53 protein-coding genes and 1 tRNA gene (2 of these 54 only partly in view) are annotated in these 55,986 nt (G+C 66.2%); 19 read left to right on the top strand and 35 right to left on the bottom strand.

The features are described from left to right. Positions 1–340, top strand: partial view of an ABC transporter ATP-binding protein gene (locus tag NU688_RS13120; RefSeq protein WP_257861059.1) — the 3' portion only. Its footprint begins 314 nt before the window's first position; 340 of the gene's 654 nt are visible here — the last part of the coding sequence; its start codon lies beyond the left edge, outside the window; its stop codon occupies positions 338–340. A gap of 6 nt (positions 341–346) precedes the next feature. On the opposite strand, the gene NU688_RS13115 is transcribed toward NU688_RS13120, so the two are convergent. Beyond that, positions 347–1,303 carry a threo-3-hydroxy-L-aspartate ammonia-lyase gene (locus NU688_RS13115; RefSeq protein ID WP_257861058.1) on the bottom strand — a complete coding sequence of 319 codons (957 nt, stop codon included), beginning with the start codon at positions 1,301–1,303 and terminating at the stop codon, positions 347–349. A gap of 115 nt (positions 1,304–1,418) precedes the next feature. Between NU688_RS13115 and NU688_RS13110 the strand changes: the two genes are divergently transcribed. From NU688_RS13110 to NU688_RS13090, 5 genes are all read left to right on the top strand, one after another. Next, positions 1,419–2,126: a GntR family transcriptional regulator gene (locus NU688_RS13110; RefSeq protein ID WP_257861057.1), complete on the top strand. Its 708-nt coding sequence runs from the start codon at positions 1,419–1,421 to the stop codon at positions 2,124–2,126. Next, positions 2,123–2,998: a phytanoyl-CoA dioxygenase family protein gene (locus NU688_RS13105; protein ID WP_257861056.1), complete on the top strand. Its 876-nt coding sequence runs from the start codon at positions 2,123–2,125 to the stop codon at positions 2,996–2,998. Before NU688_RS13110 ends, NU688_RS13105 begins: the two co-directional genes overlap by 4 nt. Before the next feature lie 4 nt (positions 2,999–3,002). Continuing rightward, positions 3,003–4,364 (top strand): NAD(P)H-dependent oxidoreductase, encoded by a 1,362-nt coding sequence (locus NU688_RS13100; RefSeq protein ID WP_257861055.1) that lies wholly within the window; start codon positions 3,003–3,005, stop codon positions 4,362–4,364. A 167-nt stretch (positions 4,365–4,531) separates the two neighbouring features. Further along, on the top strand, positions 4,532–4,897 hold the full coding sequence (locus NU688_RS13095; RefSeq protein WP_257861054.1) for a YciI family protein: 366 nt from the start codon (positions 4,532–4,534) through the stop codon (positions 4,895–4,897). Further along, positions 4,894–6,126, top strand: coding sequence for an RNA polymerase sigma factor (locus NU688_RS13090; protein WP_257861206.1), 1,233 nt, complete (start codon positions 4,894–4,896; stop codon positions 6,124–6,126). The genes NU688_RS13095 and NU688_RS13090 overlap by 4 nt, the downstream gene beginning before the upstream one ends. A gap of 15 nt (positions 6,127–6,141) precedes the next feature. On the opposite strand, the gene NU688_RS13085 is transcribed toward NU688_RS13090, so the two are convergent. After that, on the bottom strand, positions 6,142–7,611 hold the full coding sequence (locus NU688_RS13085) for a serine hydrolase (RefSeq protein WP_257861053.1): 1,470 nt from the start codon (positions 7,609–7,611) through the stop codon (positions 6,142–6,144). An 85-nt stretch (positions 7,612–7,696) separates the two neighbouring features. Here NU688_RS13085 and NU688_RS13080 point away from each other — a divergent pair, with 85 nt between their 5' ends. Continuing rightward, positions 7,697–10,306 (top strand): FtsX-like permease family protein, encoded by a 2,610-nt coding sequence (locus tag NU688_RS13080; protein ID WP_257861052.1) that lies wholly within the window; start codon positions 7,697–7,699, stop codon positions 10,304–10,306. A gap of 18 nt (positions 10,307–10,324) precedes the next feature. Here NU688_RS13080 and NU688_RS13075 read toward each other — a convergent pair whose 3' ends face one another. Together NU688_RS13075 and NU688_RS13070 are read right to left on the bottom strand one after the other, a co-directional pair. Beyond that, positions 10,325–11,044, bottom strand: a complete 720-nt coding sequence (locus NU688_RS13075; protein ID WP_257861051.1) for an O-methyltransferase — start codon at positions 11,042–11,044, stop codon at positions 10,325–10,327. Positions 11,045–11,049: 5 nt separating this feature from the next. After that, entirely contained in the window at positions 11,050–13,560 is a 2,511-nt protein-coding gene (locus NU688_RS13070; RefSeq protein ID WP_374684649.1) for a penicillin acylase family protein, read from the bottom strand. Between the two features lie 130 nt (positions 13,561–13,690). Here NU688_RS13070 and NU688_RS13065 point away from each other — a divergent pair, with 130 nt between their 5' ends. The 4 genes from NU688_RS13065 to NU688_RS13050 all read left to right on the top strand — a co-directional run bounded on the left by NU688_RS13065 (position 13,691) and on the right by NU688_RS13050 (position 17,192). Beyond that, positions 13,691–14,767 (top strand): PLP-dependent cysteine synthase family protein, encoded by a 1,077-nt coding sequence (locus NU688_RS13065; RefSeq protein ID WP_257861048.1) that lies wholly within the window; start codon positions 13,691–13,693, stop codon positions 14,765–14,767. Continuing rightward, on the top strand, positions 14,767–15,843 hold the full coding sequence (locus NU688_RS13060; protein WP_257861047.1) for a carotenoid 1,2-hydratase: 1,077 nt from the start codon (positions 14,767–14,769) through the stop codon (positions 15,841–15,843). Before NU688_RS13065 ends, NU688_RS13060 begins: the two co-directional genes overlap by 1 nt. 96 nt (positions 15,844–15,939) lie before the next feature. Continuing rightward, a complete protein-coding gene (locus tag NU688_RS13055) occupies positions 15,940–16,485 on the top strand; it encodes a DUF4399 domain-containing protein (protein WP_257861046.1) in 546 nt (181 codons plus the stop codon). Between the two features lie 242 nt (positions 16,486–16,727). After that, a complete protein-coding gene (locus NU688_RS13050) occupies positions 16,728–17,192 on the top strand; it encodes a hypothetical protein (RefSeq protein ID WP_257861045.1) in 465 nt (154 codons plus the stop codon). 37 nt (positions 17,193–17,229) lie between these two features. Here NU688_RS13050 and NU688_RS13045 read toward each other — a convergent pair whose 3' ends face one another. The 6 genes from NU688_RS13045 to NU688_RS13020 are packed head-to-tail and all read right to left on the bottom strand — an operon-like array spanning position 17,230 to position 23,093. After that, positions 17,230–18,228: a branched-chain amino acid ABC transporter permease gene (locus NU688_RS13045; protein WP_257861044.1), complete on the bottom strand. Its 999-nt coding sequence runs from the start codon at positions 18,226–18,228 to the stop codon at positions 17,230–17,232. Between the two features lie 10 nt (positions 18,229–18,238). Further along, positions 18,239–19,114 (bottom strand): branched-chain amino acid ABC transporter permease, encoded by an 876-nt coding sequence (locus NU688_RS13040; RefSeq protein WP_257861043.1) that lies wholly within the window; start codon positions 19,112–19,114, stop codon positions 18,239–18,241. 45 nt (positions 19,115–19,159) lie between these two features. Then, positions 19,160–20,353, bottom strand: a complete 1,194-nt coding sequence (locus NU688_RS13035) for an ABC transporter substrate-binding protein (protein WP_257861042.1) — start codon at positions 20,351–20,353, stop codon at positions 19,160–19,162. 28 nt (positions 20,354–20,381) lie between these two features. Further along, on the bottom strand, positions 20,382–21,581 hold the full coding sequence (locus NU688_RS13030; RefSeq protein WP_257861041.1) for an ABC transporter substrate-binding protein: 1,200 nt from the start codon (positions 21,579–21,581) through the stop codon (positions 20,382–20,384). A 34-nt stretch (positions 21,582–21,615) separates the two neighbouring features. Beyond that, the gene (locus tag NU688_RS13025; RefSeq protein ID WP_257861040.1) at positions 21,616–22,323 is read right to left on the bottom strand and encodes an ABC transporter ATP-binding protein; all 708 of its coding nucleotides are present in this window, start codon (positions 22,321–22,323) and stop codon (positions 21,616–21,618) included. After that, complete coding sequence (locus tag NU688_RS13020) at positions 22,323–23,093, bottom strand: ABC transporter ATP-binding protein (protein ID WP_013542391.1); 771 nt, start codon at positions 23,091–23,093, stop codon at positions 22,323–22,325. The genes NU688_RS13025 and NU688_RS13020 overlap by 1 nt, the downstream gene beginning before the upstream one ends. A 228-nt stretch (positions 23,094–23,321) precedes the next feature. On the opposite strand from NU688_RS13020, the gene NU688_RS13015 reads away from it, so the two are divergent. From NU688_RS13015 to NU688_RS12985, 7 genes are all read left to right on the top strand, one after another. Beyond that, on the top strand, positions 23,322–24,299 hold the full coding sequence (locus NU688_RS13015) for a LacI family DNA-binding transcriptional regulator (RefSeq protein WP_257861038.1): 978 nt from the start codon (positions 23,322–23,324) through the stop codon (positions 24,297–24,299). A gap of 142 nt (positions 24,300–24,441) precedes the next feature. Next, positions 24,442–25,707: an ABC transporter substrate-binding protein gene (locus tag NU688_RS13010; protein WP_257861037.1), complete on the top strand. Its 1,266-nt coding sequence runs from the start codon at positions 24,442–24,444 to the stop codon at positions 25,705–25,707. 49 nt (positions 25,708–25,756) lie between these two features. After that, a complete protein-coding gene (locus tag NU688_RS13005; protein ID WP_257861035.1) occupies positions 25,757–26,623 on the top strand; it encodes a carbohydrate ABC transporter permease in 867 nt (288 codons plus the stop codon). Then, complete coding sequence (locus NU688_RS13000) at positions 26,616–27,467, top strand: carbohydrate ABC transporter permease (RefSeq protein ID WP_257861034.1); 852 nt, start codon at positions 26,616–26,618, stop codon at positions 27,465–27,467. Before NU688_RS13005 ends, NU688_RS13000 begins: the two co-directional genes overlap by 8 nt. A 3-nt stretch (positions 27,468–27,470) precedes the next feature. Further along, positions 27,471–28,592 carry an ABC transporter ATP-binding protein gene (locus NU688_RS12995; RefSeq protein WP_257861033.1) on the top strand — a complete coding sequence of 374 codons (1,122 nt, stop codon included), beginning with the start codon at positions 27,471–27,473 and terminating at the stop codon, positions 28,590–28,592. Between the two features lie 29 nt (positions 28,593–28,621). Next, positions 28,622–29,872, top strand: a complete 1,251-nt coding sequence (locus NU688_RS12990) for a DUF1479 domain-containing protein (RefSeq protein ID WP_257861032.1) — start codon at positions 28,622–28,624, stop codon at positions 29,870–29,872. A 24-nt stretch (positions 29,873–29,896) separates the two neighbouring features. Beyond that, positions 29,897–31,096, top strand: a complete 1,200-nt coding sequence (locus NU688_RS12985; protein ID WP_257861031.1) for an AGE family epimerase/isomerase — start codon at positions 29,897–29,899, stop codon at positions 31,094–31,096. A gap of 55 nt (positions 31,097–31,151) precedes the next feature. Here the strand turns inward: NU688_RS12985 and NU688_RS12980 are convergent, their stop codons facing one another. The 4 genes from NU688_RS12980 to NU688_RS12965 are packed head-to-tail and all read right to left on the bottom strand — an operon-like array spanning position 31,152 to position 36,157. After that, positions 31,152–32,714: a DHA2 family efflux MFS transporter permease subunit gene (locus NU688_RS12980; RefSeq protein ID WP_257861030.1), complete on the bottom strand. Its 1,563-nt coding sequence runs from the start codon at positions 32,712–32,714 to the stop codon at positions 31,152–31,154. Positions 32,715–32,752: 38 nt separating this feature from the next. Then, positions 32,753–34,087, bottom strand: a complete 1,335-nt coding sequence (locus NU688_RS12975; RefSeq protein WP_257861029.1) for an efflux RND transporter periplasmic adaptor subunit — start codon at positions 34,085–34,087, stop codon at positions 32,753–32,755. Between the two features lie 38 nt (positions 34,088–34,125). Further along, positions 34,126–35,628: an efflux transporter outer membrane subunit gene (locus NU688_RS12970; RefSeq protein ID WP_257861028.1), complete on the bottom strand. Its 1,503-nt coding sequence runs from the start codon at positions 35,626–35,628 to the stop codon at positions 34,126–34,128. Beyond that, positions 35,621–36,157, bottom strand: a complete 537-nt coding sequence (locus NU688_RS12965; protein WP_257861027.1) for a MarR family winged helix-turn-helix transcriptional regulator — start codon at positions 36,155–36,157, stop codon at positions 35,621–35,623. Before NU688_RS12965 ends, NU688_RS12970 begins: the two co-directional genes overlap by 8 nt. A gap of 79 nt (positions 36,158–36,236) precedes the next feature. Between NU688_RS12965 and NU688_RS12960 the strand changes: the two genes are divergently transcribed. After that, the gene (locus tag NU688_RS12960; RefSeq protein WP_257861026.1) at positions 36,237–38,021 is read left to right on the top strand and encodes an ABC transporter transmembrane domain-containing protein; all 1,785 of its coding nucleotides are present in this window, start codon (positions 36,237–36,239) and stop codon (positions 38,019–38,021) included. 12 nt (positions 38,022–38,033) lie between these two features. On the opposite strand, the gene NU688_RS12955 is transcribed toward NU688_RS12960, so the two are convergent. The 21 genes from NU688_RS12955 to NU688_RS12855 form a co-directional block, all read right to left on the bottom strand. Then, a complete protein-coding gene (locus NU688_RS12955) occupies positions 38,034–38,486 on the bottom strand; it encodes a DUF1178 family protein (protein WP_257861025.1) in 453 nt (150 codons plus the stop codon). A 7-nt stretch (positions 38,487–38,493) separates the two neighbouring features. After that, the gene (locus NU688_RS12950; protein WP_257861024.1) at positions 38,494–39,099 is read right to left on the bottom strand and encodes an NUDIX domain-containing protein; all 606 of its coding nucleotides are present in this window, start codon (positions 39,097–39,099) and stop codon (positions 38,494–38,496) included. Positions 39,100–39,103: 4 nt separating this feature from the next. Then, on the bottom strand, positions 39,104–39,409 hold the full coding sequence (locus tag NU688_RS12945; RefSeq protein ID WP_257861023.1) for a DUF2818 family protein: 306 nt from the start codon (positions 39,407–39,409) through the stop codon (positions 39,104–39,106). A gap of 15 nt (positions 39,410–39,424) precedes the next feature. Continuing rightward, the gene (nuoN, locus tag NU688_RS12940; protein ID WP_257861022.1) at positions 39,425–40,912 is read right to left on the bottom strand and encodes an NADH-quinone oxidoreductase subunit NuoN; all 1,488 of its coding nucleotides are present in this window, start codon (positions 40,910–40,912) and stop codon (positions 39,425–39,427) included. 26 nt (positions 40,913–40,938) lie between these two features. After that, a complete protein-coding gene (locus tag NU688_RS12935; RefSeq protein WP_257861021.1) occupies positions 40,939–42,417 on the bottom strand; it encodes an NADH-quinone oxidoreductase subunit M in 1,479 nt (492 codons plus the stop codon). 25 nt (positions 42,418–42,442) lie between these two features. Beyond that, entirely contained in the window at positions 42,443–44,488 is a 2,046-nt protein-coding gene (gene nuoL / locus NU688_RS12930; protein ID WP_257861020.1) for an NADH-quinone oxidoreductase subunit L, read from the bottom strand. Between the two features lie 7 nt (positions 44,489–44,495). Next, entirely contained in the window at positions 44,496–44,804 is a 309-nt protein-coding gene (gene nuoK / locus NU688_RS12925) for an NADH-quinone oxidoreductase subunit NuoK (protein ID WP_007837741.1), read from the bottom strand. Beyond that, positions 44,801–45,457, bottom strand: coding sequence for an NADH-quinone oxidoreductase subunit J (locus NU688_RS12920; protein ID WP_257861018.1), 657 nt, complete (start codon positions 45,455–45,457; stop codon positions 44,801–44,803). The genes nuoK and NU688_RS12920 overlap by 4 nt, the downstream gene beginning before the upstream one ends. Positions 45,458–45,494: 37 nt before the next feature. Then, positions 45,495–46,040, bottom strand: a complete 546-nt coding sequence (nuoI, locus tag NU688_RS12915) for an NADH-quinone oxidoreductase subunit NuoI (RefSeq protein ID WP_257861017.1) — start codon at positions 46,038–46,040, stop codon at positions 45,495–45,497. A gap of 17 nt (positions 46,041–46,057) precedes the next feature. Continuing rightward, positions 46,058–47,155: an NADH-quinone oxidoreductase subunit NuoH gene (nuoH, locus tag NU688_RS12910; protein ID WP_257861016.1), complete on the bottom strand. Its 1,098-nt coding sequence runs from the start codon at positions 47,153–47,155 to the stop codon at positions 46,058–46,060. Further along, the gene (gene nuoG / locus NU688_RS12905) at positions 47,152–49,323 is read right to left on the bottom strand and encodes an NADH-quinone oxidoreductase subunit NuoG (protein ID WP_257861015.1); all 2,172 of its coding nucleotides are present in this window, start codon (positions 49,321–49,323) and stop codon (positions 47,152–47,154) included. Before nuoG ends, nuoH begins: the two co-directional genes overlap by 4 nt. A gap of 18 nt (positions 49,324–49,341) precedes the next feature. Continuing rightward, positions 49,342–50,682, bottom strand: coding sequence for an NADH-quinone oxidoreductase subunit NuoF (nuoF, locus tag NU688_RS12900; RefSeq protein WP_013542408.1), 1,341 nt, complete (start codon positions 50,680–50,682; stop codon positions 49,342–49,344). Continuing rightward, a complete protein-coding gene (nuoE, locus tag NU688_RS12895) occupies positions 50,682–51,224 on the bottom strand; it encodes an NADH-quinone oxidoreductase subunit NuoE (RefSeq protein ID WP_257861014.1) in 543 nt (180 codons plus the stop codon). The genes nuoF and nuoE overlap by 1 nt, the downstream gene beginning before the upstream one ends. Positions 51,225–51,234: 10 nt before the next feature. Further along, the gene (locus NU688_RS12890; protein WP_257861013.1) at positions 51,235–52,488 is read right to left on the bottom strand and encodes an NADH-quinone oxidoreductase subunit D; all 1,254 of its coding nucleotides are present in this window, start codon (positions 52,486–52,488) and stop codon (positions 51,235–51,237) included. Position 52,489: 1 nt separating this feature from the next. Beyond that, entirely contained in the window at positions 52,490–53,101 is a 612-nt protein-coding gene (locus tag NU688_RS12885; protein ID WP_257861012.1) for an NADH-quinone oxidoreductase subunit C, read from the bottom strand. Between the two features lie 13 nt (positions 53,102–53,114). Continuing rightward, a complete protein-coding gene (locus NU688_RS12880; RefSeq protein ID WP_007837763.1) occupies positions 53,115–53,594 on the bottom strand; it encodes an NADH-quinone oxidoreductase subunit B family protein in 480 nt (159 codons plus the stop codon). A 12-nt stretch (positions 53,595–53,606) separates the two neighbouring features. Further along, the gene (locus NU688_RS12875; protein WP_041943881.1) at positions 53,607–53,966 is read right to left on the bottom strand and encodes an NADH-quinone oxidoreductase subunit A; all 360 of its coding nucleotides are present in this window, start codon (positions 53,964–53,966) and stop codon (positions 53,607–53,609) included. Between the two features lie 67 nt (positions 53,967–54,033). Beyond that, positions 54,034–54,118, bottom strand: a tRNA-Leu gene (locus tag NU688_RS12870). Positions 54,119–54,236: 118 nt separating this feature from the next. Next, complete coding sequence (gene secG, locus NU688_RS12865) at positions 54,237–54,638, bottom strand: preprotein translocase subunit SecG (protein WP_257861011.1); 402 nt, start codon at positions 54,636–54,638, stop codon at positions 54,237–54,239. Positions 54,639–54,675: 37 nt separating this feature from the next. Further along, positions 54,676–55,461 carry a triose-phosphate isomerase gene (tpiA, locus tag NU688_RS12860; RefSeq protein ID WP_257861010.1) on the bottom strand — a complete coding sequence of 262 codons (786 nt, stop codon included), beginning with the start codon at positions 55,459–55,461 and terminating at the stop codon, positions 54,676–54,678. Next, positions 55,455–55,986, bottom strand: partial view of an NAD(P)H-quinone oxidoreductase gene (locus NU688_RS12855; protein WP_257861009.1) — the 3' portion only. The gene runs 467 nt beyond the window's last position; only the last 532 of its 999 coding nucleotides appear in the window; its start codon lies beyond the right edge, outside the window; the stop codon is at positions 55,455–55,457. The genes tpiA and NU688_RS12855 overlap by 7 nt, the downstream gene beginning before the upstream one ends.

Genomic DNA, 55,986 nt, shown 5'->3' with positions numbered 1-55,986 from the left:
GATGCTGCTGGGCGAGAAGAAAAAAGACGATGGCCGCGTCGCGCACATGCTCGATGCGGTCGGCCTGCCCGGCATGGGCGCGCGGCTGCCGCAGACGCTCTCGGGTGGCCAGTTGCAGCGCGTGGCGATTGCGCGAGCCCTGGTGCATCGGCCCGCCCTGCTGCTCGCCGACGAACCCACGGGCAATCTCGATCCGACCACCGCGGCAAAAGTGATGGCGCTCCTGATTGGCCAGACGCGCGAGCACGGCGCGTCGCTGGTGCTGGTGACGCACTCCGAGAGCGCGGCCGCCCGTGCAGACCGCCTGCTGCACCTGACGGCAGCAGGCATCCGCGCCTGAAGCGATTTACGCGAGCAGCGCGGCGTAGCGCGACAGGTCAACGTTGCCGCCGCTGATCACGATGCCCACGCGCTGGCCCGCGATCGCCTTGCCTGCCGCAATGGCGCCCGCAAAGGCAAGGCAACCCGTCGGCTCCACCACCATCTTCATGCGCTCGGCAAAGAAGCGCATCGCATCGACGAGCTGGTCGTCGGTCACCGTGAAGATGTCGTTCACATCGCGCTGGATGATGCCGAAGGTGTACTGGCCCAGGTGCTGCGTCTGCGCCCCGTCGGCGATGGTCTTGGGCGTTTCGATGTGCACGATCTTCCCTGTGCGAAACGACTGCTGCCCGTCGTTGCCCGCCTCGGGCTCCACGCCATGGATCTTGCAATCGGGCGACAGCGCACGCGCTGACAGTGCCGAGCCCGACAGCAGCCCGCCGCCGCCAAGACACACGAACAGGTGATCGAGCGGCCCCGTCTCCTCGATCAGTTCCTTCACCGCCGTGCCCTGCCCCGACAGCACATCCGGGTGGTCGTAGGGAGGAATCATCGTCATGCCGCGTTCTTGCGCGAGCCGCTTCGTGAGTGCCTCGCGGTCTTCGGTGAAGCGGTCGTACAGCACCACTTCGGCGCCGTAGCCCCGCGTGGCCGCGACCTTGGCGGCCGGCGCGTCCTTCGGCATGACGATCACGGCGGGCATCGACAGGAGCCGCGCCGACAGCGCGATGGCCTGCGCGTGGTTGCCCGACGAGAAAGCGATCACACCGCCCTTGCGCTGCGCCGCATCGAACTTGGAGAGTGCGTTGAACGCACCGCGGAACTTGAACGCGCCCATCCGCTGGAAGTTCTCGCACTTGAAGAAGAACTGCGCGCCCCAGCGCGCGTTGGCGGTGGTCGATTGCAGCACCGGCGTGCGGTGGGCATGGCCTTCGAGCCGCGCGGCCGCGGCGGTGACGTCGTCGTAGGTAGGGAGTTGCATGGGTCGAGCTTAGCGAAGGCTTACGTTCTTTTGCAGTCCCCATGGGTAAAAACCCGGTTGATGCGACGGCGCCGAAGTTCGTACTCTGTATACAGAGTTCAAAAGAAAGCCGCCCATGCCCGCCCAGCTCGTCAGCATCGAAGTCGCCCCCGACCTCGTCGACCAGGTCTACCGCGCCCTGCTCGGCGCCATCAGCAGTGGCTCGCTGGCGCCGGGCGAGCGCATCACGCAGGAAGACATCGCGCAGCGCCTCTCGGTGTCGCGACAGCCGGTGCTGCAGGCGCTGCGCCTCCTGAAGAAAGACGGCTTCGTGCACGACGCGCCCGGCCGCGGCGTGCTGGTGGCACCGCTCGATGCCGAGGGCATGCGCCACATCTACCAGGTGCGCGGCGTGCTCGACGTGCTCGCTGCACGGCTCGCGGCGCAGCAACGTTTTCGCATCGATCGCAAGCTCATCGAACGCGGCCGGCGCGCGGCACGCGGGCGCAATGTCGAAGCCATGATCGATGCCGACGTGGCCTTTCACCGCGCGATCTACGACGCCTCGGGCAACCCGTTGATCGGCCAGAGCGCCGACCCGCACTGGCGCCACCTGCGCCGCGCGATGGGCGCGGTGCTGCAGGCCGAGCCGCAGCGCGAATCGCTCTGGGACGAACACGAGGCCATCGCCAACGCCATTGCCGCAGGCAACGCAGACCGCGCCGCGCGCCTGAGCGAAGAACACGTCGCACAGGCCAGCGAGGCACTGGCCCGGCGCCTGACCGAACAGCAGGCCCGCAACGCCCCCACCCACACCCCTACCCACAAAGGAGACAAGGCATGAAGCTGACCCCCGAGCAACGCGCGCAGTTCGAGCGCGACGGCTACCTGTTCTTCCCCAGTCATTTCTCGCCCGAAGAGACGAAGGCGCTGACCGATGCGGTGCCCGACCTGTACAGCAAGCGCGAGGCCTTCAACGTGCGCGAGAAAGGCTCCGACGCCGTGCGCACGAACTTCGCCGCGCACCTCATCAGCGAACCCTTCGCCAGGCTCGCGCGCCATCCGCGCATGGTCGGCCCGGTGATGGACCTCTTCGAGGAAGAGGTCTACATGCACCAGTTCAAGATCAACGGAAAGATGGCCTTCGAAGGCCAGGTGTGGCAGTGGCACCAGGACTACGGCACCTGGCTCAACGACGACCTGATGCCCACCGAGCGCGCGATGAACGTCGCGATTTTTCTGGACGACGTGAACGAGCACAACGGCCCGCTGATGTTCATTCCGGGCAGCCACCGCAAGGGCGTGGTCGATGCGAAGCATGACCTCACGACCACGAGCTACCCGCTGTGGACCGTCGACAACGACCTGATCGCGCAACTCGTGGATCGCGCCGGCGGCAAGGAGGGCGGCATCGCCTCGCCCAAGGGCCCGGCCGGTTCGATGATCCTCTTCCACAGCTGCCTCGTGCACGCCTCGGGCAGCAACCTCTCGCCCTTCAACCGCGTGGCGGTGTACCTGAGCCTGTGCGCCGTCAGCAACCACATCCGCCGCCACAAGCGGCCCGAGTACATCGCGCATCGCGACTTCACGCCCATCGAGATGCTGCCCGACGACTGCCTGCGGAAGCCCTACCCCGTCGATGTGCCGTGGAAGAACGGCCTGCCCGAAAGTGCGCTCAAGACCTCGCTCGAAGTGCTCGACACCGCGGAGGCCTGACCCCATGAGCCTTTACACCCGCCTGCAGCAGCGCGCCGCCGAAGGCCGCCCCATCCGCATCGGCCTGATCGGCGCCGGCAAGTTCGGCTCGATGTACCTCGCGCAGATTCCGCGCACGCCCGGCGTGCAGCTCGTCGCGATTGCCGACCTGTCGCCCGATGCGGCGCGCATCAACCTCGAACGCGTGGGCTGGGCGCCGGGCCGCGCCGCCGCAGGCTCGGTGCAGGAAGCGCTGAAAACCGGCACCACCTGGATCACCGACGACTGGCAGGCCGTGACGCGCGAGCCCTCCATCGACATCGTGGTCGAGTGCACCGGCAATCCGGTGGCGGCCGTCGACCACTGCCTCGACGCCTTCGCGCACGGCAAGCACGTGGTCAACGTGACGGTGGAAGCCGATGCGTTCTGCGGCCCGCTGCTCGCACACAAGGCGCAGCAGGCGGGCGTGATCTATTCGCTGGCCTTCGGCGACCAGCCGGCGCTCATCTGCGACCTGGTCGACTGGGCGCGCACCTGCGGCTTCCCGGTGGTGGCGGCCGGGCGCGGCCACAAGTGGCTGCCGCACTTCACCGAATCCACGCCCGAGACCGTGTGGGGCAACTATGGCCTCACGCCCGAGCAGGCGCTGCGCGGCGGGCTCAACCCGAAGATGTTCAACAGCTTTCTCGATGGCTCCAAGCCCTCCATAGAAAGCTCGGCAGTGGCCAACGCCACCGGCCTCACCGTGCCATCGGACGGTTTGCTCTACCCGCCCGCGAGCGTGGAAGACATTCCCTTCGTCACCCGCCCGAAGAGCGAAGGCGGCGTGCTGGAGCGCAAGGGCATGGTCGAGGTGATCTCCTCGCTCGAAGCCGATGGCAGAAAAATTCCCTACGACATCCGCATGGGCGTGTGGGTCACGGTCGAGGCCGAGACCGACTACATCAAGAACTGCTTCGAGGAATACAACGCCCACACCGACCCGAGCGGGCGCTACTTCACGCTCTACAAGCGCTGGCACCTGATCGGCCTGGAGGTCGGCATGTCGGTCGCGAGCGTGGCGCTGCGCGGCGAAGCGACCGGCGTGGCCACCTGCTGGAACGCCGACGTGGTCGCCACCGCCAAGCGCGACCTCGCGGCGGGCGAGATGCTCGACGGCGAAGGCGGCTACACCGTGTGGGGCAAGCTGCTGCCGGCCGAGCGCTCACTGCGATTGGGCGGCCTGCCGCTGGGTTTGGCGCACAACGTCAAGCTCGTGCGCCCCGTGAAGAAGGGCCAGAGCCTGAGCTGGGCCGACGTGGCGATCGACACCTCGACCGCTGCCTACAAGCTGCGCAGCGAGATGGAAAACATGTTCTCGGCCTCTGTTCAAACCAAGGCAGCCTAAAGCGGTACCAGCCGAAAGGAGTAGGTAGCGCAACCGTTGCGCCAAACGGCAATCGCGTAAAAAATAATCTGCGCGACACGGACCTCCCGTGTCGAAATGACCGGCTGCGGGCCGTCATTGTGGTGAGCGCTCTTGCTCAGCAAGCTTTTCCTTCACGGAGAGACACCATGCAGTACATGTTGATGTTCTATCAGCCCGCGGCCGAATTCGAACAGCGCGAAGACGCGTCCTCAGAGGCCTATCGGTCCAGCTGGGTCGCGTATGCCGATGCGGTGCGCCAGTCGGGCGTCGCGCTCGGCGGCCACGGCCTCTTTCCGCCCATGACCGGCACCACGCTGCGCGTGCGCGGCGACAAGCGCCAGGTGCAGGACGGCCCCTTCGCCGACACCAAGGAGCAGCTCGGCGGCTACTTCGTGGTCGACGTGCCCGACCTCGACGCTGCACTCGAATGGGCCGCGCGCGCGCCCTGCGCCACCAGCGGCGGCGTGGAGGTGCGGCCGGTCTTCACAGCCACAGCGGCAACATCGTCGTGAACGATCCGGCGGCTCATCAGGCCGCCGAAAAGGCGGCGCGCGAGTCGTACGGCCGGCTGCTGGCGATTTTGTCGGCGCGCACGCACGACATCGCCGCCTCCGAAGACGCGCTTGCCGACGCCTTCGCGCGCGCGCTCGAACGCTGGCCGGCCGATGGCATTCCGGCGCAGCCCGATGCGTGGCTCCTGAGCGTGGCGCGGCACCGCAAGCTCGACGCCTGGCGCCACACCCGCGTGCAGGACCAGGCCACCCAGACCCTGCTGCTGCTGGCCGGCGAGATGGACGAGGCCAGCGCCGAGGGCACCGCCGTCCCCGACGAGCGGCTGCGCCTGCTCTTCGTCTGCGCGCACCCGGCCATCGATGCGGCGGCCCGCGCACCGCTGATGCTGCAGACCGTGCTCGGCCTGGACGCAGTGCGCATGGCCAGCGCCTTTCTCACCGCGCCCTCCACGCTCGGTCAGCGGCTGGTGCGCGCCAAGGCGCGCATCCGTGCGGCGGGCATTCCCTTCGAATATCCGCAGGCGCGCGACCTGCCGCAGCGGCTGCAGGACGTGCTCGACGGCATCTACGCCGCCTACGGCACCGGCTGGGACGACGTCGACGGCGCCGATGCGCTGCCGCGCGGCCTCACGTCCGAAGCCATCGACCTCGGCCGCATCCTCTGCCACCTGATGCCGAACGAACCCGAGCCGCTGGGCCTGCTCGCGCTGATGCTCTTCTGCGAAAGCCGCGCCGCCGCCCGGCGCAGCGAGACCGGCGCGTATGTACCGCTCGACCAGCAGGACACCTTGCGCTGGGACCCCGACCTGCTCGCGGAGGCTGAGCGGTGCCTGCGGCTGGCATCGGAAATGAAATCCCTGGGTGCCTACCAGCTGGAAGCCGCCATCCAGTCGGCCCATTGCGAGCGCCGCGTGGGCGCACCGGTGGCGCCCGAGGTGTTGGTGTCGTTGTACGAAGGCCTGCTGGCCTTGCGCCCCAGCATCGGCGCGCAGGTCAGCCGCGCTTGTGCGCTTGCGAATGCGCGCGGGCCCGAAGTCGGACTGCGGGCGCTGGAGGCTATTCCTTCGGACGAAGTGGCGAGCTACCAGCCGTTCTGGGCGGCACGGGCACACCTGCTCGCGGCTGGCGGTGCGCGTGCCGCGGCGCGGCAGGCTTATGACCGCGCGATCGGGTTGAGTGCGAATGCGGCGGTGCGGGCGTATCTCAATGCGATGTCGCAGCGGCTCTGAGCGACGCGTCTCTTCTTATTCCTGTGGCACAGCGACCGCATCGCCCACCCGCCGCCCCTCAAGCTGACTACCCCCCTGCGCCAACGTCACCCCCACCACCGCATTGCCAGCGCCCCGCTGGAACACGATCTGCGCCCCGATGGTCGCCACCGCAAAGCGGTCGGTCCCCGTCGGCGTGAGCGCGTTGTAGCCGCGCCCCGTCTCCCGCACCAGCAGCCGCCCGTTGCGCACGGTGAAGCCCAGGGCCTTGGTCTTGCTGATGCGGTACTCGCCCTTGTAGTCCTCCAGCCGCTTCGGATCGACCGGCACTTCGGTCGTCGACACCGGATAGCGGTTCTTGCCGATGGCCAGCATCACCGGCTGCAACGGCGCGCGCGCGTTGCTGCTGAGCACGATCAGCGCCTCGCCGGTGTCCGGCGCGATCAGCCACAGCGTCCGGTAGCCCTCGGTGAGGCCCGCGTGCCAGTAGGTGCGGCGCCCGCCCTCGGGGCCGCGCACCATCACCGCATAGCCGATCTCGGCGCCGTCGTAGCGCGCCAGCGGCGTGAGCATGCGCGCGGCGGCCGGGCCCAGCGGGCCGCTGGCACCGGCGAGGACGGCGCGGCTGAAGGTCATCATGTCGGCGGCCGTCGAGCGCAGCGCGCTGGCCGGCGCGTAGGCGATCATGTCCAGCAGCGGCTGACGGCGGTCGCCAGCGAAGGCCGGGGCCATGCGCGAGGCCTTGTCGCCGAGCGGGATCACGGTGTCGTTCATGCCCAGCGGCTCAGTGATGCGCGCGCGCACCAGTTCGCCCCACGAGGTGTTGTAGCGCTCGGCCAGCAGCTGCCCGAGCAGCGCCATGCCGAAGTTGCTGTACGCGGCTTCGCATGGCGCCGCCAGCGCAGTGAGCTTGATGCGCGAGAGCGCGGCCCAGAACATCGGCTTGTCGAAGCTGCGCAGCTGCTCGGCCAGCGGCGCACCACCCGTCACGCCGTCGGCCATCACGGGCATGCAGCCCGTGTGGGTGACGAGTTGCTTGAGCGTGACCGCGGCCGCCGCAGACGGCACGCCCTGGACCTTGCCCGCGAGCACCTTGCCCACGGTGTCGTCGAGCTTGAGATCGCCGCGCTCCACCGCCTGCGCGAGCAGGAGGCCGGTGAAGACCTTGGTGACCGAGCCGATCTCGAACATCGGCTGCTCGGCGCTGTTGGGCTCGATGGGGCGCGGGGGCGAAAGCGGCTCGGGGTTGTAGGCGGCGCCGTACGAGGCCTTGCCGTTGCGCAAGAGGCCGATGACCAGCGTTCCGCGTTCTGCCCCGAGTGCCGCCTTGGCCAGCACAGCCGGGTCGCTCGCGAGGGAAAGGGGTTGTTGCTGTTGCTGCTGCGGCGGCTGGAGCTGGGCGGCGGCGCTGCCGGCCAGCAGCGGGGCAAGAAGCCAGGCCGCGAACCAGCGGCGGCGCATCACCGGGAACATGGGTGTGGACAAGGCTGGGGGCAGGAGCCGCATCGTCGAATTCCTCGGGGCGTCATCGAAAGAGGCGCCATCGTGCCACGCCGATGTAACAAAGGCGTCCCACGGCCACAATCGGCGCATGCGTGCATTGCTCACCACCTTCTCCTGGCAGGAACTGCGCCACCACCCCTGGCGCAACGCAGCGGCCGTGCTGGCCGTGATGCTGGGCGTGGCGCTCGCGTTCTCGGTGCAGCTCATCAACGCCTCGGCGCTCGACGAGTTCTCCAGCGCGGTGCGCTCGGTCAACGGCCAGCCGGATCTCGAAGTGCGCGCCGTGCAGGGCGGCTTCGACGAGGCCGTGTTCGCGCAACTGGCGCGGCATCCGCAGGTGACGCTCGCGAGCCCGGTGCTCGAGTTCCAGGGCCTTGCTTTGGCCGGCGGCGAACGGCAGGTGCCGATGCGCGTGATCGGCGTCGATGCACTGGTGCTGCCCACCATCGCACCCGCGCTGATGCCGCAACCCGAAGCGGGTGCTGACCGCTTCGCGCTCTTCGCGCCGGGCCATGTCTTCCTCAACGCCGCCGCGCGCACCGTGCTCGGCCTGCCTGCGCAAGCCAGCGGCGACACCACTGAGACTGTGCAACTGCGCAGCGGCGCCACGTGGCACCGGCTCGGCGTGGCAGGCCACGTCGCCGCCACTGGCACAGCGCTCGCAGTGATGGACATCGCGGCTGCGCAAGACCTGTTCGACCAGGTCGGCCGCCTCAGCCGCATCGACCTGCGGCTCGCGCCCGGCACCGACCGCGCGGCCTTCATCGATGCGCTTCAGAAATCCCCCGGCTGGCCCGCGGGCGTGCAATTCGCGGAGCCCGGCGATGCAGCCGAGCGCGTGAGCAACCTGTCGCGCGCCTACCGCGTCAACCTCACGGTGCTGGCGCTGGTGGCGCTGTTCACAGGGGCGTTCCTGGTGTTCTCAGTGCTCGCGCTCAGCGTCGCCAAGCGGGCGCAGCAGTTCGCGCTGCTCGGCGTGCTCGGCCTCACGCCGCGCGAACGGCTGCGGCTGGTGCTGGCCGAATCGCTGGTGCTGGGCGTGATCGGCAGCGCCGCCGGCCTTGCGCTCGGCACCGCGCTCGCGGCCTTCGCGCTGCGGGTGCTGGGCGGCGACCTCGGCGGTGGGTACTTTGAAGGCGTCGCGCCCAAGCTGCATTGGAGCGGCGGCGCGGCGTTGCTGTACGGCGGGCTCGGCGTGGTGGCCGCACTGGTGGGCGGCTGGTGGCCCGCACGCGCCGCGCAGGCGCTGCCCGAGGCGCAGACGCTCAAGGGCCTGGGCGCCGCGCCCACGCAGAGCCGCAGCCACTGGCTCGCGCTCGGGCTGATCGCACTCAGCGCGGCACTGGCGAACATTCCGGCCATCGGCGGCATTCCGGTGGCGGCGTACCTCTCGGTGGCGTGCCTGCTGGTGGGCGGCATCACCGCCCTGCCCTGGCTGATCGCACTGCTGTACGACCGCATCGCGCCCGCCTTCGCCGAGCGCGTGTTGCCGATGCTCGCCATCGAACGCGCGCGGCGCATGCGCGGCACCGCGGCCGTGGCAGTGAGCGGTGTGGTCGCGAGCCTGAGCCTTGCGGTGGCGCTCACGGTGATGGTCGCGAGCTTCCGCGATTCGGTGACGCACTGGCTCGACGTGGTGCTGCCGGCCGACCTGTATGTGCGCGCCACCTCGGGTGGCCGCGGCAGCAACAGCGGCGGCACGAGCAGTACCGACACCGCCACCTTTCCGCCCGCCTTCGTGCAGGTGCTGGCCCAACTGCCCGGCGTGGCGCGCACGGGCACGCTGCGCACGCAGTCGCTGCAGCTGGATGCCTCGCAGCCGGCCGTGACGCTGATCGCGCGCAGCCTGGAAGGCAGCGCGTCGCAATCGCTGCCGCTGGTGGGATCGGCCTTGCCCGTGCCCTCGGGGCAGATCGGCATCTACGTGAGCGAGCCGATGATGGAGCTCTACGGCGCGAAGCCGGGCACCGCCTTCGCGCCGCTGGCGGCCGCGCTGTCGGCCACCGCGCTCCCCACGAAAGCCGCGCACACCTACTTCGTGGCGGGCGTGTGGCGCGACTACGCGCGGCAGTTCGGCGCGATCACGATGGATGCGCGCGACTACGAGCGCATCACCGGCCAGCGCGACGTGAGCGACATCTCGCTGTGGCTCGCGCCGGGCGCATCCGAAGGCGCCGTGCAGGCCGCGGTGCGCTCGCTCGCGGCGCGCCAGGGTGACGGATCACCCGATTCGGTCGAGATCGCCTCGGTCGGGCAGATCCGCGCGACGTCGCTGCGCATCTTCGACCGCAGCTTCGCCGTGACCTACTGGCTGCAGGCCGTGGCCATCGCCATTGGTCTCTTCGGCATCGCCGCGAGCTTCAGCGCGCAGGTGCTCGCGCGGCGGAAGGAATTCGGCCTGCTCGCGCACCTGGGGTTCACGCGGCGGCAGGTGCTGGCGGTGGTGGCGGGCGAAGGCGCGGCATGGACGGCCATCGGCGCGGTGGCCGGGCTGGTGCTTGGGCTGGCGGTGTCGGTGGTGCTCGTGAAGGTGGTCAACCCGCAGAGCTTTCACTGGACGATGGACTTGCTGGTGCCGTGGGTGCGCCTCATCGCTCTGTGCGGCGCGGTGGTGGTGGCGGGCACCGTCACCGCATGGCTGGCGGGACGGGCTGCTGCGGGCAAGGATGTGGTGCTGGCGGTGAAAGAGGACTGGTAGCCCCTCCTCTTTCAACGCTCAGAGATCCGACGTTCCGTTCCAGTCGATCAGGCCGGTGCCGCTCCAGTGGCCGAAGGAGGTCAGGTCCATCTTGGGCTGTGCGACGCGGCGCCAGATGTCGATCATGTTCACGACGCGGATGTCGTCGAACACGATCACCACATCGCGCGACAGCTTCAGCGTGGTCAGGTTGGCGAGGATGTCCGCTTCGGTGCGACCGTCCTTGGGCCCGTCGACAAAGATCAGGTCCGCCGACTCGAACAACGCGCGATGCGGCTCGATGCCGCCCGGCGTGGAGATGTCGTGGAGCACCTGACGCACGCGGCCTCCGGTGAAATCGGCAGGCGCAAGCCAGGTGTCGGCAAAACTGTCCCACGCCAGCAGGTCAAAGGTGGTCAGGGTGCCCGATGGCTGCAGGTCCTGCGCGAGCGCCAGCGTGCCCATGCCGGTGAAGGTGCCGATCTCGATCACCGTCTTCGGGTTCAGCGTGCGCACCAGCGCGGCCAGCAACCGGTAGTGCTCGCCGGGCCAGGTGTCGAACCAGTGCGGTTCCTTCGACGCGCGACCTTCGTAGATGGGCAGCGCCACGTCCATCGCCGCCGAACACGCCTGGAGGGCGATGTCCATCAGGCGCCGGCTGGGCCGGGCGGGCTCGTCATCCATGCTCGCGATGATCGAGACCTCCTTGTGGCGTGCGGGGACTTCGGCAAATTTCCGGTTGAGTTCGTCGAGGGTCATGCCGCCTATTTTGCGGGCGTCAGCTGGATACGCTCCACCGTCTCCTTTTCGACCGCCCCGCGGCTGTAGACCAGCGGCACGTATTTGCCCTCGACCCACAGCGGCGCGAGGTCGCGGTAGTTCGGGCTGTCGGGGTTGCCCGACTGGCCCGGGGTGTTGATCACGCGCGAGGCGTCCCAGTTGCCCACGTCGAGCACCATGCGGAACGACGCACCCGAGGTCAGTTTGTAGTCGCTCGCGCGGTAGGTCGCCGCCATCGGCGTGAAGCTGGAGCCGGACATCGGCCAGTCGCCCACATTGAGCTTCTTGCGCGTGGCCGCATCGACCACGCCGGCGAGCGGATGCAGGAACTCCGCACGGTGCAGGGTGCCCCACTTCCAGGCCGTCATGTCGGGCCCGAGCTTGGCGGTGAGTTCCTGCATCGCGGGCGGCAGCGTCTGCAGCAGCAGGGCATCGCGCTGCGCGTCGGTGATCCAGCCGAACGGGTTCTCAAGCAGCAGCACCATGCGCGTGTTGTCGCCCGGCGCTGCCAAAGGCGCGCCCACATCGCCCGCGCCGGCCTTGAGCACGGCCGCGCGCAGCGGCTTGCTGCTCCACACCTCGTAGAGCGCGGCCGCGGCGCTGTCGCGGTCCATCGTGCCGTCCCAGCCTTGCAGCATGCGCAGGCCGGCGGCCGTTTGCGCGTCGTCGCTGCGCAGGTTCGCCAGCAGCTTCAAGATCCGCTGTGCAGGCGTCGCGACGATGTCGTTCTGCATGCGCTCGGAGTCTTCGATGGTGAAGCGCGACCCGGCCGCCACCTTCGCGGCGAAGAGTTCCTTCAAGCGCCGCGCACGAGCCGCATCGCTCCACTCGTAGCCGACGCCCTTCTTCGCGGCCGGATGATCGGGCGGGATGTTGTTCTCGTTCGCGGTCACCACATAGCCGCGCGCGGGGTTGAATTCCGACGGCAGTTCGTCGCCATTGCGAAAGCCCGACCACTCGTAGCGGCCGTCGCCCGGCACGGGCATGAGGCCATCCCAGTTGGGCCGGATCGGCGTGAGCCCGCCCGGAATCCAGCCCACATTGCCGCTGCTGTCGGCATACACCTGGTTCTCACCCGGCGCGCCCCAGCGGTTCATCGCGGCGCGGAACTGGTCCCAGTTGCGTGCGCGCATGTAGTCCATCGAACCGAAGTACGGCGCCATGCCGGGCTCCAGCCAGGCGGCGCGCAGTGCATACGCGCGCCGCTTTCCGGGCTCGGAAAGCAGCACGGGGCCGTGGCGCGTGAAGGTGTTGACCACCTCCCGCGGAGCGCTCTCGCCGCGCACCGCGATGCGCTCGGTGACGCGCGTCATCGGCTCCCAGCGGCCCTGGTAGCGGTACTCGTTGGGGTTCTTCGGGTTGAGCTGGTACACGTACAGGTCTTCCTGGTCCATGTAGAAGCGCGTGAGGCCGAAGGCGATGGTGCCGTTGTGGCCGATCGACAGGCCAGGCAGGAAAGGCTCGCCCGCGCCGATGGCGTCCATGCCGGGCGCGCTCAGGTGCGTCATGTAGCGCAGGCTCGGCGCGCCGTGCGAGCGGTGCGGATCGTTGGCCAGGATGGGCCGGCCCGTGGAGGTGAGCTTCGGCGAGATGACCCAGTTGTTGCTGCCGTAGCCGCCCGTCGGGTCACCTTGCAGGGCTTGCTGCTGCGCTTCGTCCTGCTCGGCCTTTGCGGCGATGGATTCGGCGCTGCCGGGCAGCAGCGCCACCGGCGCAGCTGCCGTGCTCGTGTTCAAGCCGACCCGCGTGTTCTCTTTGGTGAAGCGCGGCGCATCGGTCGCCCGCAGGTAGGCCGCGCGCAGTTCTGCCGCAGGGATCGTGCAGGGATCGAACCCCACGGGCACCTTGGGCGTGACCGGCGGATCGAGTTCGCGGCGCAGCCAGTCGGCCTTGACGCCCGGGCCGCCGGCGCAGAAAGCGCGTGCGCGGTCGACCTCGGAAGTGAAATTGAGCGTGAGCCCGTGGTGGCGGATGCGCACCACGTCCTCGGGCGACCACGTCGCCGGCTGGTAGCCCAGCAATGCGAACTCGGTGGGCAGCAGCGCGGGCTGCGCGCGAACCTGCGCGACGTAGGCGTTGACGCCGGCGGTGAAGGCTTCGGCCACGCGCTTGGCGTCCGACCCGTAGGCCAGCCACTCGCGGTACATGTCGCCGCGGTAGAGCACGGCGCGCGCGGCGCGGTCGCTCTCGACCCAGGCGGGGCCGAAGTCCTTGGCCATTTCGCCGAGGCCGCGCTTGCGCCACAGGTCCATCTGCCAGAGCCGGTCGCGCGCGGCGATGAAGCCCTGCGCCACGAAGGCGTCGTAGAGCGTGCCCGCGTACAGGTGCGGCACGCCCCAGCGGTCGACCAGCACCTCGGCGGGTTTCTCGAGGCCGGGGACGGTGAAGGATGAAGCGGGGCGCGTGGGGGTGTCGCTGCCCGGAGGACTGGACGCGCACCCGGCGAGTGCGATGGCGGCAAGTGCGCCGAGGATGGAAAGCCGATGGCTCGGCATGCGTCGCGCTGCGAGGCGCGGGCTCGTTCTTTTCATGTGTCTCGTCTCCTGCCTTGTTGATGGCAGCGCACAGTATCCCGATTTCCACCGGCTGCCGGGTTACAAGGCATGACTTGTAGACTGGCGCGCTATGCAGCCCACACCCTCCTCTCCCTCCTGCAGCGGCTGGCTCGGCGGCGCCATCCGACGCATCGAAGCCGACTACCAGCGCAGCGCCGACACGCACCTGATCCCGCTCCCCCTGCCCGCGCTCGCGGCAGCGGGCATCGACCTGTACCTGAAGGACGAATCCACCCACCCGACCGGCAGCCTCAAGCACCGGCTCGCGCGTTCGCTCTTTCTCTACGCGCTGTGCAACGGCTGGGTGCGCGAGGGCACGACCATCGTCGAGGCTTCGAGCGGTTCGACGGCGGTGAGCGAGGCCTACTTCGCGCGGCTGCTGGGTCTGCCCTTCATCGCGGTGATGCCGCGCAGCACCTCGCCCGAGAAGGTCGCGCAGATCGCCTTCTACGGCGCGAGCTGCCACTTCGTCGACCACGCGGCAGAGGTGTACGAGGAAGCCCGCGCGCTGGCCGAGCGCACCGGCGGCCACTACATGGACCAGTTCACGTATGCCGAGCGCGCGACCGACTGGCGCGGCAACAACAACATCGCCGAGAGCATGTTCCAGCAGATGGCGCGGGAACGCCATCCGATACCGGAATGGATCGTGGTGGGTGCTGGCACCGGCGGCACCAGCGCGACCATCGGCCGGTACCTGCGCTACCGCTGCCACGACACGCAGGTGTGCGTGCCCGACCCTGAGGGCTCGGTGTTCTCGGCCTACCACCGCACGGGCGACGCCAAGCTGACGGCAGTCGGCTCGCGCATCGAAGGCATCGGGCGGCCGCGCGTGGAGCCGAGCTTCATCCGCACGCTGGTCGATCGCATGATCGAGGTGCCGAATCTCGATTCGGTGGCGGCGATGCATGCACTCTCGGCGCTGCTGGGACGCAAGGTGGGGCCGTCGACGGGCACCAACTTCATCGGCATGCTGGCGGTGGCACAGGAGATGCGCGCAGCCGGACGGCAGGGCTCGATCCTGTCGCTGCTGTGCGATTCGGGCGAGCGCTACCTGCCGAGCTACCACGATGCGTCGTGGGTGCAGAACGCGTTCGGCGACATCGGGCCGGCGCAGCAGCGCGTCGATGCGCTGGTGGCGGGGTGATGCCACTCTCGTCCTTCGGTCCTTTCGGCCTCTCGCGGCGCAGCCTGCTGCTCGCCGCCCTGGCCGCGGCGCCTGCGAGCTGGGCATTGCCTTTGCGCACGTTGCAGTTCCCTCGCGACTTCGGCAGCCACCCCGACCTGCAGACCGAGTGGTGGTACATCACCGGCCACGCGAAGAGCGCGGCGGGGCGCGAGTTCGGCTTCCAGGTGACCTTCTTCCGCTCCCGCATCGACGCGACCCAGAACATGCGCTCGGCCTTCGCCGCGAAGAACCTCGTGTTCGCGCATGCGGCCGTTACCGACCTCGAAGGCCGCATGTTGCTGCACGACCAGCGCATCGCGCGCGCGGGCTTCGGCGTCGCATCGGCCAGCGAAGCCGACACCGATGTGCGGCTGCGCGACTGGTCGCTGGTGCGCAAGGACGGCAGCTATGCGGCGCGCATTCCGGCCGGAGAGTTCGCGCTCGACCTGCGCTTCACGCCGACACAGCCGGTGCTGCTGCAAGGCAACGCCGGCCTCTCGCGCAAGGGGCCCGACGAAGCACAGGCGAGCTACTACTACAGCGAGCCCCAGCTCAAGACGCAGGGCAAGCTCACGCTCAAGGGCCAGTCCTTCGAGGTCGCTGGCACCGCATGGCTCGACCACGAATGGAGCGAAGCGCTGATGCACCCCGAGGCTGTGGGCTGGGACTGGATCGGCATGAACCTTGACGACGGTGGCGCGCTCACCGCCTTTCATTTGCGTCGAAAGGACGGCAGCGCTTTGTGGGGTGGCGGCTCGTTCCGCACGCGCGACGGTGTCCTGCGGGTCTTCAAGAACGACGAGGTGCGTTTCGAGAGCCTCAACGCGTGGAACAGTCCGCGCACGCAGGCGAAGTACCCGACGCAGTGGCGTGTGCAGACGCCGTCCGGCAACTTCGAGGTGCGCGCCCTGCTGGACGACCAGGAACTGGACAGCCGGGGTTCGACTGGCGGCGTGTACTGGGAAGGCCTCAGCGACCTGCTCGATGCGCAGGGAAAGCGCGTGGGCCGGGGCTATCTGGAAATGACGGGCTACGCTGCGCCGCTGCGGCTGTAGTTTCTGCTCGGGGTGCGTGCGCAGGCCACCGTGTGCCCCCATCGAAAAAACGGGGCAGCATGCATCCGTTTCACGGGCTGCGTCGTAAGTCCCGGCATGAACATCCATCACCCCCTGAAAACGCTGGTCGTTGCCGGTGCCCTGCTGTTGTCGATCAGCGCCACCTTCGCCGTTGCGGCGCCACCCGACGTCGCGCTCAAGCCGCTGGAAGCCACCGACTCCGTGATCAGCGACATCAGCGCGAGTGATCGCACCCGGCCGTTCCTGCCTGGAGAAAAACTGCTGTACTTCACGAACATCAAGAACGGAGACCAGGTGAGGTCGCCGTTTCGCGTCGCGTTCGTGGCTTCGGGGATGGGGGTTTCGCCCGTGGTCGCGGGCGACATCAAGAACACCGGGCATCACCACATCCTGATCGACATGCCACTGCCGGTGGACATCAAGGCGCCGATTCCTTTCGACAAGCCGGGCGAATACCTGCACCAGCACTACAAGCACTACGGCAACGGCGAAACCGAAGCGGTGCTCGACCTGCCGCCCGGCAAGCACAAGCTGCGGCTGCTGTTCGCCAACCACCAGCATGTGCCGTACTACGTGACCAGCCGGGAGATCGAGATCACGGTGCTTCCGAAGGCCAACTAGTGTGCTGTCCCGCAAATAGCTGCGCAGACGAAATCGATGCGTTTCGCGTCAGGGCAAGGCGCAAACCGCAGCGATACCCGTAGGTATCGCGAGGATTTGCAACGCCGCCTTGGCGTGAAAGGCGCGATTTCGTGCGCAGCTATTTGTGGGACAGCACACTCGCGCGCAAAGCCTGACAACCGGCGACGACTTCCGTGCGTTGGCAGTTCGCATACCCACGATCTGGAAAAAACGGAGGATCCATGAAGATTCGACTCGCCGCGCTCGGCCTGGCCAGCGCTTTGGCATTGCTGGCCACGCCCCTTGGCGCGAACGCACAGGTCTCGGTGAACATCAACGTTCCCGGGCTGGTCATGGTGGCGCCGCCGCCGCCACGTTACGAGGCACCACCGCCACCGCGCGGCGGCTATGTCTGGGTGCCGGGCCGCTGGGCCTGGGACGGCCGCGCGTATGCGTGGCAACGCGGCGGCTGGCGGCCCGCGCGGTCGGGCTATGCCTATGCGCCGGGCCGCTGGGTCGAAGACCGTGGCGGTTGGCGCTGGACCGAAGGCGACTGGCGCCGCCGTGAAGCCCGCCGCAACCGCGACTGGGACGACGGCCACCGGCGGCACGACCGCGATGACCGCCGCCATGGCCACCGCGGGCATGACCGCGACCATGGCCGCGATTTCTGCCCGCCCGGCCAGGCGAAAAAAGGCAACTGCTGACGCCAACAAAAAAGGGAGCCTGTGCTCCCTTTCTTGCTTATTCCTTTGCCTGCTTGGCGCGTCGCCGGTCGATGAACGCAATGATCTCGCCCATGATCCCTTTACGGAACGCGAGCACGCAGATCACGAAGATGAGGCCCGTGACCATGGTCACCGACTCGCCCAGCGTGTTGAACCAGTCGATGGTCGTGATGCGCGCGAGGAAGTTGCCGAGTTCGCCGATCTTGTTCTCCAGCAGCACCACCACCGCAGAGCCGACCAGCGGACCCGAGAGCGTGCCCAGGCCACCCACCAGCGTCATCAGGATGACCTGGCCCGAGGCGGTCCAGTGCACGTCCGACAGCGTGGCGAAACCCAGCACCAGCGTCTTGAGCGAGCCGGCCAGGCCCGAAAGCGCCGCCGAGATCACGAAGGCCAGCAGCTTGAAGCGGCTCACGTCGTAGCCCAGCGAGAGCGCACGCGGCTCGTTCTCCTTGATGCCCTTCAACACCTGCCCGAACGGCGAGTGGATGGTGCGCACGATCAAGAGGAACGCGGCCACCACGACCACCAGCGCGACGTAGTACATCGTGAGGTCGTTCGACAGGTCGATGACGCCGAAGAGCTTGCCGCGCGGCACGCCCTGCAGGCCGTCTTCGCCGCCGGTGAACCGGGCCTGCAGCGCGACGAAGAACATCATCTGCGCGAGTGCGAGCGTGATCATCGCGAAGTAGATGCCCTGGCGGCGGATGGCCACGATGCCGAAGATCCAGCCGAGGAAGGCGCCGCTCAGGGTGCCTGCAATCAGGCCCAGTTCGGGCGTGAGGCCCCAGACCTTCATCGCATGGCCTGCCACGTACGCGGAGCCGCCCAGGAAGGCCGCATGGCCGAAGGACAGCAGGCCGGTGAAGCCCAGCAGCAGATTGAAGGCCGCAGCGAACAGCGCGAAGCACATGAGCTTCATCACGAACACCGGGTAGGCGCCGAAGAACGGCGCGAGCACCAGCGCAACCAGCAGCAGCGCGTAGACGACGGTGGATATCTTTTTCATGTTCATGCCGTCCGCCTTATTTCTCTTTGCCGAACAGGCCGGCGGGGCGAATCAAAAGCACGATGACCATGATCACGAAAACGACAGTGGAGGAAGCCTCCGGGTAGAAAACCTTGGTGAGGCCCTCGATCACCCCGAGCCCCAGGCCCGTGAGGATCGCGCCCATGATCGAGCCCATGCCACCGATCACGACCACGGCGAACACCACGATGATGAGGTTCTGCCCCATCAACGGCGACACCTGCATCACCGGCGCAGCCAGCACGCCCGCGAAGGCCGCGAGCGCGCAGCCGAAGGCGTAGGTCAGCGTGATCATCAGCGGCACGTTGACGCCGAAGGCCTCCACCAGGCGCGGGTTCTCGGTGCCGGCGCGCAGGTACGCACCCAGGCGCGTCTTCTCGATCACGTACCAGGTGGCAAAGCAGATCACCAGCGAGGCGACGACCACCCAGGCGCGGTAGTTGGGCAACACCATGAAGCCGAGGTCGGTGGCGCTGGAGAGCGCATCGGGCGCGTCGTAGGGCAGGCCCGAGACGCCGTAGACCGAGCGGAACACGCCCTCGATCAGCAACGTGAGGCCGAGCGTGAGAAGCAAACCGTAGAGGTGGTCAAGCTTGTAGATCCAGCGCAGCAAGAGCCGTTCGATCACCACGCCGAACAGACCGATGACGATAGGCGCCGCGACCAGCATCACCCAGTAGTTGATGCCGAAATACTCCATGGCCATCCAGGTCAGGACGGCCCCCAGCATGAACAGCGCGCCGTGCGCGAAGTTGATGACGTTGAGCAAACCGAAGATCACCGCCAGCCCGAGGCTCAGGATGGCGTAGAACGAGCCGTTGACCAGCCCCAGGAGGAGCTGGCTCAACAAGGCAGGAAGGGAAATGTTCATAAGCGTTTCAACGAACCCGGGCGCCGCGGCGGCGCCCGCGGGAGATCACTTCCAGAGGGCGCACTTGCTCTCGGCCTTGGTCGTGAAGACCTCTTCGCCCTTGAGCTTCTGGATCACCTTGTAGTAGTCCCACGGCTGCTTCGATTCGGCCGGCGACTTGACCTGCACCAGGTACATGTCGTGCACGAAGCGGCCGTCGGCGCGCACGGTGCCCTTGGCGTAGAAGTCGTCGATGGGCGTGGCCTTGATGGTCTCCATCACCTTGTCGGCATCGACCGTCTTGGCGGCCTGCACGGCCTTCAGGTAGGTCATGGTGGCCGAGTAGTCGGCGGCCTGGATGTCGGTGGGCATGCGCTTGGTCTTCTCGAAGAAGCGCTTGCCGAAGGCGCGCGTCTTGTCGTCCAGGTTCCAGTCCCAGCTGGTGGTGAGCAGCAGGCCCTCGGTGTTCTTCAGGCCCAGGCTGTGCACGTCGGTCACGAACACCAGGAGGCCCACCATCTTCATCGACTTGGTGATGCCGAATTCCTTGGCCGCCTTGATCGAGTTGATGGTGTCGCCGCCGGCATTGGCGAGCGCGAGCACCTGTGCCTTGGAGTTCTGCGCCTGCAGCAGGAACGAAGAGAAGTCCGACGTGTTGAGCGGGTGCTTCACGCTCCCGAGCACGGTGCCGCCCTTCTCCTTCACCACCTTGGTGGCGTCGGCTTCGAGGGCCTGGCCGAAGGCGTAGTCAGCCGTCAGGAAATACCAGCTCTTGTCGCCGCGCGCGATCACCGCGCCGCCGGTGCCCTTGGCCAGCGCCACGGTGTCGTAGGCGTAGTGCACGGTGTAGGGAGTGCACTGGTCGTTGGTGAGCGCCGAGCTGCCCGCGCCGTTGACGATGAAGACGCGCTTCTTCTCCTGCGCCACCTTGGCCATGGCCAGGGCGGTGCCCGAGCTGGTGCCGCCGAACAGCATCGTCAGGCCCTGCGTGTCGATCCACTCGCGCGCCTTGGAGGCGGCGATGTCGGCCTTGTTCTGGTGGTCGGCCGACAGGAGCTCGATAGGCATGCCGTTGACCTTGCCGCCGAAGTCGTCGATGGCCATCTGGATCGCGAGGGCGCCGTTCTTGCCCTCCACGTCCGCGTAGAGGCTCGACATGTCGGTGATGAAACCGATCTTGACCTTGTCCTGGGCCTGGGCGGCGCCGGCGGCCAGTGCTGCAGCAGCGAAAACGGCGGTGAAGGCGAATGCTTTTTTCATGGGAGGTCCTGAGAGGGGTATCGGTGGGTTATTTCCAGAGGGCGCACTTGGACTCGGCCTTGGTGGTGAACACCGTGTCGCCGGGCAGCTTCTTCACGAGCTTGTAGTAGTCCCACGGGGTCTTCGATTCGGCGGGCGACTTGACCTGCATGAGGTACATGTCGTGCACGTAGCGACCGTCCGCGCGGATCTGGCCCGAACCGAAGAAGTCGTGGAGCTTCATCTTCTTGAGCTCTGCCATGACCTTGTCGGCATCGTCCGACTTCGCGGCATCCACGGCCTTGAGGTAGGTCATGGTGGCCGAATAGTCGGCAGCCTGGATCTCGGTGGGCATGCGCTTGGCCTTGTCGAAGAAGCGCTTGGCGAACTTGCGCGTGTCGTCGTTCAGGTCCCAGTACCAGCTGGTGGTGAACTGCAGGCCTTCGGTGTTCTTCAGGCCCAGGCTGTGCACGTCGCTCAGGAAGATCAGCAGGCCGGCCAGCTTCATGGTCTTGCCGATGCCGAATTCCTTGGCGGCCTTGATGCTGTTGACGGTGTCGCCGCCCGCATTGGCCAGGCCGAGGATCTGGGCCTTGGAGTTCTGCGCCTGCAGCAGGAACGACGAGAAGTCGGACGCGTTGAGCGGGTGGCGCACCGCGCCGACGATCGTGCCGCCCTTGGCCTTGACGACGGTGGAGGTGTCGGCTTCCAGCGCATGGCCGAAGGCGTAGTCGGCAGTCAGGAAGAACCAGGTCTTGCCACCGCCGTCGACCACGGCCGCACCGGTGCCCTTGGCCAGCGCCACGGTGTCGTAGGCGTAATGCACGGTGTAGGGCGAGCACTGTTCGTTGGTCAGCACCGACGATGCGGCGCCGTTGTTGAAGTACACCCGCTTCTTTTCGGCCGCCACCTTGGCCAGCGCCAGGCCGACGCCGGAGTTGGTGCCGCCGAACAGCATCGTCAGGCCCTGCGTGTCGATCCACTCGCGCGCCTTGGAGGCGGCGATGTCGGGCTTGTTCTGGTGGTCCACCGTCAGCAGCTCGACCGGCTTGCCGGCCGCCTTGCCGCCGAAGTCGTCGATCGCCATCTGGATCGCCAGCGCGCCGTTCTTGCCTTCGAGGTCGGCATACAGGCTCGACATGTCGGTGACGAAGCCGATCCTGATCTTGTCCTGGGCCTGCGCCTGGGCGGCCGTGGCCAGCGCCAGTGCGCTGAAAGCCAGGGCGAATGCGGTGAGCCTGTTTTTCATGTTTGTCTCCAGCAGAAGCAACGGGTGAATGAACCTAGACGCCGAGCAACTCGGTGAGCACAGGCATCTTGGCTTCGAGCTCGGCCGCGCCGAACTTCTCCACGATGCGGCCGTGCTCCATCACGTAGAAGCGGTCGGCCAGCGGCGCGGCGAAGCGGAAGTTCTGCTCGACCATCACGATGGTGTAGCCCTTGGCGCGCAGCATGGTGATCATGCGGGCCAGCGCCTGCACGATGACCGGTGCGAGACCTTCGGAAATCTCGTCAAGCAGGAGCAGCTTGGCGCCCGTGCGCAGGATGCGCGCGACGGCCAGCATCTGCTGCTCGCCGCCCGAAAGGCGCGTGCCCTGGCTGTGGCGGCGCTCGGCCAGGTTGGGGAACATCGCATAGATCTCTTCGACCGACATGCCCGGCCCGGCGCCCTTGAGTTCGGGGGGCAGCATCAGGTTCTCTTCGCACGACAGGCTCGCGAAGATGCCGCGTTCCTCGGGGCAGTAGCCGATGCCGAGGTGCGCGATGCGGTGCGTCGGCATCGCAATGGTCTCTTTGCCGTTGACTTCGATGCTGCCCTTGCGGGCGCCGGTCAAACCCATGATCGCGCGCAAGGTGGTGGTGCGGCCTGCGCCGTTGCGGCCCAGCAGCGTGACGACTTCGCCGGGCTGCACGACCATGTCCACGCCATGCAGCACGTGCGACTCGCCGTACCAGGCCTGGAGGCCCTTGATTTCGAGTGCGGCGGTCATCAGTGCGCGCCCTGCATTTCGCCGTCAGTGGTGCCCATGTAGGCCTCCATGACCTGCGGGTTCTTCGAGACTTCGGCGTAGGGCCCTTCGGCCAGCACGGCGCCGCGCTGCAGCACGGTGATGGTGTCGGCGATGGTGGAGACCACGCTCATGTTGTGTTCGACCATCAGGATGGTGCGTCCGGCCGACACGCGCTTGATGAGTTCGGCCACCCGGTGCACGTCTTCATGGCCCATGCCCTGCGTGGGTTCGTCCAGCAGCATCAGTTCGGGCTCCATCGCCAGCGTGGTGGCGATCTCGAGCGCGCGCTTGCGGCCGTAGGGCAGGTTCACCGTCTGCTCGTCGGCGAGTTCTTCCAGGCCGACTTCAGCCAGCAGCTCGCGGGCTCTGGCATCCAGTGGCTTGAGCGACTTCTCGCTTTTCCAGAAGTGGTACGAGGTGCCCAGGCGCCGCTGCAGCCCGAGGCGCACGTTTTCCAGCAGCGTCAGGTGCGGGAACACGGCCGAGATCTGGAACGAGCGGATGATGCCGCGCCGCGCGATCTGCGCGGGGCGCTCGCCGGTGATGTCCTGCCCGTTGAACAGGATCGTGCCCGTGGTCGGCTCGAGGAATTTCGTGAGCAGGTTGAAGCAAGTGGTCTTGCCGGCGCCATTGGGGCCGATGAGCGCGTGGATCGAGCCGCGCACCACCGAGAGGTTGACCTTGCTGACCGCGGTGAACCCCTTGAATTCCTTGGTGAGCTGGCGTGTTTCGAGGATGACGTCGCTCATCTCGCGAGGTCGCCCGGGTTCGGAAAAAAGAAGTCGGTCATGCAGTCCATCTCGGCGCGCGCCACCATGGAGCGCGGACCGATTGTTGGTGGGCGACCCGCACTTGCATACTGGGGCAAATGCCTATGCTGCACTGCAACCTGCGCACAGCAGGGAAGTTATGCACGATCACCAACTGTCATCGCAGTGACAATGCGGCTTCCCGCCCGACAACCCTCCATGCAATCCATGACCGTAACGATCCGCGATGTGGCCGAGGCCGCCGGTGTGTCGATCAGCACCGTGTCGCGCGCACTGAAGAACCAGCGCGGCCTCTCGGACGACACCCGCCGCATGATCCGCAAGATCGCCAGCGACGTCGGCTACAACGCCGGGCGCCTGCGCAGCGCAAAGGCCAAGCGGCTGGTCTTCATGGTGCATCGCCAGCACAGCCACTTCTCGGTCAACCCCTTCTTCTCCGACGTGCTGCACGGGGTGGAGGACGCCTGCCGCGAGTTCGGCATCGTGCCCACGCTGCTCACCTGCGGCCCGACCGACCCGATCCGCGAACAGCTGCGTCTGCACGAGCCCGACATGATCCTGGCGGCGGGCTTCTTCGAGACCGAGGTGCTCGACATGGTGGCCGGGCTCGAACTGCCCTTCGCGCTGATCGACTTCTCGTTGCGCGACATGCTCGCGGTGAACCCCGACAACGCGACCGGCGGCTTCCTGGCCACGCGCCACCTGCTGGACATCGGCCGCCAGCGCATCGCCTACATCGCGGGATCGCTCGCGCATGTGAGCATCCTGGAGCGGGCCCAGGGCTACCGACGGGCACTGTTCGAGGCGGGCGTCCTCGCCGATCCGGAGCTGGAGGTGGTCGCGCCGCTGGGCCTGCCGCACGACCGTGGCGCCTTCGCTGCAATGCAGCAGCTGCTGCGCCTGCGCAAACCGCCAGATGCCGTGTTCGCCTGCAACGACATGGCCGCGCTCGCGGCACTCGATGCCTGCCTCGCAGCCGGCCTGCGCGTGCCCGAGGACGTCGCGATCGTGGGCTTCGACGATGTGCTGACCGCGGCATCGGCCAAGCCGCCGCTCACCACGGTGCGCGTGGACCGCCAGGCGCTGGGCCGCATGGGCGTCGAACTGGCAATGCAGGGCAGCTCGCTGCCGCGCCTGAACACGCTGCCGGTCGAGCTCATCGTGCGGCAGAGCACTGTGGGCTGAAGCCCCCTCTTCCTCGCGTTTTTCTCTCCGGCAAGGCGGCCTTTGTTGCGCTGCCAACGCCGTGTTTCGTCCGGGAAAGCACAAGGCGGGAAGGCAGACAGCGCTGCCTAAACTGCCGCGCACCCTGCAACCGGAGAAACACATGAAGAAGAACGCCGTCGCACTCGCAACAAGCCTTGCCGTTGGTCTCACCATCGGTCTTGCCGGCACCGCCGCCATGGCCCAGCAGCAAAGCGTGGAGGTCCTGCACTGGTGGACCTCGGGCAGCGAGGCCGGCGCGCTCAACGTGCTCAAGGCCAACCTCGAGAAGCAGGGCGTGAAGTGGAACGACATGCCCGTGGCCGGCGGCGGTGGCGAGGCCGCGATGACCGCGCTGCGCGCCCGCGTGACCTCGGGCAACCCGCCCACCGCCTCGCAGATGCTGGGCTTCGACATCCTCGACTGGGGCAAGCAGGGCGTGGTCGCCGACCTCAACGCGCTCGCGCAGAAGGACGGCTGGGACAAGGTGGTGCCCCCCGCCCTGCAGAAATTCTCGAAGTACAACGGCAAGTGGATCGCCGCGCCGGTGAACGTGCACTCGACCAACTGGGTCTGGGCCAACCAGGCCGTGCTCGCGAAGGCCGGCGTGACGGCCGAGCCGAAGACCTGGGATGAATTCATCGCCGCCGCAGAGAAAGTGCAGAAGGCCGGCTTCATCGCCCTCGCCCACGGCGGCCAGCCGTGGCAGGACGCGACGCTGTTCGACAGCGTGGCCATGGCCACCGGCGGCGTCGACTACTACCGCAAGGCCTTCATCGATCTCGACACCAAGACCATCAATTCGCCCACCACCGAGAAGGTGTTCCAGCGCATGGCGCAGTTGCGCAAGCTGGTGGACAAGGACTTCTCGGGCCGCGACTGGAACGTGGCCTCGGGCATGGTGATCGGCGGCAAGGCCGGTTTCCAGATCATGGGCGACTGGGCCAAGGGCGAGTTCGTCAACGCCAAGCTGGTGCCGGGCAAGGACTTCGCCTGCTTCCGCTTCCCGGGTACGCAGGGCACGGTCACCTTCAACGCCGACCAGTTCGTGATGTTCACGCTCAAGGACGCCGGCAAGACCGCCGCGCAGCAGAAGCTCGCCGCCGCGATCATGGACCCGGGCTTCCAGTCGACCTTCAACGTGGCCAAGGGCTCGGCCCCCGCGCGCACCGACGTGCCCGACACCGCCTTCGACGCCTGCGGCAAGAAGGCCATCAAGGACCTGGCCGAAGCCAGCAAGGCCAACACGCTGGTGGGCTCCATCGGCCACGGCCATGCGGAGCCGGCCTCGATCAAGAACGCGTTCTACGACGTGATCACGCGCCACTTCAACGGCCAACTGGACGACAAGAAGGCAGTCGCTGCCATGGTCTCGGCCGCGAAGAACTGATGCGCTGCCGCTCCAGAGTGCCCAGGGTGTCCGGCGTGCCTGCGCGTTCATGAAGGCCGGACTGCTGCCCAAGCTGCTGCTGACCCCGAGCGCCCTGCTCGTGCTGGTGTGCGTGTACGGCTACATCATGTTCACGGTCTACCTGTCGTTCACGACATCGACCATGCTGCCCACCACCGAGTGGGCTGGCACGGCCGCCTACGAACGGCTGCTGGGGCTGGAGAACTGGGAGGTGTCGCTGCGCAACCTGGCGATCTTCGCGAGCCTCTACATCGTCGTGGCGATGGCGCTGGGCCTTGCGCTGGCGATCCTCATCGACCAGAAGGTGCGCGCCGAGGGCGTGCTGCGCTCGATCTACCTGTACCCGATGGCGCTCTCGCTGATCGTGACCGGCACGGCGTGGAAGTGGCTGCTCGACCCCGGCGTGGGCATCGAGCACACGCTGCAGAGCCTGGGCTGGAGCGGCTTCTCGTTCGGCTGGATCAAGGACGGCGACATGGCGATCTACTGCGTGGTCATCGCCGCCGTTTGGCAGACCACCGGCTTCGTGATGGCGATGTTCCTCGCGGGGCTGCGCGGCGTCGACGGCGAGCAGATCAGCGCGGCACGGGTCGATGGCGCGCGGCCCTGGCAGATCTACACGCGCATCGTGATCCCGCAGCTCGGTCCGGTGTTCGTCTCGGCCTTCGTGATCCTGGCGCACATGGCGATCAAGTCGTACGACCTGGTGATCGCGCTCACCAACGGCGGGCCGGGGCGCTCGACCTGGCTGCCCTCGGTGTTCATGTACCAGTACACCTTCACGCGCAACGAGATGGCGGTGGGTGCGGCGAGTTCGGTCTTGATGCTCGCGGCCATCGGCGTCGTGGTGGTGCCTTACCTGCTGCGCGAGATGCGAGGGGCGAAACATGGCTGAACGCGCGATGCGCTTCGTTCTCTACGCCGTGCTGCTGGTGCTGGCCTTCGTGTTCCTGATGCCGGTCTACGTGATGGTCATCAATTCGCTGAAACCGCTGGAAGAAATCCGCAGCGGCAACCTGATGACGCTGCCCATCGATTGGACCCTCGAGCCCTGGCGCGCGGCCTGGAGCACGGCACAGATCGGCGTGCAGCCCACGGGGTTGAAGCCCTACTTCATCAACTCGTTCCTGCTGGTGGTGCCGGCGGTAGCCATCTCCACGCTCATCGGCGCGCTGAACGGCTACATCCTCACGCAGTACCGCATCCGCGGCGCGCACCTGCTGTTCGCGGCGATGCTGTTCTCGGTGTTCATTCCGTTCCAGATCGTGCTGATCCCGATGGCGCGCACGCTGGGGTTCCTCGGCATCGCGGGCACGGTGACGGGGCTGATCTTCGTGAACGTGGTGTACGGCATCGGCTTCACCACACTCTTTTTCCGCAACTACTACGCGGCCTTTCCGCAGGAACTGGTGCATTCGGCGCGCATGGACGGGGCGGGCTTCTTCGGGGTGCTGCTGCGCATCTTGCTCCCCAACAGCACGCCGATCATCGTGGTGACGGTGATCTGGCAGTTCACCAATATCTGGAACGAATTCCTGTTCGGCGCTTCGTTCAGCGACTACAGCTCATTCCCGATCACGGTGGCGCTCAACAACCTTGTGAACAGTTCCACCGGGGTCAAGGAATACAACGTGCATTTCGCGGGGGCGTTCATTGCGGCGCTGCCCACGCTGGTGGTGTATCTGGTGTCCGGAAAATATTTCGTGCGCGGCCTGATGGCCGGCTCGGTCAAAGGTTAGTGAATGGCTTCGTTGGACCTGATTGGTATTCGCAAGAGCTTCGGCCCCGTCCAGATACTTCACGACATCTCCATCACGCTGAAGGACGGCGAGTTCCTCGTGCTGGTCGGCCCTTCGGGCTGCGGCAAGAGCACGCTGATGAACATCATCGCGGGGCTGGAGGAGCCCACCGGGGGCGAGCTGCGCCTCAATGGCGCGGACATCACGAAGACCGCGCCCGCCGAGCGCAACATCTCGATGGTGTTCCAGTCGTACGCGCTCTACCCCAACATGACGGTGGCCAAGAACATCGAATTCCCGCTGGAGATGCGCAAGGTCGACAAGGCCGCGCGCGCCGAGCGCGTGAAGAAGGTGGGTGAGCTGCTGCAGATCGGCCACCTGATGGACCGCAAGCCGCGCCAGCTCTCGGGCGGCCAGCGCCAGCGCGTGGCCATCGGCCGGGCGCTGGCGCGCGAGCCGCAGCTCTACCTGTTCGACGAGCCGCTCTCCAACCTCGATGCGCAGCTGCGGCTGGACATGCGCACCGAGATCAAGAAGCTGCACCAGCGGCTCAACGCCACCATCGTCTACGTCACGCACGACCAGATCGAGGCAATGACGCTGGCCACGCGCATCGCGGTGATGAAGGGCGGCGTGCTGCAGCAACTGGGCACGCCGCACGAGGTGTACAACCGGCCGGCCAACACCTTCGTCGCGAGCTTCATGGGCTCGCCGCGCATGAACCTGCTGCGCATGCGGGTGGCGATGTCGCCTGCCGGCGGGCTGGAGCTGCTGACCGCCGGCGGCGGCGGTGCGGTGCGCATCGACCTGCCGCTGTCGCTGACGCCCGCGCAACTGCATGCCTATGCGGGCCAGGAAGTGATCGTGGGGCTGCGCGCCGAGGCGGTCGGGCTGGCAGGTGCCGACGCCGCGGCGCAGGGTTCGCAGCGGCTGGTGAGCGCGCGCGTGCAGGTGGTGGAGCCGACCGGTGCAGATACGCTGGTGCTGCTCGACCTTGGCGGGCATGATTTCACCGCGCGCCTGCCGCCCGACGTGACGCTGCAGCCCGGAGCCACGGCGCATTTCGCGATCGACCTGTCGAAGATCGTCTTCTTCGACACCGAGACGGAAACGCTGATCGCCTGACGGCACAGCATGGCAAGGAGAGGACGCCCATGACCGACTGGATGAACGACATTCCCCACGCGGTGGTGCAGGCCCAGCGCGCCCTGCGCACCAGCGTGCCCGATCTCGCCCGTCGCTTCGCGCTCGAAACCGAGTTCCTCGAGGACGAAGTGGCCATGGTGCGTGCCGAGCAGGCCAGCGGTGGCGCGGTGCCCGAACTGGCCTATGCCGACATTGCGCACGGGCGCGTGTCGCCCGAACAGATCGCGCGCATCCACCGGCGCGGCTGCGTGGTGGTGCGCGGCGTGTTCGACGCGGCGCAGGTACAGGCGTGGAACGAAGAAATCCATCGCTACATCGACGGCAACGACTACTACGCACACGCACGCGCCAAGGCGGGCCTCGACAAGTACTTCAGCGCGCTGGCCTCGGGCCGGCCGCAGATCTTCGGCCTCTACTGGTCGCGCCCGCAGATGCAGGCGCGGCAGGACGAGCGCATGCACGCGACGCGCGCTTTCCTCAACCGCCTCTGGACCTTCGAGAAGAACGGCACCCGCTTCTTCGACCCCGACCGCCAGGCCAACTACGCTGACCGCATCCGCCGCCGCGAGCCCGGCGATTCGACACTGGGCCTGTCGCCACACTCCGATGGCGGCTCGGTCGAGCGCTGGTGCGAGCCGACCTTCCGGCACGTGTACCGCGAGGTGTTCGAAGGCGACCTCGCGCGCTTCGACCCCTTCGATGCCGAGGGCCGCACCGAGACGCGCGAGATTCCCTCCCCTGCGGTCTGCTCGGCCTTTCGCACCTTCCAGGGCTGGACAGCACTCTCGCGCCAGGGCCCGGGCGACGGCACGCTTCGGCTGGTGCCGATCGCGCGCACCGCGCCCTGGATGCTGCTGCGCGCACTGCAGCCCGACGTGCCCGAAGGCGACCTCTGCGGCGCGCAGCCGGGCCGCGCGCTCGGCGCCACCGCCGAGTGGCATGCCGAGTTGCGCGACGGGCTGATCCCGATTCCGCTGGTGGAGCCCGGCGACACCGTGTGGTGGCACTCCGACGTGATCCATGCCGTTGAGGACGAGCACCGCGGCAGCCAGCACAGCAGCGTGATCTACATCTCTGCAGCGCCCTGGTGCGAGAAGAACCGCGTTTTCATGGAGCGGCAGGCGCCGGCCTTCCTGGCCGGACGCAGCAGCCCCGATTTCGCACCCGAAGACTACGAGGTCGATTTCAAAGGCCGCGCCACACCCGACGACCTGACGCCCCTCGGGCTGCGGCAGATGGGCTTGCGCGCCTGGGATTGACGAACCCCATTTCCTTTTTTTTTCATGCCCGACTTCCGCTCACCCGATTTCCTGATCGACCACATCCGGCACACGCTGGCCTTCTACGAACCGCGCGACACCGATCCTTCGGGCGGCTTCTTTCATTTCTTCAAGGACGACGGCACGGTCTACGACCACCGCACGCGCCACCTGGTGAGCAGCACGCGCTTCGTGTTCAACCACGCGAACGCGTACCGCCGCTTCGGCAAGGCGGCGGACCTGGACGCGGTGCGGCACGGTCTGGCCTTCCTGCAACACGCGCATGCGCTGCCCGGTGGCGGCTACGCATGGCAGATCGACTGGCACGAAGGCCGCGCCACGGTGCTGGACGGTACTCAGCACTGCTACGGCCTGGCCTTCGTGCTGCTCGCGCATGCGCACGCGCTGATGGCCGGCGTGAGCGAGGCGCGCGAGGGACTTGAACATGCGTGGGACCTGATGGAGCAGCACTTCTGGGAGCCGCGCCACGACCTGTACGCCGACGAAGCCACGGCCGACTGGCGCGTGTCGCCCTACCGCGGCCAGAACGCCAACATGCACGCCTGCGAAGCGATGGTGGCGGCCTTCGAGGCGACGCGCGACACGCGCTACCTCGACCGCGCGCTCGCACTCGCCGAGGCCGTGACGGGCCGGCAGGCCGCGCTGGCCGACGGGCTGGTGTGGGAGCACTACCGCGCGGACTGGTCGGTCGACTGGGACTTCAACCGCGGCGACCGCAGCGACATCTTTCGGCCCTGGGGTTTCCAGACCGGCCACCTGACCGAGTGGGCCAAGCTGCTGCTGCAGCTGGAACGCCTCTTGAATGCACAAGGCCGCGAAGCCGACTGGATCGTGCCGCGCGCCCGCCATTTCTTCGACACCGCGATGTTCCGCGGCTGGGATGCGGACAACGGCGGGCTGGTCTACGGCTTCGCGCCCGACGGCTCGGTGTACGACGGCGACAAGTATTTCTGGGTGCAGGCCGAGAGCTTTGCCGCCGCCGCCCTGCTCGCGGTGCGCACCGGCGAGGCGAGCTACTGGGACTGGTACGACAGCATCTGGGCGTACTCGTGGGCGCACTTCGTGGACCACAAGCATGGCGCGTGGTACCGCATCCTCACGCCGCAGAACCAGAAGATCAGCGACGAAAAAAGCCCGGCCGGCAAGACCGATTACCACACGATGGGCGCGTGCTACGACGTGCTGAAGGCGCTGGGCAAATAAAAACCCCCAGGGTCCGGAAGGAGCCTGGGGGTGATGGTGACCACGGCGTGTGTTGTCAGTGCGCGCCGGCTGCAGCGTCGCCGCCGGCACCGCCCTTCTGCGGCTTGGCCAGCCACACCAGCGGAATCAGCAGCAGGAACAGGATCGCCGACGCGTAGAAGATGTCGTTCGTCGCGAGCATGTAGGCCTGCTGGTCGACCAGGCGGTTGATCTGCCCCATCACCTGGTCGGTGCTGAAGCCGCTGCCGGACAGGCCAGCCATCGCGCTGGTGGCGGCGTTGTTGCCCTGGTTGATGGTTTCCGCGAGCTGCGCGTGGTGCAGCGTCGCGCGGTTGTCCCACAGCGTGGTGGTGAGCGAGGTGCCCATCGCGCCGGCCGTGATCCGCAGGAAATTCGACAACCCCGAGGCGGCCGGAATGCGGTCGGGCGTCAAGCCCGACAGCGTGATCGTCACCAGCGGGATGAAGAAGAACGCCATCGCGATGCCCTGGATGATCGTCGGGATGATGATCGTCACGAAGTCGGCCTGCGTGTTGAAGTTCGACCGCATCCACAGGATCAGCGCGAACACCAGGAACGAGAAGGTCGCATAGCGGCGCGGATCGATCTTGGCCACCGTAAGCCCGACGATGGGCGAGAAGAAGATCGCCAGCAGCCCCACGGGCGCCATGATCATCCCCGCCTGCGTCGCGGTGTAGCCCATCCACTGCTGCAGCCACAGCGGCAGCAGCACCACGTTGCCGAAGAAGAGACCATAGGCCACGGCCGTTGCCACGGCGCCCGACCAGAAGTTGCGGCGCTTGAAGAGCGACAGGTCGACCACCGGGTGCTTGTCGGTCAGCTCCCAGATGAGGAAGAACGCGAAGCCGACCACGGCCACCACCGCCATCGTGACGATCTGCGGCGAGTGGAACCAGTCGAGTTCCTTGCCCTTGTCGAGCATCAGCTGCATCGAGCCCACCCACAGCACCAGCAGCGCCAGGCCGATGGCGTCGATCGGCACCTTGTGCGTGGTGCTCTCGCGCTTGCGATAGAGCGTCCAGGTGATGGCGGCTGCAACGATGCCCACGGGGATGTTGATGTAGAAAATCCACGGCCACGAGATGTTGTCGGTGATCCAGCCGCCGAGCAGCGGCCCCATCACCGGCGCGACCAGCGTGGTCATCGACCACATCGCCATCGCGAGGCCCGCTTTGGCCTTCGGATAGCTCGACAGCAACAGCGTCTGCGACAGCGGAATCATCGGACCGGCGACAAAGCCCTGCAGCGCGCGGAACAGGATCAGCGTGGTCATGTTCGGCGCCAGGCCGCACAGCAGCGAGGCCATCATGAACAGGATCACGCTCGCCATGAACAGGCGCACCTGGCCGAAGCGCTGGGTCATGAAACCCGTGAGCGGCACCGCGATGGCGTTGGCCACCGCGAAGCTGGTGATGACCCAGGTGCCCTGCGTGGTGCTCACGCCCAGGTCACCCGAGATGGCGGGCAACGACACGTTCGCGATCGACGAGTCGAGCACGTTCATGAAGGTTGCCGCAGACAGCGCGATCGTGCCCCACACGCGGGCGGAGCCCTCGAGCGGTGCGTGCGCTATGTAAGCGGGAGCGGCGGTGGCCATTGCGCGTGCTTTTTCAGTTCAAGCGAAGCGGGCAACGATCAACCGGGCTGGCCCTGCGTGGCTACCTGCGCGCCGTTGGCTGCCGGCGCCGCGGCCGGGCTCTTGGCCGGTGCGGTCGTGGCGGTGGCCGATGCGGCGCGGCCGAGGTTGGCTGCGACGATGCGGTCCACTTCGGCATCGGCGCCGCGGTCGAGCTGGCTGTAGACCTGCGTCTGCGTGAGCGCGCTGCCGCGCGGCGCGTCGGCGAGCATCTTGCCGCTCTTGGAGGAGATGTCGATCTCGGCGTCCATCGACAGGCCGATGCGCAGCGGGTTGGCCTTGAGTTGTTCGGCGTCGAGCGCGATGCGCACGGGCACGCGCTGCACCACCTTGATCCAGTTGCCGGTGGCGTTCTGCGCGGGCAGCAGTGCAAACGCGCTGCCGGTGCCGACGCCCAGGCCGGCGACCTTGCCGTCGTACTCGACCTTCTTGCCGTAGACGTCGGCCGTGAGCTTTACGGGCTGGCCGATGCGGATGTTGCGCAGCTGCACTTCCTTGAAGTTGGCATCGACCCACAGCTGGTTGAGCGGCACGATCGACATCATCGGCGTGCCGGCCGCGACGCGCTGGCCGAGCTGCACGGTGCGCTTGGCAACGTAGCCGTCGACCGGCGCAGGCATCGCGACGCGCTGGGTGGCGAGGTAGGCCTCGCGCACCTTGGCGGCGGCGGCCAGCACGCTCGGGTGCTGCGCGACGCTGGTGCCTTCGGTCAGCGACTGGTTGCTCACCAGCGCTTCCTTCGCGGCGACCACGCCGGCCTGTGCGGCGGCGAGTTGGCTCTTGGCGGTGTCGAGCTGCGTTTCGGCGTGGTTGAGTTCTTCCTTCGACACGGCCCCGTTGCCCGAGAGCGCACGGCGGCGTTGCAGGTCGTCCTGAGCCTTGGCGATGTCGCTCTGGGCCTTGACGATGTCCGACTGCCGCAGCGTGATCTGTGCAGCCAGCGAACCGTTGTTGGCGTAGAGCGTGCGCGTCTGGCGCACGGTCTGGGCCAGCGCGGCTTCGGCCTGTTCGAGCGAGACCTTGGCATCCGCCGGGTCGAGTTGCACCAGCGGCTGGCCGGCCTTCACGAAGTCGGTGTCGTCGGCGTTGATGGCCATGACGGTGCCGCCGATCTGCGGCGTGATCTGGATGACGTTGCCCTGCACGTAGGCGTTGTCGGTGTCCTCGTAGTGGCTGGCGACCAGCCATTCGTAGAGGCCCCAGCCGCCGCCGGCGACGATCACCACGGCCGCCAATGCGGTCAGCGCGCGGCGGCGCTTGCCGTTACCGGCGGGCGCTTCGGGTGCAACAGGAGCTGCGGTGGCAGCGGACGTCGGAGTGTTGTTGTCGCTCATGATGAATTTCTTTCCGAAGACGAGGGAGTCGAGTCAGTTCAGTTCACTGCGGCCGTCGGGGCCGATGCGGTGGCGGTGGTCGGAGGCTGCCAGCCGCCGCCGAGGGCTCGCGCCAGGCCCACCTGGGTGTCGAGAGCGCGCGCTGCCAGATCGACGGCCAGCCGGCGCTGCGACAGCACGGAGGTTTCCGCCGTCAGCACGTTGAGGTAGTTGCCGAGACCGGCGCGGTAGCGCTGCACGGCGATGTCATAAGCGCCTTCGGCGGCCGTTTGCGCAGCGCGCTGTTCGGTCTGCTGGCGGGTGATCGACTGGGCGCTGGAGACTTGGTCGGCTGCATCGCGCACGGCGTCGAGCACCGTGGCGTTGTAGCTTTCGACCGCCACGTCCAGGTCGGCGGACTTGCCGCGCAGGTTGGCGCGCAGCTTGCCGCCTTCGAAGATCGGCAGGCTGATGGCCGGGCCCACGCCCCACTGCTCGCTGCCCGACTTGAGCAGCTTGCCGAAGCCCAGGCTCTGGAAGCCGACGAAGGCCGTGAGGTTCACGTTGGGATAGAACTGGGTCTTGGCATTGGCCACATCGCTCGTCGCGGCCTCGACACGCCAACGCGCAGCGGCGATGTCGGCGCGGCGGCCCAGCAGGTCGGCCGGAATGTTGGCCTGCAACGCCATCGGCTTGACACCGGCGAGCACCGGCGGCTTGAGGGATGCAGACACGTTGGGCTGGCCCACGAGTGCGTCGAGCGCGTGCTGCTGCAGTGCGATCTGCTCGTTGAGCGCTTCGATCTGCTGGCGTGCTTCGGGCAGGCCGCCTTCGCTCTGGCGCAGTTCGAGGCGGGTGTCGAGGCCGGCGGAGACGCGGTCGCGCACGAGCTTCAGGGTTTCGTCGCGCTGGGCGAGCGTGCGTTGCGCCACCGTGAGCTGGTCGTTCAGGCGCGCCCACTGGAAGTAGCTGCGCGCCACATTGCTGGCGAGCAGCACGCGGGCGGCATCGGCATCGGCCGTGGCGGCGTTGGCGGCGCCGATGGCCGTATCAAGCGCGGTGCGGTTCTTGCCGAAGAAGTCGAGCTCCCAGCTCGCGCCGAGCTGCAGCAGGCCGACGTTCTGGACCGAGCCACCGAGCGGCGCCGGGTAGATGTAGTTGGTGTTGAACTTCTGGCGGTTCAGGTCGAGCTCGCCGCTGACCTGGGGCTTGAGCGCCGCGCCGGCGATGTCCGCCGAGGCCTGCGCACGCGCGAGACGGGCCTGCGCGACCTGCAGGTTCGGGTTGCCGGCCACGGCCTGGTCGATCAGCGTGTTGAGCTGCGTGTCGCCGAAGGCGAGCCACCACTGGGTGTCGAGCCGCGAAACCGGCGCCGCGGCGCTGTCGGGCGCGATGCCCAGCGACGACGCATCGCGCAATTTGGCCTGCGAGCCGATGCCGGCCATGTCGGCACAGCCGGCCAGCGCCACCAGCAGCAACGCGGCTGCGACGACCGGAGCGCGGCGCATGGCGCGCACGGCGGGAGTGCGACGCACAGCGCGCACGGCGAGGGAATCATTCATTTTTATCTCCACGGGCCGCGAGGGCCTGCGCGTTGTCGAGGATGCGGCGCAGGTAGCCCTTGAGCTGCTCCCATTCCTCGGTGGTGAAACCTGCCAGGTGCTCGTTCTGCACGCGGCTGAGCACGTAAGGCACTTCCTTGGCGGCGGCACGGCCTTCGTCGGTGAGCTCGATGTTGACCACGCGGCGGTCTTCGAGCGAACGCACGCGACGGCACAGGCCCTTGGCTTCGAGGCGGTCGAGGAGCCGCGTCATGGCACCGGTGTCGAGCTCGCAGGCGCGGGCCAGTTCGGCCACCGTGGTGGCCGCACCGATGTGCAGCTTGTACAGCGGCACCCATTGCGGATAGGTCGGGCTGCCAGGCTCGCACATACGGGTTTCTACTGATTGGCCTACCGCCGTAACGATGCGGCGCATCAGATAACCGATGCTTTCCTCGGTCTGGTAACTCTCCGCCCGGTAGAAGACAGGCGGACGACGCACAGCGTCATCGGGGTCCGACGAGGCTTGGGGGTTGGTTGCATCGCTCATGGGTCAAAATATTAGCTGCCATGGCAGTTATTGTCAAGGCTGCCTTTGCAGGGGCAAGGTTTCGGTAGAATCCGCGCCCATGGCTTCCTCCCCACCGTCTTCCATGGCCAAGGGCTCGCCCCGGTCGCTGTCGGGGCTGAGCCCCTTCCTTCGCCCCTACCGCGTGCAGATCGTGCTGGCGGCCGTTTTCCTGGTAATGGCAGCCGTCACGACGTTGGCCTTTCCGCTTGCGCTACGCAGCCTGATCGACGGCGGGCTGATCACCCCCGACAAGGGCGCCCAAACCATGGCGCTGCGTGAGCACTTCGGCGCCCTCTTCGCGGTGGCCGTCGCGCTGGGGCTTTTTTCGGCGGCGCGCTTCTATACGGTGAGCTGGCTCGGCGAACGGGTTACGGCGGACCTGCGCAACGCGGTCTACGGCCACGTGCTGCACCAGAGTCCGGCCTTCTTCGAAACCACGCAGACGGGCGAAGTGCTCTCGCGCCTGACCGCCGACACGACGCTGGTGCAGACGGTCGTCGGCTCGTCCCTGAGCATGGGCCTGCGCAACGCGGTGATGGGCGTGGGCGCGCTGGCCGTGCTGGTCTGGACCAATCCTTACGTGATGGTGCAGGTGCTGGGCATCCTGGTGCTGGTGGTGCTGCCGAGCATGTGGTTCGGCCGGCGGGTGCGCAAGCTCTCGCGCGCCAGCCAGGACCGCGTGGCCGATTCGAGCGCCATCGCGGCCGAGGTGCTGAATGCGATTCCGGTGGTGCAAAGCTACACGGCCGAATCCCGCGAGGCCTCGCGCTTCGACGCCTCGACCGAGAACGCCTTCCGCACCGCGGTGCGCCGCACCAAGGCGCGCTCGGTGCTGGTGGCCTTCATCATCATCGCGACCTCGGCGGCGCTGCTCTGGGGCCTGTACCAAGGCACGCAAGCCGTGCTGCGCGGCGACATCACGGCGAGCCACCTCGGCCAGACCGTGGTCTACGTGGCCATCCTCGCGAGCGCGACGGCGGTGCTCGGCGAGGTGTACGGCGACCTGCTGCGCGCGGCCGGGGCCACCGAGCGGCTGATGGAACTGCTGCATGCGCCGGCCGTCATCACTTCGCCGCCGAATCCCGCGGTCACGCCGATTCCGGCTGCAGGCAGCACGATCAAGCTCGACGCGGTGACCTTTCACTACCCATCGCGACCCAATACGCCGGCGTTGCGCGACTTCAGTCTCGACATCGCGCCCGGCGAAACGGTGGCGCTGGTCGGCTCCAGCGGCGCGGGCAAGAGCACGGTGTTCCAGTTGCTGCTGCGCTACTACGACCCGCAATCGGGCCAGTTGCTGCTCGACGGCGCACCGCTGGCGTCGCTCGCCCTGCCCGACCTGCGCACCCGCATCGGCCTCGTGCCGCAGGATGCGGTGATCTTCTCGGCCAGCGCGTTCGAGAACATCCGCTACGGCCGGCCCGAAGCGACGGTCGACGAGGTGCATGCAGCCGCCCGCGCCGCGTTCGCGCACGACTTTCTGACAGCGCTGCCCGAGGGGTACGACACCTTCCTCGGCGAGCGCGGCGTGCGCCTCTCCGGCGGCCAGCGCCAGCGCATCGCGATCGCACGCGCCATCCTCAAGAACCCGCCGCTGCTGCTGCTCGACGAGGCCACCAGCGCTCTAGACGCGGAAAGCGAACGCATGGTGCAGGCCGCGCTCGAATCGGCGATGGAAGGCCGCACGACGCTGGTCATCGCGCACCGCCTTGCGACCGTGCAGAAAGCCGACCGCATCATCGTGCTGGACCACGGCGGCATCGTCGAACAGGGAACGCACGCGGCGCTGGTGGCGCAGGGCGGGGTCTACGCCCGCCTGGCCGCGCTTCAGTTCACGGCCTGAGCCGTTGGGCAATTACTGCAGTGTCTCTTTGAGCGCTGCGGGCATCGGCAGCGGCATCACCGCGATGCCTTCGTCGAGCAGCGCCTCGGTCTGCTCGGGCGTTGCCTGACCACGGATACCGCGCTCTTCGGCTTCGCCGTAATGCATCTTTCGGGCTTCCTCGGCAAAGCGCTCGCCGACGTCTTCGGTCTTGGCGATGACCTCGCGCACGGCGCGCATCCAGCGAGCTTCAGGGGAGAGAGGAGCCGGCACCTGCGAAGGCGCGGCGGGTGCCGCTTCTGCCGCCGGCGCCTTGGCATTGCCAAGATTGAGGCGCGGTGCGCTCAGCAGCTTGACGATGGCGGTGTCGCCGCAGACCGGGCATTCGACCAGCCCGCCGGCAAGTTGCGTCTCGAAGGCCTCGTTGGACGCGAACCAGCCCTCGAAGCCATGGCCATGCGTGCAGCGGAGATCGAGGACCTTCATGCGCGGATTATCCCGCGCCGCCTTGCGACGCGGCCGCTTTCCAGTCGAGTGCCCATGCGTCGGAAAGGACGTTCTGCAGCCAGAGGGTGCAGGTCAGCGTCTTGGCGTCGGTCACCGTGCCGTCGCCGCACCAGCCGGCCAACTCCTGCGGCGTGGCCGTGAACACGTCGAGAAATTCGCCATGGTCGAGCTGCCGCTCACCGAGCGAGAGGCCCCGTGCGAAGTAGATGTGGATGATCTCGGTCGAGTACGCCACGGCCAGGTGCATCGCACCGGCATGCGCCCATTCGCGTGCGGTGTAGCCGGTTTCCTCGAGCAGCTCGCGCTGGCCGCAGACCAGCGGGTCCTCGCCCGGATCGAGTTTGCCGGCCGGAAACTCGACCATCACATGGCCGACCGGATAGCGAAACTGCCGCTCCAGCACCACGCGGCCGTCGTCGAGCAGCGGAATCACCACCACCGCGCCGGGATGCACCACGTACTCGCGCGTGGCGTTGTGGCCGTCGGGCAGGCGGATGGTGTCGCGCTTGGCCTGCAGGAACTTGCCCTTGAAGAGCTCTTCGCTGCTGACGAGCTCTTCCTTCAGGTGCGAATCGGCGATGGGTGATGTCATGGGGTCAGTGCCTATGCTTCATCAGGTAGCGCCAGGTAAAACCTGGGAAGGCCAGCACGATGAAGAGCGCGCCGGTCACCGCGTAGAACTCCCAGCCCTGCGACGAGATCTGCCCTGCCCTGCGTTCGAACAAGAGGCCGATGCCGCCGGCAATGAAGTACAACACCACCAGCTCGGCAAAGCGGATCGCCAGAGACTTGCGCTTTGCCGGCAGCGGCACCGCGCCGAACAGGCGCTCGTTGAAGAACGGCAGGTTGGCGGCCAGCAAGGCCACCAGCAGCACGACCCAGACCGACGCGGTTTGCGACACCGTGGGCCGGCCGCGTCAGTGGGCCAGCGTGGCCGCGATGGCGTCGTAGCACAGCGTCATCAGACCGCCGGGCAGCACGCCAAGAATCAGGATCAGTGCGCCGTTGATGGCGAGCACAGTGCGCACGTCGAACGATGCCGACACGGTGGTGGCCGTGACCGGTGCGTCGAAGTACATGACCTTGACCACGCGTATGTAGTAGAAGGCGCCGACCAGCGACATCATCACGGCGAACACCGCGAGGCCGATGTAGATGGCCTGACCAGAGGCGATCAGCGCCTGCAACACAGCCAGTTTGGCGTAAAAGCCGACCAGTGGCGGCAGCCCGGCCAGCGAGAGCATTGCAATCAGCATCACGCCGGCATACAGCGGGCTGCGCTGGTTGAGGCCTGCGAGGTCGGTGATCTCTTCGCTCTCGAAGCCTTCGCGCGCCAGCAGCAGGATGATGCCGAAGCTCGCCAGCGTGGTCAGCACGTAGGTCACGATGTAGAACATCGAGGCGCTGTAGGCAGCCTGTGCGTTCTGCGTGCCCTGCAGGTCCGAACCGGCAACCAGGCCCAGCAGCATGAAGCCCATCTGCGAGATGGTCGAGTAGGCCAGCATCCGCTTGAGGTTGCTCTGCGCGATAGCCGCGAGGTTACCGATCAGCAACGAGGCAATGGCCAGCACGGCCAGCATCTGCTGCCAGTCGATCGCAAGCGGCTGCAGGCCGTCCACGAGCAGGCGGATGATGATGCCGAAGGCGGCCAGCTCGGGCGCCGCGCCGATCAGCAGCGTGACGGCCGTGGGCGCGCCCTGGTAGACGTCGGGCACCCACATGTGGAAAGGCGCTGCCCCCACCTTGAACGCCAGGCCGGCCACGATGAACACGAGGCCGAACACCAGCACCTGGTGGTTGACCTTGCCGGTCGAGATGGCCTTGAACACTTCGTTGAGGTCGAGCGAGCCGGTCGCGCCGTACATCATCGACAGGCCGTACAGCAGGAAGCCGCTGGCCATCGCGCCGAGCACGAAGTACTTCATGGCCGCTTCGCTGGCCACCGCGTTGTCGCGGCGCAGCGCCACGAGCGCGTAGCTCGAGAGCGTGAGCAGTTCCAGGCCCAGGTAGATCAACAGGAAATTGCTGCCCGAGATCATCACGAACATGCCCAGCAACGCGAACATGCTCACGGTGAACAGTTCGCCGCCGCGCAGCATGTCGCGGTCTGCCGCGTAAGGACGGCCGTAGATCAACGTGACCATCAAGGCGATGGTGGAGAAGCACTTGAGCCAGTTGCCCATCGAGTCGCTCACGACCATGCCGCCGAAGCCGTACGAGGTCTTGCCGTCCAGCGCGGCCATGCCGGTGAGCACGGCCACCACCAGCAGCGTGAGCAGCGTCAACACGTAGGTGCGGGTGCGGCGCGGGCTCATGTCCGACAGGTCGACCAGCGCAATGATGCAGGCCATGACCAGCAACACGATTTCGGGGTAGATCGTGACCCAGCTGAGTTTGTCAATCATCTCGTTCTCTTGTCTTCAGCGTGGCATCAGGAGGGCAGCTTCGAAACTGCCACGTGGCGCAGGAGCTCGGTCACCGAGGCATCCATCGCATCGGTGAAGGGCTTTGGATACAGGCCCATCCACAACACGGCGATCGCCAGCAGCGACAGCATCAGGAACTCGCGGGCATTGATGTCGGTGAGTTCCTTGACGTGGTCGTTGCCGACCGGGCCGAGGTACACGCGCTTGTACATCCAGAGGGTGTAGGCGGCACCGAAGATCAGCGCGGTGGCGGCGCCCGCGCCGATCCAGAAATTGGCCTTCACGGCGCCCAGGATCACCATCCACTCGCCGACGAAACCGGCGGTGCCCGGCAGGCCGCAATTGGCCATGGCGAACAGCAGCGCGAACGCGGCGAACTTGGGCATGGTGTTGACCACGCCGCCGTAGTCGGCGATCTGGCGCGAGTGCACGCGGTCGTACAACACGCCGATGCCCAGGAACATGGCGCCCGACACGAAGCCGTGCGCAATCATCTGCACGATGCCGCCGGAGACGCCGAGCTCGTTGAAGATGAAGAAGCCGAGCGTCACGAAGCCCATGTGGGCGACCGACGAGTACGCCACCAGCTTCTTCATGTCCTGCTGCACCAGCGCCACCAGGCCCACGTAGATCACCGCGATCAGCGACAGCGCGATCATGAGCCAGGCCCATTCATGCGACGCGTCGGGAGCGATGGGCATCGAGAAGCGCAGGAAACCGTAGGCGCCCAGCTTCAGCATGATTGCGGCCAGCACGGCCGAGCCGCCGGTGGGCGCCTCGACGTGCACGTCCGGCAGCCACGTGTGGACCGGCCACATCGGCACCTTGACGGCGAAGGCCGCGAAGAAGGCGAAGAACAGGAAGGTCTGCGCGGTCGCACCCAGCGGCAGCTTGTGCCAGGCCAGGATGTCGAAGCTGCCGCCCGACTTGTTGTACAGGAAGATCAGCGCCACCAGCATCAGCAGCGAGCCGAGCAAGGTGTAGAGGAAGAACTTGAACGCCGCGTAGATCTTGTTCGGGCCGCCCCAGATGCCGATGATCAGGTACATCGGGATCAGCGTGGCTTCGAAGAACACGTAGAACAGTATGCCGTCGAGCGCGGAGAACACGCCGATCATGAAGCCCGACAGGATCAGGAACGCGCCCATGTACTGGTTCACGCGCTCGGTGATCACTTCCCAGGCCGAGATGATGACGACGACCGTGATGAACGAGGTCAGCAGCACCATCCACAGCGACAGGCCGTCAAGACCGATGTGGTAGTTGACGTTGAAGCGGGAGATCCAGCTCGTCTTCTCGACGAACTGCATGGCGGCGGTTCCGTTCTGGAAGCGCGTGAACAGCGGCACCGTGACCAGGAAGCTCACGATGGCACCGACGAGCGCGACCCAGCGCACGCCCTTGGCATGCTCTTCGCGGCCAAACGCCAGCAGCACGGCGCCGAATGCGATCGGCACCCAGATGGCAAGGCTCAACAAACCCATTTTTCTTTTTCTCCAGCGTTCGGGCTCAGCGTTTGAACCAGACGAAGTACGTCATCAGGATGAAGATGCCGAGCAGCATCGCGAAGGCATAGTGATAGATGTAACCCGACTGCACCCAGCGCACCACGCTGGAGACACGGCCAATCACTTTCCACGAACCATTGACCACGGCACCGTCGATCAGGGCCTGGTCGCCGCCCTTCCACAGGCCGGTACCGAGCGCGCGTGCACCGCGGGCGAGAATGTTCTCGTTGATCCAGTCGAGGTAGTACTTGTTCTCGAGCAGACGATAGACCGGACCGAAGGCGCGCTTGATCGCGGCCGGCAACGCCGGGTTGATCATGTACATGTAGTACGACAGCACCACGCCAGCCAGCGCCAGCCAGAACGGCGCGGTCTGCAGGCCGTGGATCGCCATGGCGACGGGGCCGTGGAAGGCTTCTTCCAGTTCCTTCATGGCGTGGTGCTTGGCACCGTCCACAACGATCGCGCCCTTGAAGAACTCACCGAACAGCATCGGATCGATCGTCATGAAGCCGATCACCACCGAAGGAATGGCCAGCAGCACCAGCGGCAGCCAGACCACCCAGGGCGATTCGTGCGGCTTGTGGGCGTCGTGACCATGGCCGTGATCGTCGTGGCCATGCGCATCGTGCGCATGGTCGTCATGGTGCGCGTCCGGATTCTGGTCGTAGCGTTCCTTGCCGTGGAAGACCAGGAAGTACATGCGGAACGAATAGAAGGCCGTGATGAACACGCCGGCCAGCACTGCGTAGTACGCGAAGTTCGCGCCCCACAGGTGGCTCTCGTGCACCGCTTCGATGATGCTGTCCTTCGAGTAGAAGCCGGCGAAGAACGGCGTGCCGATCAGCGCGAGCGAACCCAGCAGCGAGGTGATCCAGGTGATCGGCATGTACTTGCGCACACCACCCATCCAGCGGATGTCCTGGTTATGGTGCATGCCGATGATCACCGAGCCTGCGCCGAGGAACAGCAGCGCCTTGAAGAACGCGTGCGTCATCAGGTGGAACACCGCGACCGAGTAGGCCGAGGCACCGAGCGCCACCGTCATGTAGCCCAGCTGCGAGAGCGTGGAATACGCGACCACGCGCTTGATGTCGTTCTGGATGATGCCCAGGAACCCCATGAAGAGCGCAGTGATGGCGCCGATCACGAGGATGAAGCTCAGGGCCGTGTCGCTCAGCTCGAACAGCGGCGACATGCGCGCCACCATGAAGATGCCGGCGGTCACCATCGTGGCCGCGTGGATCAGCGCGGAGATGGGCGTCGGGCCTTCCATCGAATCGGGCAGCCACACGTGCAACGGGAACTGCGCGCTCTTGCCCATCGCGCCGATGAAGAGGCAAATGCAGATCACGGTGATCAGCATCCACTCGGTCCCCGGGAAGGTGATGCCGGCCAGCGTGTTGGCCTTGGCGAAGGCTTCGCCGTAGTTCAGCGTGCCGGCATAGGCGGCGATCAGGCCGATGCCCAGGATGAAGCCGAAGTCGCCCACGCGGTTGACCAGGAAGGCCTTCATGTTCGCGAAAATCGCGGTCGGCTTGTTGAACCAGAAACCGATCAGCAGGTACGACACCAGGCCCACCGCTTCCCAGCCGAAGAACAGCTGGAGCATGTTGTTGCTCATGACGAGCATCAGCATCGAGAAGGTGAACAGCGAGATGTACGAGAAGAAGCGGTTGTAGCCGTCGTCTTCTTCCATGTATCCGATGGTGTAGATGTGCACCATCAGCGACACGAAGGTCACCACGCACATCATCATGGCCGTGAGGCCGTCGACCAGGAAGCCGACTTCCATCTTCAGGCCGCCGACGATCATCCATTCGTAGAGCGTGGCGTTGAAGCGGGCACCGTCGACCACAACGCTCTTGAGCGTCATGGCCGAGATGATGAAGGCGACGAGCACGCCGAGGATCGTCAGCGAATGCGTGACCTTGCGGCCGATGTGATTGCCACCGAACTTGGTGCCGAAGAGGCCTGCGACGGCGGCGCCGACCAGGGGTGCCAGCGGCACGGCCAGCAGGGTGGATGCGGAAAGGGTTGCGCTCATACTGGTTTCAACCCTTGAGCGAGTTGAGCTCGTCGACGTTGATGTTGGACTTGTTGCGGAACAACAGCACCAGCAACGCAAGACCGATGGCCGACTCGGCCGCGGCCACCGTCAGGATGAAGAACACGAAGATCTGGCCGTGCATGTCGCCCAGGTAGTGCGAGAAGGCCACGAAGTTCATGTTGACCGCCAGCAGCATCAGCTCGATGGCCATCAGCAGCACGATCAGGTTCTTGCGATTCAGGAAGATGCCGATCACCGACAGCGCGAAGAGCATCGCGCCGAGCGAGAGAAAGTGTCCGAGCGTGAGCGTCATGCCTTGTTTTCCTTTGCCGCTTCCGCCGGGGGCGTTTGCACCACAGGTTCAGCCGCGCGCGTGACCTCCATCTGCACGATGCGCACGCGGTCGCGCGCCTTCACGCGCACCTGGTCCGACGGGTTGGTGTACTTGCTGTCCTTGCGGGTGCGCAGCGTCAGTGCAATGGCGGCCACGATGGCCACGAGCAGGATGACCGCGGCAATTTCCAGCGGGTAGAGGTACTCGGAATAGAGCAGCTTGCCCAGTTCCATCGTGTTCGAGGTGTTGGGAGAGGTGACCGCCATGGCGCGCGGTGCCTCGCCGAGGCGGAAGCCGCCCATGAGCACGGCCGCCATTTCGAGCGCGATCAGCGCGCCCACGCCGGCAGCGAGCGGGAAGTGCTTCCAGAAGCCCTGTCGCAACCCGTCGACGTTGATGTCCAGCATCATCACGACGAAGAGGAACAGCACCATCACGGCACCGACGTACACCAGCACGAGCGAGATCGCGAGGAACTCGGCGCGCAGCAGCAACCAGATGGCCGAAGCCTGGAAGAAAGCCAGCACCAGGTACAGCGCGGCGTACACGGGATTGCGGGCGGTGATGACGCGGAAGGCCGCGAACAGCAGCACCACGGCAAACAGATAGAACAGACCGGTCTTGACGTCCATTGGAATTCGAGTGGGTACGGGTTTCGGGCTGGACGGATCAGCGGTACTTGGCGTCGGCCGCCTTGTTCGCTGCAATTTCTTTTTCGTAGCGGTCGCCCACGGCCAGCAGCATGTCCTTGGTGAAGTACAGGTCGCCGCGCTTTTCGCCGTGATATTCGAAGATGTGGGTCTCCACGATCGAGTCGACCGGGCAGCTTTCTTCGCAGAAGCCGCAGAAGATGCACTTGGTCAGGTCGATGTCGTAGCGCGTGGTGCGGCGCGAGCCGTCGTCGCGCACTTCGGATTCGATGGTGATCGCCAGTGCCGGGCAGACGGCTTCGCAGAGCTTGCAGGCGATGCAGCGCTCTTCGCCGTTGTCATAGCGGCGCAGCGCGTGCAGGCCGCGGAAGCGCGGCGACAGCGGCGTCTTCTCTTCGGGGAACTGCACCGTGATCTTGCGGGCGAAGGCGTACTTGCCCGTGATCGCCAGGCCCTTGAACAATTCGAACAGCATGAAGCTGCCCAGAAAATCCTTGAGCGAGAACGGTGCGGAAGCCAGCTTGGAAGGGCGCGCGAGCGCGCTGGCGGTATGTGAAGCAGTCATGATGTCGGCGCTTCCAGTTATTTCCAGATGTTGAACGGCGTCTGCATCCAGCCGCCCACAACGACCAGCCACACGAGGGTGACGGGAATGAAGATCTTCCAGCCCAGACGCATGATCTGGTCATAGCGGAAGCGTGGGAACGTCGAGCGCACCCACAGGAACATGGTGACCACGCAGAAGGTCTTGAGGCCCAGCCAGATCCAGCCGGGGATATAGCTCAACAGCCCAAGGATTGGTAGCTCGGGGCCGAACGGTGGCAGCCAGCCGCCGAGGAACAGCACCACGGTCAGGATCGAGACCAGCCACATGTTGGCGTACTCGGCCAGGAAGAACATCGCGAAGCTCATGCCCGAGTACTCGATCATGTGGCCCGCAACGATTTCCGATTCGCCTTCCACCACGTCGAACGGGTGACGGTTGGTTTCGGCCAGGCCAGAGATGAAGTAGACGACGAAGATCGGCAGCAGCGGCAGCCAGTTCCACGACAGGAAGCCCAGCCCCCAGTCATGGAACATGCCCTTGCCCTGCACCGTGACGATGTCGCTCATGTTCAGGCTGCCGGTGACCATCAGCACCACGACGAAGCAGAAGCCCATCGCGATTTCGTAGCTCACCATTTGCGCCGAGGCGCGCAGCGCACCGAGGAACGCGTACTTCGAGTTCGATGCCCAGCCGGCGATGATCACGCCATACACCTCGAGCGAAGTGATGGCCATCACGAACAGGAGGCCGGCGTTGATGTTGGCCAGCGCCACGTCGGGGCCGAAGGGAATCACGGCCCATGCGGCGAGCGCCGGCATGATCGTCATGATCGGGCCGAGCAGGAACAGGCCCTTGTTGGCGACCGTCGGAATGATGATTTCCTTGGTCATCAGCTTGAGCGCGTCGGCGATCGGCTGGAGCAGGCCCATCGGTCCGATGCGGTTCGGGCCGATGCGGATCTGCGTGAAGCCGATGGCCTTGCGTTCCCACAGCGTGAGGTACGCCACGGCGCCCATCAGCGGGATCACGACCACGATGATCTTGATCAGCGTCCAGATCACGGGCCATGCCACGGCCGTCCACCAGCCTGCGGCGATCAGTCCCTGGCCGAAGCCATGAATCGCGTCGATCATGCCAATGCCTCCTCGGCCTGACCCGATGCGACCGGTGCGGTCGATGCGTTGCGCGCATCGGCGGTCAGTTGCAGCGACGGTGCGCGGCGCACGATGGAGTCGAGCTGGTAGATGCTCGCGACCACAGGTGGTGGCGCGGCGCCGTTGGATGCCACGGCGTTGGCGGCAGTTGCGTTGTTCAGTGCGTTGGCCGGCACGGTGCCGCCCTCGCCTACTGTCTTGAGCACGTCGGCGGTCGATTCGAATGCGAAGCCGGGCAGGCCGAGCAGATTGGCCAGCACGCGCAGCACCTTCCACGCCGGACGCGCTTCGCCTTGCGGCTTCACGACGGCATGGAAACCTTGCAGGCGGCCTTCGGCGTTGACGAAGGTGCCGGGGGTTTCGGTGAACGGGGCGATGGGCAGCAGCACGTCGCTGAATTCGAGGTTGGCCTTGAAGGGGCTCAGCGTGACGACCATCTGCGCATTGCCGATGACATTGGTGGCGGCAGCACCGGCAGCCGAGTCGAACACCGGTTCGGTGTTCAGCAGCAGCACGGCCTTGAGGCCGGAGCCTGCGGCGAGCATGCGGCCGGCATCAAGGCCGCCGTTCTTCGGATAGGCGCCGACGAGTTGTGCGCCCACCGTGTTGGCGGCTTCGGTCAGGTAACCGACGGTCGCGCCGGTCTGTGCGCCGATCCAGTTCGCGAGGGCCAGCAGGCTGCTGGCTTGCGCGTGGTGGGCGGCGGCGTTGCCGAGCAGGATGGCCTTGCGCTCGCCGCTCAGCAGCGACGCTGCGATGGCTTGTACGGCGGCATCGGGCTCGTTCTTCGGTGCGAGTGGTGCGGCGGCGCCATTGGTCTTGCCGATGGCGGCAGCAACTGCGGCCAGCGCTTCGACCCATTGGCCAGCGTCGACGATCGTCGATTGCGCAACGGTGATGGCCCACGCATCGCGGTCGGCCATCAGGTCGGCCGAGGTGATCACCGACAGCGCGGCGCCCTTGCGCACGGCCTGGCGGATGCGCTGCGCGAACAGCGGGTGCTCCTTGCGAAGGTTCGAACCGATGACCAAAGCGCGCTGCACCTGCGTGAGCGATGCGATCGAGGTGCCGAGCCAACGCACGCCTTCGAACGCCGTGAACTCGGCGTTGCGGAGGCGATAGTCGATGTTGTCGCTGCCCAGTTCACGCGTGAGCATCGCGGCGAGTTGCAACTCTTCGAGCGTGCTGTGCGGGCTGACCAGCGTGCCGATGCTTTGCGCACCGTGGTCGATCTTGATCTGCTTCAAGCCATTGGCCACGTATTCGAGCGCGGTCTGCCAATCGACCTGCTGCCATTGGCCGCCCTGCTTGAGCATGGGCTGCGTCAGGCGTTCCGGGCCGTTGAGGGCTTCGTACGAGAAGCGGTCGCGGTCGGCGATCCAGCATTCGTTGACGTCTTCGTTCTCCAGCGGCACCACGCGCATCACGCGGTTGTTCTTGACCTGGACGATCAGGTTGGCACCGGTCGAATCGTGCGGACTCACCGACTTGCGCCGCGACAGCTCCCAGGTGCGGGCGCTGTAGCGGAACGGCTTGCTCGTGAGCGCGCCGACCGGGCAGATGTCGATCATGTTGCCCGACAGCTCGGAATCCACCGAGTCTCCGAGGAAGGTTTCGATTTCGGAATGCTCGCCGCGCTGGGTCATGCCGAGCTCCATCACGCCGGCCACTTCCTGGCCAAAGCGAACGCAGCGCGTGCAATGGATGCAGCGGCTCATCTCTTCCATGCTGATCAGCGGGCCGACGTCCTTGTGGAAGACGACGCGCTTTTCTTCTTCGTAACGCGAAGAAGAACCGCCATAGCCGACGGCCAGATCTTGCAGCTGGCATTCGCCGCCCTGGTCGCAGATGGGGCAATCCAGCGGGTGGTTGATCAGGAGGAACTCCATGACCGACTGCTGCGCCTTGATGGCCTTCTCGCTCTTGGTGCGAACGATCATGCCCTGTGTGACGGGCGTGGCGCAGGCCGGCATCGGCTTGGGCGCCTTTTCCACGTCGACCAGGCACATGCGGCAGTTGGCCGCGATGCTGAGTTTCTTGTGATAGCAGAAGTGCGGGATGTACGTGCCTGCCTTGTCGGCCGCATGCATGATCATGCTGCCTTCGGTCACGTCGACCTTCTTGCCGTCGAGTTCGATTTCAACCATATATGTATTTCTCGGGGCTCAGGCCTGAACGGGCGCTTTCGGGACGTAACCCGGAATCAAGGCCTCGAACTCGTGACGGAAGTGCTTGATCATGGCGCGCACCGGCATTGCCGCTGCATCGCCGAGGGCGCAGATGGTGCGGCCCTGGATGTTGTCTGCCACGGAGTTGAGCAGGTCCATGTCGGTCGCCCTGCCCTGCCCGTTGTGGATGCGGTCCACCACGCGGTAGAGCCAGCCCGTGCCTTCGCGGCAGGGCGTGCACTGGCCGCAGGATTCGTGCATGTAGAAGTACGACAGGCGCTTGAGCGATTCGACCATCGAGCGGCTGTCGTCCATGACGATCACCGCGCCCGAGCCCAGCATGGAGCCGGCCTTGGCGATGGAGTCGTAGTCCATGGTGCAGGCCATCATGATGTCGGCGGGCAGCACCGGCGAGGACGATCCACCGGGAATCACCGCCTTGAGCGTGCGGCCCTTGCGGACACCGCCGCACAGTTCCAGCAGCTTGGAGAACGGCGTACCCATCGGCACTTCGTAGTTGCCGGGCAACTCGACGTCACCGCTCACCGAGTAGATCTTGGTGCCGCCGTTGTTCGGCTTGCCGCATTCGAGATACGCCGGACCACCGTTGTTGATGATCCAGGGCACCGCCGCGAAGGTCTCGGTGTTGTTGATCGTGGTGGGCTTGCCGTAGAGGCCGAAGCTCGCCGGGAACGGCGGCTTGAAGCGCGGCTGGCCCTTCTTGCCTTCGAGCGATTCGAGCAGCGCGGTTTCTTCGCCGCAGATGTAGGCGCCGAAGCCGTGGGCCGCGTGCAACTGGAAGTTGTACGTGCTGCCCATGATCTTGTCGCCGAGGTAGCCGGCGGCGCGCGCTTCCTCGAGGGCTTCCTCGAAGCGGTCGTAGCTCTGGAAGATCTCGCCGTGGATGTAGTTGTAGCCCACGCTGATGCCCATCGCATACGCAGCGATGGCCATGCCTTCGATCACGATGTGCGGGTTGAACTGCAGGATGTCGCGGTCCTTGCACGTGCCCGGTTCGCCTTCGTCGGAGTTGCAGACGAGGTACTTCTGGCCCGGGAACTGGCGGGGCATGAAGCTCCACTTCAGGCCCGTCGGGAAACCGGCGCCGCCGCGGCCGCGCAGGCCCGAGGCCTTGACTTCGGCGATCACCTGGTCGGGCGTGAGGCCCTCGGTGAGGATCTTGCGCAGCGCCTTGTAGCCGCCGCGCGCTTCGTAGTCAGCCAGGCGCCAGTTGGTGCCGTTCAGGCCCGCATAGATCTGCGGCTCGATGTGGCGGTCATGGAAACAGGTCTGGACGCCCGTTGCCTGGAACTGCTGGAGAACTTGCTCGGGTGACATCAGGCAGCCTCCCCTTTGGTGGATGCGCGCAGGCCTTCGATGAGCTGGTCGAGCTTCTCGTTGCTCATGAAGCTGCACATGGTGCGGTCGTTGACCAGCATCACGGGCGAATCGGCGCAGGCGCCCAGGCATTCGCTCTGCTGCAGCGTGAACACGCCGTCGGCCGTGGTCTCGCCCATCTTGATGCCGAGCTTTTTCTCGAGGTGAACGAGCGCGGTGACGCCGTCACGCAGCTGGCACGGCAGGTTGGTGCACACGTTGAGCTTGAACTTGCCCACCGGATGCTGGTTGTACATGTTGTAGAAGGTCGTCACCTCGTGCACGGCGATGGGCGCCATGCCGAGGTAATCGGCGATCTCGCGCTCGCGCTGCATGCTGATGTAGCCCTCGTCCTGCTGGACGATGGCCAGGCACGCCATCACGGCGGACTGCTTGCCGGCTTCTGGGTACTTGGCGACCTCTCGCGCAAAGCGCTCGATGATTGCGGCCTTCAACGGGGCCGAGGGAGCCGCGTCGTGGTGATGGGTTGAGGAAGTCGTCATTCGCTCTTTCTCACCTGTCGATTTCGCCGAACACGATGTCCATCGTGCCGATCACCGCGACAGCGTCGGCGATCATGTGACCGCGCGACATTTCGTCGAGGGCGGCGAGGTGCGGGAAACCCGGGGCGCGGATCTTCAGGCGGTAGGGCTTGTTGGCGCCGTCGCTCACGAGATAGATGCCGAACTCACCCTTCGGATGCTCGACGGCGGCATAGGCCTCGCCTTCGGGCACGTGGAAGCCTTCGGTGAAGAGCTTGAAATGGTGGATCAGCTCCTCCATGTTCGCCTTCATCGATTCGCGCGCGGGCGCGGCGACCTTGTGGTTGCTGGTGATCACCGGGCCGGGATTCACGCGCAGCCATGCCGAGCACTGCTGGATGATCTTGTTGGCCTGGCGCATTTCTTCGACGCGCACGAGATAGCGGTCGTAGCAGTCGCCGGTCTTGCCCACGGGCACGTCGAACTGCATCTGGTCGTAGACGTCGTAGGGCTGCTTCTTGCGCAGATCCCACTCGATGCCCGAGCCGCGCAGCATGGGGCCGGTAAAGCCCAGGTTCAGCGCGCGCTCCGGCGTCACGACGCCGATGCCCACAGTGCGCTGCTTCCAGATGCGGTTGTCGGTGAGCAGCGTCTCGTACTCGTCGACCATCTTCGGAAAGCGTTTGCAGAAGTCATCGACAAAGTCGAGCAGCGAACCCTGGCGGTTTTCGTTCAGGCGCTCGATGGCCTTCGCGTTCTTGATCTTGCTGACCTTGTACTGCGGCATCGCGTCCGGCAGGTCGCGGTAGACGCCACCCGGACGGAAGTACGCCGCGTGCATGCGCGCGCCGGAGACGGCCTCGTACATGTCGAACAGGTCTTCACGCTCGCGGAAGCAGTAGATGAGCATGTTCATCGCGCCGCAATCCAGACCGTGCGCACCGAGCCACAGCAGGTGGTTCAGCAGGCGGGTGATCTCGGCGAACATCACGCGGATGTACTGCGCACGGATCGGCACGTCCAGGCCCATCATCCGTTCGATGGCCAGGCAGTACGCGTGCTCGTTGGACATCATCGACACGTAGTCGAGGCGGTCCATGTAGGGCAGCGACTGGATGAAGGTGCGCGATTCGGCGAGCTTCTCGGTCGCGCGGTGCAGGAGGCCGATGTGCGGGTCGGCGCGCTGGATCACTTCGCCGTCGAGCTCGAGCACCAGGCGCAGCACGCCGTGCGCGGCCGGATGCTGGGGGCCGAAGTTGAGGGTGTAGTTCTTGATTTCGGCCATATCAGTGCAAACCGCCGCCGTAGTTGTCTTCGCGGATCACGCGTGGCGTGATTTCTCGCGGCTCGATCGATACCGGCTGGTACACGACACGCTTCTGTTCTTCGTCGTAACGCATTTCGACATGACCCGACACCGGGAAGTCCTTGCGGAACGGGTGGCCGATGAAGCCGTAGTCGGTCAGGATGCGGCGCAGGTCGTCGTGGCCGTCGAACACGATGCCGTAGAGGTCGAACGCTTCGCGCTCGAACCAGGTGGCGGCGCTCCAGACGGGCTGAAGCGAATCGACCACGGGCAGGTCTTCATGGGGCGCGAACACCTTCAGGCGCACGCGCTGGTTGAGCGTGACCGACAGCAGGTGCGAGACGACGCAGAAGCGCTCGCCCTGCCACTCGCCTTCGCGGTAGTCGGAATAGTCCATGCCGCAAAGGTCGATCAGCTGCTCGAAGCGGCAGCCGGGCGCATCGCGCAGCAGCGTGGCGACTTCGATGTAGTCAGCCGCGCTCACCACGACAGTCACCTCGCCCAATGCGAGCGTCACGCTCTTGGCCTTGGCGCCAAGCGTCTCGGTGATGGTGGCGCGCAGCACCTCCGGCGAAATTGCAAAGTCAGTCATCGTCGGCAATCCCTCAGGCGCGGGCAATGGTGTTGGTGCGGCGGATCTTCTGCTGCAGCTGGATCACGCCATAGAGCAGCGCTTCGGCGGTGGGCGGGCAGCCCGGAACATAGACGTCGACCGGCACGATGCGGTCGCAGCCGCGCACGACCGAATAGCTGTAGTGGTAGTAGCCACCGCCGTTCGCGCACGAGCCCATCGAGAGCACCCAGCGCGGCTCGGGCATCTGGTCATAGACCTTGCGCAGCGCCGGCGCCATCTTGTTGCACAGCGTGCCGGCCACGATCATCAGATCGGACTGGCGCGGGCTGGGACGGAACAGCATCCCGAAACGGTCGATGTCGTAGCGAGCGGCGCCCGCGTGCATCATTTCGACCGCACAGCATGCGAGGCCGAAGGTCATCGGCCAGAGAGATCCGGTCTTCGCCCAGTTCACCACCGAGTCGTAGGTGGTGGTGACGAAACCTTCTTTGAGAACGCCTTCAATGGCCATCGTGATTCCTTGTCATTCCCAGTCGAGCGCGCCTTTTTTCCACTCGTAGATGAAACCTACGACGAGGATGGCGAGAAAGATCATCATGGCCCAGAAGCCGACAGCACCGATCTCCTTGAGCGCAATGGCCCACGGAAAGAGAAAGGCAATTTCGAGATCGAACAGGATGAAGAGAATGGCAACGAGGTAATAGCGCACGTCGAACTTCATGCGCGCATCCTCAAAGGCTTCGAAGCCGCACTCGTAGGGAGCGTTCTTCGCAGCGTCAGGCCGATTGGGGCCGAGGATGTATCCGATGACTTGGGGGGCGACGCCTACGCCGACTCCGACCAAAATGAACAAAAGGACGGGAAGGTAGGAATCGAGGTTCATCGAGAATTTTTCACCGCTTGCCACCGGCAAGAAGAACCCCTGGATGAGGCTTTCTGCCGATGAGATTTGGTGCGGTCGGCGAGACTCGAACTCGCACAGCTTTCGCCACTACCCCCTCAAGATAGCGTGTCTACCAATTTCACCACGACCGCGGTTTTTCTGTTCAGATGGCATGAGGTACCGGTTAAGGCATTTGGCTTTCTGAACAGCTTTAGAGTTTACCCTGAAATGCAGCCGTTTCTCGATGACGACTGCATGAAAACGACTGGATTACTTGTTCGGGATCTGACCAGCGCCCGAAACGGGTGCGGCAGGTGCCGAAGCCGGTGCGCTCGGGGCTGCTGCACCAGGAATCTCGCCTGCTGCGCCGGAGGCCGGCGTGGCCGGCGCACCCACCGCTGCACGCTCCAGAAGACTGCCGCCGCCCGCAGGGCGCGCATGGCTGAAGTACGCAAGCAGCAGCGTGCTGGCGAAGAACACCGCGGCCAGCACGGCCGTGGTGCGCGAGAGAAAGTTCGCGCTGCCGCTGGCACCGAACAGGCTGCCGGCGCTGCCGCTGCCGAAGGCGGCGCCCATGTCGGCACCCTTGCCGTGCTGGACCAGGATCAGGCCGATCATCGCCAGGGCCGTCAGCATTTGCACGCCGACCAGAAGGTTGAGGACCACGTTCATTCGTTCTTACTCCTAATTGATAACAGCCGTTGCGCGTTCAGCGCGCAGCGGCAGAAATGATCTGCAGAAAGTCGGGGGCCTTGAGCGACGCGCCGCCGATGAGGCCGCCGTCGATGTCGGCCTGCGACAGCAGTTCGGCGGCATTGGCCGCGTTCATGCTGCCGCCGTAAAGGATGCTGATGCCGGCAGCGTGTTCGCTTGCTGCATGGTGCAGTTGGGCACGCAACACGGCATGCACCGCCTGCGCTTGCTCGGGCGTCGCCGTCTTGCCGGTGCCGATGGCCCAGACAGGCTCATACGCGACGACGATTTCGCTGATGCAGTGGCCATTCACATGGATCACCGCGGCCAGCTGGCGCTTGACGACTTCTTCGGTCTGCCCTGCTTCGCGCTCGGCCAGCGTTTCGCCGACGCAGACGATCGGCGTGATGCCGTTCGCCAGCGCGGCAGCCGCCTTCGCAGCCACCGTCTCGTCGGTTTCGCCGTGGTATTGCCGACGCTCGGAGTGCCCGACGATGGCATAGCGCACACCAAAATCCTTCAGCATCATCGCCGATTGCTCGCCGGTGAACGCACCCTGCGGATGCGCAGAAACATCCTGCGCACCGAGCGCCAGCGAAGGCGAACCCGCCAGCAGCGATTGCAGCTGGGCGAAGTAAGGGGCCGGCACGCACAGCGCGACATCGCAGGCGGCCGGGCTTGCGGCCAGGCCTTGCTGCAGAGCCTTCACCAGCGCCTCGTTGGCGGCCAGGCCGCCATTCATCTTCCAGTTGCCGGCGATCAGTTTCTTCTTGGTTGTCATCGCGTTGTTCGTTGTCACCATGTCAGCACGATCTTGCCGATGTGCTGGTTCGATTCCATCAGCGTGTGAGCCTGGGCCGCGCCGCTCGGTTCACCTGCTGCCGCAAAAGTGCTGTGAATCACGGGCTTGATCGCGCCGCTTTCGAGCAGTGGCCAGACCTTCTCGCGCAATGCCTTGGCAATCGCGCCCTTGAACGCCACCGGCCGGGGCCGCAGCGTCGAGCCGGTGATCGTCAGACGCCTGCGCAGCACGAGGCCCGCATTGATCTGCGCCTTCACGCCGCCCTGCACCGCGATGATCACGAGCCGGCCGTCTTCGGCCAGACACTCGATCTCGCGCGCCACGTAGTCGCCAGCCACCATGTCGAGGATCACGTCCACGCCCTTGCCGCCCGTGAGCTCCTTCGCCTTTTCGACGAAGTCGCTCGTGCGGTAGTTGATCGCGTGGTCGGCACCGAGCTTCTTGCAGGCTTCGCACTTGTCGTCGCTGCCGGCCGTAACGATCACCGTTGCGCCCAGCGCCTTGGCAATCTGGATCGCCGTGACG

The sequence above is a fragment of the Variovorax sp. ZS18.2.2 genome (genome assembly GCF_024701975.1).
In the GTDB taxonomy this organism is placed as follows: domain Bacteria; phylum Pseudomonadota; class Gammaproteobacteria; order Burkholderiales; family Burkholderiaceae_C; genus Variovorax.
The sequence above is the reverse complement of the archived record's forward strand: the minus strand, read 5'-3'. Positions and strand labels throughout refer to the sequence as shown.

Excerpts from the sequence above, each read along its gene's own strand:
- NU688_RS13045 (WP_257861044.1), bottom strand. The coding sequence starts at position 18,228 with ATGAACATGAAAAAGATATCCACCGTCGTCTACGCGCTGCTGCTGGTT.
- nuoL (WP_257861020.1), bottom strand. The coding sequence starts at position 44,488 with ATGAGCGCAACCCTTTCCGCATCCACCCTGCTGGCCGTGCCGCTGGCA.
- nuoK (WP_007837741.1), bottom strand. The coding sequence starts at position 44,804 with ATGACGCTCACGCTCGGACACTTTCTCTCGCTCGGCGCGATGCTCTTC.
- NU688_RS13060 (WP_257861047.1), top strand. The coding sequence starts at position 14,767 with ATGCCACTCTCGTCCTTCGGTCCTTTCGGCCTCTCGCGGCGCAGCCTG.
- NU688_RS13055 (WP_257861046.1), top strand. The coding sequence starts at position 15,940 with ATGAACATCCATCACCCCCTGAAAACGCTGGTCGTTGCCGGTGCCCTG.
- NU688_RS13025 (WP_257861040.1), bottom strand. The coding sequence starts at position 22,323 with ATGACCGCCGCACTCGAAATCAAGGGCCTCCAGGCCTGGTACGGCGAG.
- NU688_RS13010 (WP_257861037.1), top strand. The coding sequence starts at position 24,442 with ATGAAGAAGAACGCCGTCGCACTCGCAACAAGCCTTGCCGTTGGTCTC.
- nuoF (WP_013542408.1), bottom strand. The coding sequence starts at position 50,682 with ATGTCACCCGAGCAAGTTCTCCAGCAGTTCCAGGCAACGGGCGTCCAG.
- NU688_RS13100 (WP_257861055.1), top strand. The coding sequence starts at position 3,003 with ATGAGCCTTTACACCCGCCTGCAGCAGCGCGCCGCCGAAGGCCGCCCC.
- NU688_RS13065 (WP_257861048.1), top strand. The coding sequence starts at position 13,691 with ATGCAGCCCACACCCTCCTCTCCCTCCTGCAGCGGCTGGCTCGGCGGC.
- NU688_RS12920 (WP_257861018.1), bottom strand. The coding sequence starts at position 45,457 with ATGGACGTCAAGACCGGTCTGTTCTATCTGTTTGCCGTGGTGCTGCTG.
- NU688_RS13050 (WP_257861045.1), top strand. The coding sequence starts at position 16,728 with ATGAAGATTCGACTCGCCGCGCTCGGCCTGGCCAGCGCTTTGGCATTG.
- NU688_RS13075 (WP_257861051.1), bottom strand. The coding sequence starts at position 11,044 with ATGACCCTCGACGAACTCAACCGGAAATTTGCCGAAGTCCCCGCACGC.
- NU688_RS12965 (WP_257861027.1), bottom strand. The coding sequence starts at position 36,157 with ATGAGCGATGCAACCAACCCCCAAGCCTCGTCGGACCCCGATGACGCT.
- tpiA (WP_257861010.1), bottom strand. The coding sequence starts at position 55,461 with ATGGTGACAACGAACAACGCGATGACAACCAAGAAGAAACTGATCGCC.
- NU688_RS13105 (WP_257861056.1), top strand. The coding sequence starts at position 2,123 with ATGAAGCTGACCCCCGAGCAACGCGCGCAGTTCGAGCGCGACGGCTAC.
- NU688_RS12885 (WP_257861012.1), bottom strand. The coding sequence starts at position 53,101 with ATGACTGACTTTGCAATTTCGCCGGAGGTGCTGCGCGCCACCATCACC.
- NU688_RS13015 (WP_257861038.1), top strand. The coding sequence starts at position 23,322 with ATGACCGTAACGATCCGCGATGTGGCCGAGGCCGCCGGTGTGTCGATC.
- NU688_RS12980 (WP_257861030.1), bottom strand. The coding sequence starts at position 32,714 with ATGGCCACCGCCGCTCCCGCTTACATAGCGCACGCACCGCTCGAGGGC.
- NU688_RS12975 (WP_257861029.1), bottom strand. The coding sequence starts at position 34,087 with ATGAGCGACAACAACACTCCGACGTCCGCTGCCACCGCAGCTCCTGTT.
- NU688_RS13040 (WP_257861043.1), bottom strand. The coding sequence starts at position 19,114 with ATGAACATTTCCCTTCCTGCCTTGTTGAGCCAGCTCCTCCTGGGGCTG.
- NU688_RS13070 (WP_374684649.1), bottom strand. The coding sequence starts at position 13,560 with ATGCCGAGCCATCGGCTTTCCATCCTCGGCGCACTTGCCGCCATCGCA.
- NU688_RS13035 (WP_257861042.1), bottom strand. The coding sequence starts at position 20,353 with ATGAAAAAAGCATTCGCCTTCACCGCCGTTTTCGCTGCTGCAGCACTG.
- NU688_RS12875 (WP_041943881.1), bottom strand. The coding sequence starts at position 53,966 with ATGAACCTCGATTCCTACCTTCCCGTCCTTTTGTTCATTTTGGTCGGA.
- NU688_RS13115 (WP_257861058.1), bottom strand. The coding sequence starts at position 1,303 with ATGCAACTCCCTACCTACGACGACGTCACCGCCGCGGCCGCGCGGCTC.
- NU688_RS13085 (WP_257861053.1), bottom strand. The coding sequence starts at position 7,611 with ATGCGGCTCCTGCCCCCAGCCTTGTCCACACCCATGTTCCCGGTGATG.
- NU688_RS13110 (WP_257861057.1), top strand. The coding sequence starts at position 1,419 with ATGCCCGCCCAGCTCGTCAGCATCGAAGTCGCCCCCGACCTCGTCGAC.
- NU688_RS12985 (WP_257861031.1), top strand. The coding sequence starts at position 29,897 with ATGCCCGACTTCCGCTCACCCGATTTCCTGATCGACCACATCCGGCAC.
- NU688_RS12970 (WP_257861028.1), bottom strand. The coding sequence starts at position 35,628 with ATGAATGATTCCCTCGCCGTGCGCGCTGTGCGTCGCACTCCCGCCGTG.
- NU688_RS12990 (WP_257861032.1), top strand. The coding sequence starts at position 28,622 with ATGACCGACTGGATGAACGACATTCCCCACGCGGTGGTGCAGGCCCAG.
- NU688_RS12955 (WP_257861025.1), bottom strand. The coding sequence starts at position 38,486 with ATGAAGGTCCTCGATCTCCGCTGCACGCATGGCCATGGCTTCGAGGGC.
- nuoE (WP_257861014.1), bottom strand. The coding sequence starts at position 51,224 with ATGACGACTTCCTCAACCCATCACCACGACGCGGCTCCCTCGGCCCCG.
- nuoG (WP_257861015.1), bottom strand. The coding sequence starts at position 49,323 with ATGGTTGAAATCGAACTCGACGGCAAGAAGGTCGACGTGACCGAAGGC.
- NU688_RS13080 (WP_257861052.1), top strand. The coding sequence starts at position 7,697 with ATGCGTGCATTGCTCACCACCTTCTCCTGGCAGGAACTGCGCCACCAC.
- NU688_RS13000 (WP_257861034.1), top strand. The coding sequence starts at position 26,616 with ATGGCTGAACGCGCGATGCGCTTCGTTCTCTACGCCGTGCTGCTGGTG.
- NU688_RS12890 (WP_257861013.1), bottom strand. The coding sequence starts at position 52,488 with ATGGCCGAAATCAAGAACTACACCCTCAACTTCGGCCCCCAGCATCCG.
- secG (WP_257861011.1), bottom strand. The coding sequence starts at position 54,638 with ATGAACGTGGTCCTCAACCTTCTGGTCGGCGTGCAAATGCTGACGGCC.
- NU688_RS13095 (WP_257861054.1), top strand. The coding sequence starts at position 4,532 with ATGCAGTACATGTTGATGTTCTATCAGCCCGCGGCCGAATTCGAACAG.
- nuoI (WP_257861017.1), bottom strand. The coding sequence starts at position 46,040 with ATGACTGCTTCACATACCGCCAGCGCGCTCGCGCGCCCTTCCAAGCTG.
- NU688_RS13005 (WP_257861035.1), top strand. The coding sequence starts at position 25,757 with ATGAAGGCCGGACTGCTGCCCAAGCTGCTGCTGACCCCGAGCGCCCTG.
- NU688_RS12950 (WP_257861024.1), bottom strand. The coding sequence starts at position 39,099 with ATGACATCACCCATCGCCGATTCGCACCTGAAGGAAGAGCTCGTCAGC.
- NU688_RS12935 (WP_257861021.1), bottom strand. The coding sequence starts at position 42,417 with ATGGGTTTGTTGAGCCTTGCCATCTGGGTGCCGATCGCATTCGGCGCC.
- NU688_RS12880 (WP_007837763.1), bottom strand. The coding sequence starts at position 53,594 with ATGGCCATTGAAGGCGTTCTCAAAGAAGGTTTCGTCACCACCACCTAC.
- NU688_RS13030 (WP_257861041.1), bottom strand. The coding sequence starts at position 21,581 with ATGAAAAACAGGCTCACCGCATTCGCCCTGGCTTTCAGCGCACTGGCG.
- NU688_RS12960 (WP_257861026.1), top strand. The coding sequence starts at position 36,237 with ATGGCTTCCTCCCCACCGTCTTCCATGGCCAAGGGCTCGCCCCGGTCG.
- nuoN (WP_257861022.1), bottom strand. The coding sequence starts at position 40,912 with ATGATTGACAAACTCAGCTGGGTCACGATCTACCCCGAAATCGTGTTG.
- NU688_RS12995 (WP_257861033.1), top strand. The coding sequence starts at position 27,471 with ATGGCTTCGTTGGACCTGATTGGTATTCGCAAGAGCTTCGGCCCCGTC.
- nuoH (WP_257861016.1), bottom strand. The coding sequence starts at position 47,155 with ATGATCGACGCGATTCATGGCTTCGGCCAGGGACTGATCGCCGCAGGC.
- NU688_RS13020 (WP_013542391.1), bottom strand. The coding sequence starts at position 23,093 with ATGAGCGACGTCATCCTCGAAACACGCCAGCTCACCAAGGAATTCAAG.